Origin of the sequence: Dyella psychrodurans (assembly GCF_003363265.1) — a bacterium.
Lineage (GTDB): Bacteria > Pseudomonadota > Gammaproteobacteria > Xanthomonadales > Rhodanobacteraceae > Dyella_B > Dyella_B psychrodurans.
In genome coordinates, this window is record NZ_QRBF01000001.1 from 1 (window position 1) to 57,671 (window position 57,671).

Genomic DNA, 57,671 nt, shown 5'->3' on the forward strand with positions numbered 1-57,671 from the left:
CTTAGGGTCACGCCGCGTATTGCGCGCGGCGTGAAGGGCTGCAGGAAAAATCCTGCTCGTTTTGTCGGAATCAGCTGCTTCCGTTTTGACGACTGCCCACTGTGGCTCGACGTCGCGCCGTCAGCGCGGCGGTGAAGTAGAAGAAATGCACCGCTGCGGGGGCACGAGGGCGTGCGGGTGCCTTATGATCGAACGTAACCATGATCAACTCTCTCTTAGTTGGTGGTGGCCAGCGGATCGTCTGAGCGTCAACTCGGGCGATCCGCGCTACTTCACATCATGTCGGGCGTGTCGCTTTCATCGAAGAGGATGGGCACGCCCGACTAACGCACCATCGCATGAAGTGCGTTCTGCCATCTGTCGGGGTCGAGTGATTTGGTGCGTTGGCGAATGCCTACGCGGCATATGCGAAAGGTCTTGGGGGTGGGCTAGGGGCTGTCGTGACTTGAGCCCAATGACGGCAAAGACCCGATAAATAGCACCGAGGTCTTATCGACAAAACACGTTCGATTCATGGGACAGCCTGCTGACGATGTTCAAGGAGCCTTCCATCTGCTTTTTGGAGCCTGTTAACTACCTCCGGCCCTTTTGGGGCCTTTTTTGCTGGCTTCGGAAATGCCGGTGGTTGATGATTTGTTCGACGTAGCTCCAAATTAGATCGAAATGGCAACTAAGGAGTGTGGTGATGACAAATCTTCCGCCTGACAGTGAAGGGTTACCGCTGGTCGAGTATCTGAGGCGGCCACCACCGATGTATGCCCTCCTTTTGACTGGGCCGTGGGGTGTCGGGAAATCCTACTTCTGGAACACCTTTGTACGGGAGAAGTTACCCGGTTTGAATCGGGTCGCTATGACCATTTCCGCTGCGGGGCTGTCCACGCTCGAAGAACTCGAACGGGCGTTGTTTATGGTGTCTATTCAACGAGCACCAGGCATCTTGCGAGAGACTTCCGGAGTGATCGGCAAGATGGCATTGCGCTGGGCCAAGATTGACCCAGAGGACATCAAATTAAAGGCGGAACTTAAAACGGGGCGAACGGTTATCTGTATCGATGATCTTGAGCGATTCGCTGGCGAATTTGATGTGCTCTTTGGCTTCATCGTTTCGCTCGTCGATGACACGAAATTGCATGTCGTCCTAATCGCAAATGAGGAGAAGGCCGGACAGAACTATGCCAAGGTAAAGGAAAAGATCGTCGGTAGAACGGTCAAAGTCACCCAAGACATCGGAAAGTTCTACAGCGACACTGTCAATAACGTTGGCGAGATCGTCAGCAAGTCTAGAGACGTACTTCGGGATTATCAGGTAGATGCCATATCCCTGCTGCGTCAAAAAGGGGTAACTAATCTTCGGACCATTCGCGGAATCATCTTTGAGATGGATCTGATTCTCCGCAACTCCGAGTGGCCAAAGGACGGTCAGCCGAAGCTCAATCAGTTGTTCAACGCGATAACCTTCCACGTTATGGCGACATCCGAAAGTGCTGAGAACGACGCACTGGTCGCGCGATGTTTCAAGATCGACCACGTCGGAATGGTCCTTGGCGTCCGGGATATTTCCAGAAAGAAGTCGGGCAGCCTGGTAGCGGCCGATAAGGATGACGCATACCTGGACCCACTGATCCCGCTTATCAACTCTTTTGGATTCACCAACGATAGCCTGAAATGGCCACGTTCTGAGGCGTTTGCCGCCTTGGTGACGGGGGAGACGTTGGATGCCATAGCCATCTTGAATGACTTTCAGGTGTTCGGTGTCGAGCATGAGGATCGACGTGCGCTGATTCGCCTTCAACGGCGTGATCAGATGACAGAGGAGGAGTTCGCAGAGGCTGTCAAAGAATTGGAATGCGACATCAAGAACATGCATTTTACGACAATTATGGATATGTGGTTGTCGTGGGAGATGCTTTACGGATTATCGACCGGGAACTTAACCCGGTTTACCACTAAGGGGTGCGCTGAGTTTTTCCTGTCGGCAATCGCTAATTTTGACGGGTCGAAGATTAATGACGCCACGCTGCATATTTATCCGGAAAATCGAGATGAAGACGAGAGCTCAGTGTTAGAAGTGATCCGCGCTATCGCAAACGCGGTTGAGGCTAGGTTGGAGTCGGCCGAAGGGCAGGTAGTTTTGGACCGGGTAATTTCCGGGACGGCAGACGCGCATGATGCGTTTAGGAAGTCGGTCTTTTCAGGCATCACGCCTGATGTTCTGTTTGATCGACTGCGCGCCACCAATTGGTCATCGATTGCCAACGTGGCTCGTTTCGTCGCCAATCGTAGATCGCTTGCCAACGCACGCGAATTTTTTGCTGATGAACTGGCGTTCGCAAAGAGCATGGTCGAGCTGATTGGGGGGAACGTAAAGGAAAGCAGGCCCATGACCATGTCGGACTCAGCCATGCTCGATCTGGAAAGTCAGTTCCGAGCTTTTGCAGAAATACTTGGTTAGAATATCAACCTATTTCAACAAATTTGCGCGCGCTAAGGTCACTCCTTTTTCTTGATCGCCCGATCAATGGCAGCTTGGCGCCGTGCAACTTGACCCCGAATGGCATCGCTTTGCGTCACTCTAGATGCTCTGTAAGCGTAACTGACGAAGTTCTTGTGCCCGGAATAGAGATATGACCGGTTCAACCTCCCACGCTTAATGGGCACTTGGCCTTCGGGTACTCCGAGTTCCCTGGCAACTTTTTTTCGTGCTAAGTCTGCCATGCGCACGCCTCGCCGCAATCGGCTGTAAAAACGTGCCACGCTACCGGCGCGCAGAAGTATCCGAACGCCATCGTAGATAAGTCCGAGATACTGAAGCGGGGGACGGATTGCAAGAGAGCACGGCCCAAAAGACCGCACTTCCAGCTTTTCTTGCTGGACCTCCAGTTTCATGTCGGCGATGAGTGATTCGATGAATGCTTTCGCCTCATCGGCAAACTTAGGTGGTATCACGCAAAGCACATCGTCGCAGTAGCGACGATAGAAACCACCCCATTGCTCAACCTGAGCATTTAGTTTTTCATCGAAATCCAACATGTAGATGTTAGACAAGGTTGCGCTGATAGGTGTGCCTTGTGGAATACCCTTGGATGTTTCGTTGTGAATCAGAAGATCGCCGGCCACGACAATCTTTCTAAATTGCTGCGGCGTACAAATTCTAGTGCGCCCACACGCTCGGGGCGCATGGCGGCTTATGCCAAAGATTTCATAGAGTGCGTCGCGCTCGACCTGGGTATGCCGGGTCAGTGACCGGAAAATGGCGTAATGATCTTTGGGTAAAGACGTGACGCCGAGCACTTGCATCCACTTGGCTCGTAGCAATTGGTGATCAAGGGAGTCAAAGAATCCGCTGATATCGTAAGCGAAGGCGACGCATGGGCGGTTGGTGTCAATCCACTGGAATGCTTCCAGCGCAAAATGAATGTTGCATCGCCCATCAGCGCTTCGAAATGCGGTAACGACTGAATTGAGACCTCGCGCATTTAGAAGAGTCTCGTATTGCTTCGTGAGTTTTTCGGCGTAGTAAGCATAAAGTGCTGCGTCCTTGTGAGAGGCGTAGCAAATAGGGCGCTCCTTTGGCTTGGTCACGAACCCATGTGGCGTTTGTTTGACCTTCTTTGTAACGACTTTGGCTGCGATAAGAGGCAGAAATTGCCACTGCGCCACAGTTTCCGGATTTGAAACGGACTTTTTCAGGGCTGAGCGTCGCGGCGGCTCATCCAGATGCAGATAGTGCCGAACCCGTAGGGGATCTTTAGTCATGGAGTTAACTGAGGGAGAGGGCGGCGGCGACCCGTGCTAGCTCCCTCAGCTTCTGGAACTCCTAAGGAGCCCTCGATGGTGAGAAACACCAACGCCGCGGAATCAATCGAACTGATCTTATACTCAGTGCTGAAGGAGCTAATCGTGGACATTGTTGCCCGACTCATAGTCAATCAGACCCTCGCTACGATCTGGTTGGCCGGCTGGGAGTCCCAGACGGCTGTTGACATCGCAACTGTTTCCCGCGCCACTACGCTGGCACGGTGGCGCAACGGTATTTACTTTTGAGGTCCTGGTCAAGATTTGACCAGTTGGCTTTAAGGGCGCGCAGGGGCGGCATTGGTGGAGCAGGAAAGCTGCCGTCATTTGACGGCAGCTTTCAATGGACGAAATTGGACAACTGTGGACAACAAAAAAGGCCAGAAACCTCATTTCTGAGGAGTTTCTAGCCTTCGTTGGACTTGCCTAGACAACTATCTGGTGCCGGAAATAGGAATCGAACCTACGACCTACGCATTACGAATGCGCCGCTCTACCAACTGAGCTATTCCGGCGGAGCCGCATAGTCTACGGGGCAGCCCGGTGGCCTGCAAGCTGTCGGGCGGGGTCGGGTTTGGTGGATAGCCCGGACGGGAACTTGCTGACTTCTCAGGCGGTGTTCCGCCGTGTTCGCGGCCGGCCATGGCCGTCTGGTGCCGGGGTGGTTCGCAGGCCAGAGTGTCTGGGGGAACAACAAGGAACGTGATTCATGCAGTGCCTGCGACGTCAGCGCGGTGTCTCGCTGATTGAAGTGTTGGTGGCCGTTTTGGTCTGTAGCGCCGGTTTGGTCGGTGTTGCGGGTTTGCTTGTGACGTCGGCGCGATCCAATCACGCGGCGTACCTGCGCACGCAGGTGACCTTGCTGGCGCAGGGCATGGCCGATCGCATGCGGGCCAACCCCGTCGGCGTGTGGAGCGGAGGCTATAACGGCAGCTTCCCCAACGGCGCGACGCAAGATTGCCAGCTTGGCTGCACGCCCGGTCAATTGGCCAGGCACGATCAGGGTGTCTGGAGCAGTCAGCTGCAAACCTTGTTGCCGTCCGGAGCGCAGGCGACCATCGCATGCCGCGACGGTGGCGCGGCTTCCGTGCCGGGAGCCGATCCATCGGCCTTGCGCTCCGCATATGGCGGCAGTTGCACGATGACCATGACGTGGACCGAATCAGGTGTGGGCGCCGCGGGCTCGATTGAAAACGATCGCGCTTCGCAGACCTTTGCGTGGGAGTTTCAACCGTGAATGCCCCGCGATGGGCACGACATCAACGTGGCCTTTCGCTGATCGAGTTGATGATTGCCACGCTGCTCGGGCTGATGGTGAGCGCAGGTGTGATCGTTTTGTTCAACTCCGCCTCACATATTTTTCGCACCGAGGCGCAGTTGGCACGACTTCAGGAAGAGGGGCGTTTCGTCGTGGCCCAGATCAGAAGCGATCTGGCTATGAGTGGTGGGCTGTATTGCAATAACTCGGGTGGCAATGCAAGTAGCGGTACAGGCTTTCCTGCGGATGGTTTGCGCGTGCCTACGGTGTACGCCAGCGATCCAGGCGCCCTGACGCGAGCACTCAGCGATGTGACAACACCATTGGGGTTTGCGCCAGCTGGCCCGTATTCACTGCCATCGTTCCTCGCCATGCGCGGATACGACTGCACGACGACTGGATGTTCGCCCATCGATCCGAGTAGCGGCATCGGCATTCCCGCCATGGGCACGGCGGTCGGCAAGCGGGTCGTAGGGACATCGGTGATAACGGTGCGCTATCTCAATCCGAAGGGTGGATGGGCGATCGCGCCGGACGGCGATGCAATGGGCAGCAAGCTCGTCAAAAATGTAGACGGGACGCTCGGCATCAGGCTCGCTCCAACATCCGGCGAGCCACCGATCGATGACTTCAAGTCGCAAGTTGCACTGCTTGCCGATTGCTCAGGCGGTCAGATCTTTGCCGTATCCGGGCAGGGCTCAGCGGAGCTGACATCCACCGGCAACAACTTTGTCCAGCCTGTCGTGGACGAACACGGAGTGGCGCCCAGGTTATTCGACCTAAGTCGCGATTTTCGGACCGTGACTTATTACTTGAAGGTCGTGGATAGCGGAGATGGTTTAGGGCACAAGACAGGCGCGCTGGTGCGTCGTGTCAACGTAGGGCACGGCGGATCTTCCGAGGAAATAGCCCGCGGTATCGAACGGCTCGATTTCAAATATGGCGTGCGGCTAAGCGATGGCAGGGTGCGCTATTACACCGCTGCGCAAGTCGACAACGGTGCGAAGTCGGATTGTCTGCCGGTACCGGTGCCCATTCCAGGTAGCGACGATCGTGGGTGCCTTTGGCGATCCGTCAGCCTGATTGAAGTGAATCTGCTCATGGATGGCCAGCAACCGTTGTATTCGTTGACACCCGATGAACTTGCGTACACCTATGCAGCCGACAATACGTCGAAAGGCGCTCAATCCCCACAGTCGCCGACTGCTGCCACTCGAAAAGTAACGCCGTCGAAGCAGGGCTTTCCACTCTCCATGCTCCGGCGTGAATTCGGCACGGTCGTTGCCGTGCGCAATTTCAATCCCTAGGTTAGTCGCGCTATTTTCATCCATTTATTTGCTAGCCACTGGCAAGGACGCCACATGAAAGAAGAACCAAAAGCGTACGTACATTCCATGCGATCGGACCGCCAGCGCGGCTTTGCGTTGGTCGTGGCGTTGATCTTTCTGATGCTTGTCACCCTGTTGGCACTCAGCGCATGCGAGCGTTCGCTGCTTCAGGAACGCATGGCGGGAAGCTTGCGCAATGCGCAGCAGGCTCAGACCAGTGCCGAGACGGCGTTGCGAGGGGCGGAGTACAAGATATGGTCGATCGCCAACCAGGTCGGTGTTTCGCTTCACTGTCTGGAAGGCGCTGTGTCGAGTGACGACGGCTGCGTGATTTATCGTCCTTCCAGCGCACCTTACCGGGCCAATGGCGCAGTGACACGATTTCAGTCTTCGCAAGGCTGGCTGTCCGGTATCGGCGTGACCTATACCGGAGCAACGCGGGGCGGTTATACGGGTAACGCTGCGCATCCGACTGCCGTGCTGGCCAGAAATCCCGTTTATCTCATCGAGGATCTCGGCGTGGAGCTGCCGCCAAGTGCGGGCGGCCTTCACGAATCGGGGAGTACCGGCCCCAACAACGATGGCGCGGCCACGATCAGCGTTCACATCTATCGCATAACGGCGCGCGGCACGGGCGGAAACCCGAATGTCGTCAGTGTCGTGCAGAGTACGTTCGATGCACCGGCCGGCATCTGAGTGCACACGTATGACCATGTCACGCATCTCGCTCGAACAGCTGGCGAAATGGAGTGTCGCGTGCGCCGTGGCGGTGATGTGCATGAATGCTTCGTCCACATCCAGCGCCCGGACTTCTGCGACGCAGCTTCCGGGAACCGTGGAACTCAGTCCGTTACCGCTGGATCAATCTCAAGACGATTCGCTGCGGACGGTTCTTGGCGTCAATACGGGCGTACTCGCCACCGGTGCACTTGCTTTCGAGGGTGGCTACGACCCAGCGGATTGGTCCGGCCAAATGCGTGCAGTGGTCCTGAACGCCGATGGCGCTTTGTCACAGGTGTTATGGGACGCCGGCTTGCTGCTGACCAATCCCTCGGTAACGCCACCGATTCGCCGAGCGCTGCTCACTCTACACACCGACAGTACGACCGGCGACACCATCGGCATGTCGTTCGAGCCGTGGTCCGACTTCGATCCGGTTGAGATGAAGGGGCTGATGACACCAGCCTCCCGCGATGTGGGGGACACGCTTGAAACGCGCGTCGAGTATCTTCGCGGCGAACGTGGCGAGGAGACCACTGGTGTGATGCGCGAGCGAAAGAGTCTTCTTGGCGCCATCGTTAATGCGCAGGCGGTGTATGTGGGACGTCCCACTGGAAATTACTCCGACGCGTGGCCAACGAAAATTCAAGGCATATCGGTCGCGTCGCCTGAAATGGAGCCGGATGCGCAAAGCTACGATCAATTCGTCACGTCGAATGCAGATAGGCAGCCTGTCGTTTACGTAGGCGCCAACGACGGCATGCTCCACGCGTTCTACGCACCTGTCCCGCATTGCACGATGTACGACGAGCAGGGTGACTGCACGCGTTACGATCCGGGAGCAAACGCGGGCAAGGAGGTCTTTGCGTTTGTGCCGCGCGGCGTCTATGGCAATCTTGGGAATCTCACGAGTGCAGATGCTTTTCTTTTTGCGCCAACCGTGGACGCTACACCTGTCGTGCGCGATGTGTTCTTCGCCGAGCATGGCGATCATGCCTGGCACACGCTTCTGGTTGGCGGGTTGCGCCTGGGTGGGCGCGGCGTGTACGCGCTTGACGTCACCCATCCGGTCTCGACGAACGAAGTTGCTGCACAGCGAACTGTCTTGTGGGAGTTCGACGCCGACGCCAGGCCAGGAACGACGCCCTACGGAAACACCTACAACCCGACGGATTTGGGATACACCTACGGCCAGCCCGCCATCGCGCGCCTGGCGAATGGGCGATGGGCCGTACTGGTGCCCGGTGGCTATTTCCCCGATTGCAGCAAGCCCGACAGGCCTGTTCGCTGCGAAGCCGCGGCACGAACGGCGCCGGCTGATTTCAGTGTGCTGTTTGTGTTGGATGCGCAAACGGGCGAAGTCATTGCCGAGCTCAAAACGCCGACCGATATAGCCGGTGTGGCCAGCTACGGTTTGTCTTCGCCGGTATTGGGCGATTACGACAATGATCAGGTGGACGACGTGGCTTTTGCCGGCGATCTTGCAGGCAACCTGTGGCGTTTCGACCTGTCGTCGCCAGACCCGGCAAATTGGAAGGCGACCCTGGCATATCGGCCGGAAGTGCAGGGCGCGCAACCCATCAACGTCATGCCGCGGTTGTTTCCCGATCCCGTTACAAACCGTTTCATGGTGGTGTTTGGTACAGGCAAGTATCTGGGTGAGGGAGATGTTAGCCGCGACGTGCCGGTGCAGGCCGTCTATGGCATCAAGGATCGCGTGGACAGCCGCGGTAATCCCGTAACTGTGTCGCACGAAAGCCTGCAGGCACAAACGCTGACCGAAACAACAGTTTCCGATCCAACGAGTTCCTATGCCGGTGCCACGTTGCGCAGCCTTACTTCCAATCCGGTGGCACCCGCAGCGGGTGGCTGGTATTTCGATCTCGATGTGGCAAGTGGGGAGCGCGTCGTCGTAACTCCCACGGCATTGTTCAATACCAATTCGGTGCTGGTCAGTACGCTCATACCCAAAGGCGGCAGCAATTCATCAAGCGGTCTGAAAGGGAGCGTCATGGCCGTCGACGCGCTGACAGGTGGGCCCGGAAATTCACTTTCATCCTCGGGCAACGTTTCCTATGTGGGCGGTTTGATAGATCGACCGCGAACGGCTGGCACCTTGCCCGTCGCCACCATGATGGGTGGCGGCAAGCTGCTTCTGCCCGGTTTGATGTTGAAAAGCAGTAACAGCGGTTTGAAATGGCCGCTTTCATTCGGCAGCCCCACGTGGCGGCGACGCTCGTGGTCGATCTTGAGTCAGGACCCTTGAGAGAAAAGCGATGGACCGCACCAAAGGATTTACTTTGCTGGAAGTCGTGATCGTGACGGCGATCATCGCGATGTTGTCTGCGCTTGCGGCTTCGTCCTACCGGCACTACGTCTTTCGCGCACGCCGTACGGAAGCGCGCCACATGCTGATGAGCATTGCCCACGGCGAAGAGCGCTGGTATGCCACCTACAATCGCTATACCGACGATCTCAGTAAATTCGGGTATGCCACGGCGGCTGTGTCGCCTCACGCAAACTACGAGGTGGTATTGACGGTCGAGGGCAACGACGCGCAGGGCTATGCCGTCGCGGCGCTGCCCGCCAACAGCCAGATCGGCGACTCCTGCGGTGTGATGACGCTCGACAGCACTGGCGCCAAGACTCCGGATCGCTCAGACAGAGCCGCCAACGCAAACGGCCATTGCTGGTGATGACCCGTACAAGGACGGGTGCGCGCCGTCTCGTCAACCCGACGCCAATCGATCCGACAACCCGGAATAGCGGCGTGTCTGCTGCGCGAGCGCCTGTTCAACGCTTGCCTGCCTGGCAAACAGGCTCAACCATCGGCGCGCGCGCGTGATGCCCGTATAGAGCAATTCGCGCGTGAGTATCGCCGAGCTTTCATCGGGCAATACCAGCGCGACGTGCTCGAATTCGGAACCCTGCGATTTGTGCACGGTCATCGCGTAGACCGTTTCCACGTCCCCGAGTCGGGATGGAAGCACGCAACGAACGTGGATGTCGTTGTCCTCGACGTGAGTGACCGATGTGCCGCGTGTCATCGGAAAGGCCACATAGAGCCGGGGTTCGCCATCGGGCCCCGGCATGCGCAGCGTTACGCCGACGTCGCCGTTCATCAGGTCGAGGCCGTAGTCGTTGCGGGTCATCATCACGGGGCGGCCTTCGTACCATCCGCGATCGGATTCGATAAGCCCCGCAGTAAGCAAGGCGGTGGCGATGTCCCGGTTGAGCCGTTCGGTGCCTGCAGGGCCCTGGCGCACGGCGCATAACACCTGGAAATGGTTGAAAGCGTCGAGCACATGTTGCGCCCAGCTACGGAATGTCGTGCCATCGGCGTTCGGTGCAGGGCGACGCTGTCGCAGTTGATCGAGATAGAAGCGGAAGCCGCGTGGTACGTCGAACGAGGCATCCAAGTGGAAGCGCTCGGCGTCGCCGTCCAATGCCATGGACGGAATGGGAGACTGGGTTGCGCCGGAGGAGATCCAGGCGATATCGCTGGATCGTGCATCCAACAGATCGCGCACGGTCGCGGCATCGCCGGTGTTGACCGCAGCGGCCAGCCGTCCAATGCCGCTGGCGGCACCGAAGCGATGGCTGCTGCGCAGCATGGCAATGTGCTGATCGAGCGCGAGGGCATCCGTGCTTACGAACGCATCGACGTTTTCTCCGCTCACCGTCCGTAACCAGGCTGCCGTGGCGGCGCTGTAATGACCCTGCTCAGCGCGCCGGCCGAGATCGCCCAGCACGGCGCCGGCTTCGACCGACGAAAGCTGGTCCTTGTCGCCGAGCAGGATCAGGCGTGCATGAGGCGGCAGCGCATCCAGCACGGCAGCCATCATCTCCAGATCGATCATCGACGCTTCGTCGATCATCAGAACGTCCACGTGCAGTGGGTGGCGGTTGTCGTGTGCGTAGCGGCGACTTTCGGGGCGAGCCCCAAGCAGGCGATGGAGTGTTTCCACTTCGCGCGGAATCGCGGCGCGAACGCGCTCGTCTACATCCAGGCGAGCGATTTGCTTCGTGATGGAGGCATTGAGTCGCGCGGCTGCCTTGCCGGTCGGTGCTGCCAGGCGAATACGTAACGGCACATCCTGTTCGCGCAACTGAAGAGTTTGCAGCAACCCCAGCAGGCGCACCACGGTGGTGGTCTTGCCGGTGCCGGGGCCGCCGGTGATCAGGCTGAAGCCGCCGCGAGCGGCCAGTGCACATGCCATGAGTGGCCAGTCGAGCGACGCGCTTCCTGCATTCGGAAACAGGCGTTCAAGTTCGTCGTGCAATGTTTCAGATGACGGAGCTTCATGATTGAGCCGTAGCATGATTCCGTGCGCGACACGGCATTCGTACTCCCAGTAGCGGCGGAGATAGACGCGATGTCGATCGAGCACCAGCGGCGCCTCGGCGGGCATGCCATCGGAGCGTGCCAGCAGGGAAGATTGCAGCGATGGTGCGGCAGCCAGCATCTCAGCCCAGGACGCGGGCCAGTTTTGTTCCTGCGCCAGCCCTGAAGCGGCTTGCAAATCCAGGCAGGGATGACCGTCGCCGAGTTGCCGGCTCGCCAGTGCGGCCAACAATAACAGGCATGGTTCGGCGTTCGGATCGCATTCGCCGATAAAACGCGCAAACGCCATATCGAGCGGACGCAGCACGCGTCGTGCGTCGTCGTCGGTCAGCACCGTGGGCAGGGTTTCACGCGACATCGGCATGCGCTCCCTGTGCGAACAAGCGATCCATCGCGTCGATCAAGACATAAGGCAGCCGTTCCGCATGCACGCCGTGATCGTGGTCGTCGATGCCGCGAAGATAGAGATAGAGCACGCCGCCGACGTGGCGCTCGTAATCGTAGTCGGGGAGCCGCGCGCGAAGCTGGCGATGCAACGCGAGCGTGTAGATGGCGTACTGCAGGTCGTAACGGGACTGCAGCGTCGCTTCGCGCATCGCGGCGGAGGTATACGCGCTCGTCGCATCGCCGAGCCAGTTGGACTTGTAGTCGATCACGTAATAGCGATCGTCATGTTCGACGATAAGGTCGATAAAACCCTTGAGCACGCCATGGATGTGATTGGGCGGCAGCGAGACGCGCGGTGCGCCATCCAGCGTGTGGCGGCTGACCAGTTCATCAAGACGGCGGGTGTCGACGTGGTGCGCCTCGAACCAGAATTCCAGTTCGGCCTGATAGCGTCGGCGATCGTCGAGACTGGAAAGCGCAAGGGCATCGCCATCGGGCAACGCGAGCGGTGTTTTCAGCAGCGCGGGCAGCCATTGCATCAGCGGGCCTATCCACACCTGCCAGCCTCGCCGCTGGCAACGGCGTGCGATCTGTTGTTCAAGCGCCGAGGTGTCTTTTGCAACCGAAGCGAAACCCGTTTCCGCGACCCATTCCAGCAGATCGTGCAGGAACGTACCGGGCTCGGCGCCACGTGGAAACGCGTGCATGCCGTAGTTGCCGTCGGTCGCCGTCCACTCGGCGGTCTCGCGCGCTGCTTCCGCCAGCACGTCCTGGTTGGCGGTTTCGGGGGCCATTTGCCGCGCCGGTTCGCCGTCGCCGTGCGTGAGCGCGCTATAGCTTGCGATCCACCAAGGTTCCGGCGGACGCAGCGGATAAATGCGTGCCTGGCGTTCGTGCTCTGCGTGACGCAACGGGCGGTAGACCCGCAGGCCCGCGCCGTCTTCTGCAACGTGAACCTCGATATCGCCCGAGTCGCCGCGAAGTGCCTCGATGCGCGGCATGAGATCGCCCGGCTCGATGGGATCGCCACCGGAAAGCACATAACCCAGCGCCGAACGGTGAAGCATCGATGCGCGGCCATGGCCGACGCTGACGCAGGCCACGCCTAGCCAACAGGCATGTTCCGCGCGGGTCAGTGCGACGTAGAGCAGGCGTAGATCTTCCTGCAGGCGTTCGCGCTCCATGCGAAGCCGGGTGGCCTCGTCGGGCAACAGATCCACCCACGTCCGGCCCTGGTCGTCATGCCAGGGTTGGAGGCTGTCTTTCGGCGCATCCTGAAAGCGGCTGAGAAAGGGCAGCATGACGACCGGATACTGCAGTCCTTTCGATTTGTGGATGGTGATGACCTTGACCAGGTCGGCTTCGCTTTCCAGGCGAACGACTTGCTCTTCGGCCGTGTCCGCATCGCGTTCGTTGGCGCGCGCAATCTGCGAGGCCAGGTAGCGGATCAGCGCGTATTCGCCGTCGAGGTTGGCGGCGGCATGTTGCAGCAGCTCCGCGAGATGCTGAAGGTTGGTCAGCACGCGTTCGCCGTGAGGCTTGTTCAGCAGGCGAGCGGGCAGGTCGAAGGTGTGAAGCAGGTTCTGCAACATGGCGAGTACGCCGTGACGCTGCCATGTGATCTGCAACTTGCGGAACTGGTCGCCGCACCATTCCCAGTAGGCTTCATCGTGATTGAGTCGATCGAGTTCGGCCAGGCTGCGGTCCATGGTCGTGCTGGCCAATGCGGCGCGCATGGCGCGATCCGAGCTAGGCATGGCACAGGCCTGCAGCCACATAAGCACGTCGGGTGCTTCTTCGGATTCGTAGACCGAATCGCTTTCAGACAGATAGACGCTGGCTACGCCACGCTGCCTGAGCGCGTTGCGCATGCATGCGGCTTCCTGCCTTCTTCGCACCAGTATGGCGATATCGCGCGGTCGCAGCGGTGTTTGCGTACCGTGCGCATCGACAAAAAAGCAACGCCCGTTTTGCGCGGCATCAAGCAGATCGACGATGCGCGCCGCGGCGTGAATGCTGGCCGCTTCCATGTACGCGCCCGTGCCCATCGGCTTGTCGCCAGGGAAAACCTCCATGTGAACAGCCGCCAGCGGCTGTCCGTCGTAGATCAGCGTGCGCTTTGAACCCGCGGCGACGATGGGCGTGAAGGAGAGTCCGTGTGCGCCATGGCCGAACGCGAATGCGCCGAGCGGCCAACGGTCGGCGTGCCGGAAGATTCGATTGACGGCATCGACCAGCGGCGATGTCGAGCGATAGTTGGTCGTCAGCGTCCAGGACGGCGACAAGGCCTGGTCGCGCGCCGCGAGATAGGTGTGGATGTCCGCGCCGCGGAAGCCGTAGATGGCTTGTTTCGGATCGCCGATCAGCAACAGGCTGGTATTTGCGCGGTCGGCGTAGATGCGCTGGAAGATGCGCCATTGCAGTGGATCGGTATCCTGGAATTCGTCGATCAGGGCGACGGGATACTGCGCTGCGATGGTGTCCGCGAGTTGTGCGCCGTGTTCGCTGTGCAATGCGCTGTCGAGCTGGCGCAGCAGATCGTCGAACCCGGGCTTGGCCTGGCGTTCGCGGATGTGCTCGACGCGTTCCGCGATCCATGGTAATGCGTGCGCCAGCAACGTGGGGACGAGCGGCGGTTCGGCGTCCCATGCGTCGATCAGAATTTGGATATCTTCGAAAGCAGCATGCGCAGGGGGATTGTTGCCTTTGCTGACCGCGCTATCGAGCTTCGTTTGCGTGTAGCGCTTGAGCACATCCTTGTCCGCATCCGCACCCTCTGCCCACGCTTGCAACTGGGGGAGTTCGTTTGCCACGGTTTCCGGCTTGAAGATGTTGTTCTTCAAGACCTTGGCTTGCACCGCGTGACGAAGCAGGGTTTCGATGGCATCCACATCCGTCGACCATGATGCGCGCGCGGCTTTTTCTGCCAGCCGGCGCGGTGCCTGATGGCTGCGCAAGGCATCGGCCAAGTCTTCGACCACGGGCAGGGGGTGGCCCTGCATGCGTATGTGGGATACGGATTGCCGCAACAGCGGGCGGACGGCGTTCTGCAGCGCCTCGGGACTCCGCCATTGTGTGGCGACGCAAGCCGCGTCGGCTTCATCGAGCGGTGCGTAGAAGCTGCGCCAGTAGTCGCGCACGGCTTCGGCCAGGCGCGCGTTCTCGTCGGCGATCTCATCGACCGAGTCGCTGCCTTCGAATGCATGCTGCGCCAGCATGCGCTGGCTCCAGCCGTGAATGGTGTAGATGGCCGCTTCGTCCATCCATTGCGCGGCGAGATCCAGTTGTCGCGCAGCGATTGCGCGTTCGTCCGCGTTGGGGTATTGGTCGATAAGCTGTTTCAGATAGTCGTCCGCATCTTGCTGACCTCGAAACGCCGCGGCCGCGCCGGCAAGCCGTTCGCGTATGCGTTCGCGCAATTCAGCGGTGGCGGCGCGGGTGAACGTGACGACAAGAATCTGCGCAGGCAGCTGCGGTGGCTGGCCGCCGTGACCGAGTACCAGTCGCAGATAGAGCGCGGCCAGCGTCCAGGTCTTGCCGGTGCCGGCGCTGGCCTCGATCAGGCGAATGCCATGCAGTGGCAGGTGCAAGGGATCGAGTGGTGTCATGTCGCTCATGCACCACCTTCCAGCACGGCCGCGTCGAGCAACGGGCGGTAAAGCGGCAGCCAGTGTTCGAAGCCATCGGCATGCAGCGCGGCAAAACTTCGCCAGGTGCGGGCGAGGCAGGGATCGCGGCTCATTTCGCCATTCGGTGCACCGGTTGCGTCGCTGCCTTCGTAGCATTTCTCCGCGGCATCGAAGGGAGTTTTCTCGTCGCGTGCCGCGATCAGCCATGCATAGGCCGTACGGCGGGCGATGGGCAAGGGCGCCTGCATGCCTTGCTGCCAGGCGTCGAGCAAGGCATTCAGCAGCGTGGCGGCTTCGTCGCGTTCGAGGGGGTGCAATGCTACGGTGGCATCCGGCGCGAGAAAATAAGTGGATACGCGCTTATCGTTGGCGTTTGCCAAAAGCTGCAGCACCCAGGGGTAAAGCAGCTTGTCGTAACGAATGTTTTTACTATCGCGGGCATTGCCTGCCATCGGCAGCAAGCGCGCGAGAGTTCCGTCGTCCCCGGTGCGCAGATCGTCCAGCCAGCCTTCCACCGTCACATCGCGATGCGCATGGCGGAGTTCCAGCGCGGGTTGCTGCTTTGGCCAATGCGCATGGAAAGCCTGCCATCGTTGCAGGATGCGATTGACGTCGTTGCTGAGACCGTTCATGGCCAGCGCGCCGAATCCACCGGAAGGCAGCGAACCTTGTTGTCGCAGGCGCTGCGCGGCGGCAAGCACGGATCCGGTGCCGCGATCCTCCGTCATCAGCGCGCTTTGCAGCAGTGCGTCGGTGGCTACGTAGTTTTCCAGCTTGTCCAGTGCAAAGGGTTCGTCGTCATCCGGGGCGAGACCGGTTTCGCCAAAACGCACTTTCAAACGCTCGCTGTAGAAGCAGGCGGCGGGTCTGGCGAGAAAGCGTTGCAGCGTGCCGATATCCAGTGTGGACGGTGCTTGCCACGAGGCTAATTGCAGGGCTTCGGCGGCAGGCGCGGTTCGGCGTGCACGTGCCCATTCCGATGCATACGTAAACAACTGCGACGACGGATCGTCGGTGAAATAGCGCGCGCTGAACGGCTGAAGGGGGTGGACGGTCGTGACGGAAGCCAGCAGGCGTTTGCGTGCATCCGCATCGTCGGCGCGGTCGTCGGGCAAGCGCCAACCGTTCGCGAGGTAATCGCGCAGCTGGCCCACGAGCACCGACGGCGGCAATTCGCTGTTGTCGCGGACGCTATGGCCCACCCAGCTGATGTGCAGGGCATCGCGCGCCGATAGCAGTGCTTCCAGGAACATGTAGCGATCGTCTTCGCGCCGCGAACGGTCGCCGGGGCGATGCTGGCCGGCGCGCGCCATCAGATCGAAATCGGAGGGAGACATGCGGCGCGGATAGTCGCCGTCGTTCATGCCGAGCAGACATACCACGCGGAAGGGAATCGCGCGCATCGGCAGCAGGGTGCCGAAATTCACGGCACCGCCCATGAAGCGTTGCGAGAGATGGTTCTGATCGATGGATTGCAGCCAGTCTTCGCTTACGACGGACATCGGAATGGCGTGGGTGAAGCTGGCTTCGTGGCAGGCGTCGAGCCAGGTATCGAGGGCGTCTTCCAGGCGATCGATGCGCAGGGTGTCGGCATCGTCGCCGCGTGTGTCGAAGCAATCGCGCAAAAGGCGGCGCAACCGTTCGCTCCATTGGATCGGTGTCGCGGATGTCGCAAACAGTCGCCAGTAATGATTCAACGTATCCAGCAACTGACTGAGCGGGCCAAGCAACGCCGCATCCAGGCCGCCGACTTCCGCATAGGGGGCAATGCCGTTGAGCGACGGGCCGTCGCCTGTCGCATAGCCCAGCAGCATGCGTCGCTGGCCGAACAGCCAGCTGTTCTGTTCGTCGGGCGGCAATCCCAGTGCTTGCTTTTGCTCGCCATCCAAGCCCCAGCGGATGCCGGATTCGGTAATCCAGCGCCTGAGGACTGGCAGATCGTCTTCGGCGATGCCGAAGCGGCGACGCAGCGACGGGACGTCGAGCAGATCGAGGACGTCGCTTGCGGTGAATCGCGACTCTGCCAGCGTCAGCAGATGCTCCAATGCGACGAGCAGCGGCGATGTGCCGCGACCTGGCTGATCGGCCACGCTGTAGGGAAGGTAGCGCGGATCATCGGGCGCGATGCGACCGAATACGGCCTGTATGTGCGGCGCGTAAGTGCGGATATCCGGCACCATGACCATCACATCGCGCGGCGCCAATGGACGGCCTTCGCGTGTGGCACGCTCGAAGAGATCGAGCAGCCGATCATGCAGAATTTCCACTTCGCGCTGGGGACTGTGCGCGATGTGGAAGCGCAACGAACGATCGTCGGCTGGCAAGGCTTTGCGCTGCGCTGCTTCGACTGGAACCGCTTCCAGATCGAGCACGGCCTGCTGCACCTGATGCAGGAGGGAATCGTTGCCGATGTTCTGGAACACATCGATGCTGCGCTTGATCGATGCGAACTGGTGCCGATAACGGGCAGGCTGGTCGAAGGCGTCGAGCTGGCGGATGAAGTCGCGCCCCTGCTTGCCCCAGGCTGCCAGCAGCGGATTGGCGTGCAGGTGCAGGTCTTCGTAACGAGGCTCCTGCGCAGTGCCGGGCTTGCTTGCGTGGCGGCGCTGTTCGGCCATCAGCAGTTCGCGGTCTTCGATGATGTCGGCCCAGTAGTGCCTGCAGGGATTGGTGACCAGCAGCAGTACCTGGCTGAAGCGTGCCAGCGCAGTGAGCGCTTCCAGCACCTGTTGCGGCAGCGACGTGATGCCGAATACGACAATGCGCCGTGGCAACGCGTTCGCCGGCATGTCTGAAGCCTGCATGCGCTGCATGAAGTGCTGGTGCACAGCGGCGCGATGGCTGTCGCGTTGCGCCTGCGGGACGTCGTCAAGCAAGAGTCGCCACAACCGTGGCTGCCAGCGCTGCGCAGGTGGCAGTTCCACCACGCGGTTGCGCAGGTTGTCGCGCAGCACGTCGTTGCGATGCTCCCAGTCCTGCAGCCAATCGGCACGAAAGACCTGGTATTGATCGAACAGATCGGCAACCTGCATGGCAAGTCGGTAGGCACCGCGCCAATCGTTGGCCTGACCTAGCAAGGCGCGCAGTGGTGCGAACCCCGGTTCGTCGATGTGCTGCGGCAGCAGGCGCAACAGGCGCCAAACCAGACGCGACTTGTCGAAGGGCGAGGTTGCCGGCACCGCCGCTTCGCCCAACGCTGCACGATAGGCCTGCCACAGAAAACGACCCGGCAGTTGCATGTCCACCGCGGCACTGATGCCCAATCCGCCGGCTTCGATGGGTCGCGCAAGCGCCAGCTTCAGCCATTGCGCGATGCCGTTGCTCTGCACCAGCATCACTTCGTTTTCCAGCGGCTGCAGCGGCGCACGTTGCAGCCAGGCCGCCAGCAGGTCGCGCAGGTCTTCCTGGCGATTGCCGTGAATCACCATCAGGCCGGGTTCGATGGGGATGAGACTGGGCGCGATGTCCGGTGTGCTCACGAGTGATGACGCTGGCTGGGGCTCATGGACCATCCACTACGGTAATGTGAACAAGTTTGCCCGATTCGCATCGCAGGATGTGCGACTGCCAAAGGCCGGGCCGGCGTATACGAAAAAGCCCCGGGCGATGCCCAGGGCTTTCGGATCGAATGGGATTGGTGGAGCGGAGGAGGATCGAACTCCCGACCTTCGCATTGCGAACGCGACGCTCTCCCAGCTGAGCTACCGCCCCACGCGAGCTGCTCATGGTAGCAGCAGCCCCCGGGGCAGCCAACCCCTCAGTGCGGCAGCAGGCTTGTCAGGCGATCGTGCAGCACGTCCCGGCGCCATCCTTCGAGCGCCTCCGGCCAGCGGGCCGTGACGACGTATTCCTCCAGTACCTTGCGCGAGCAAAGCAGCCCAGGAGGAAGGTCCAGCTCGGCGGCCGTGCTGTCTACACACTCTTTCATGGCGGCCAATGCCTGTTTGGCTTTGCCTTGCGGGTAGGGTGGGATCGATTCGGTGGCGTCCATTTCGTCATCCAAGACGGAGGCGGCCAGCAGTTCGAAGAGCTCTTCGCGCTGCGAGTGGCGCAGGGCGCGCTGGCCGCTGCTGCGCTGTTCGAGATCCTCCAGATCCGTCGGACGCTGCTGGGCGAAGCTGAGTGCGAGTGTGTCCTCGACCAGCCACGGGCGTGGCCGGTCGAGTCGACGTGCGGTGGTGTCGCGCCATAGCAGGATCCGGCGCAGCAGGGCCTGCTGTTCGCGTGGCCATTCGGCCGCGGCGCGCAAGGCGAGTTGCGGTTGCGGATCGCCTTCGCGGGGACAGCTCTTGCGCTTGAGCCGCTCGCAATCTTCCGCGTGCCACGCTGTGCGATCGCGTTGCGCGAGGCGTTCTCCGAGTTGTCGATGGATGGTGTCGAGGTACACCACGTCGAGCGTCGCGTATGCGCGTTGCGATGCGGTGAGCGGGCGTTGCATCCAGTCCGAACGTGTTTCGCCCTTGTCGAGTTCGGCGCCGACCAGCTCTGCGACCAGGGCGCGGTAGCTGATGCCCAGTCCCATGCCACCGAACGCTGCGGCGATTTGCGTGTCGAACAGCACACCGGGACCTTTGGGCAGCCATGGCGCAAGTGTTTCAAGATCTTCACTCGCGCTATGCATTACGGTGACGACGTTGGAGCCATTCAGCGGCTGCAACGCTTCGGCGATATCGAAGGCAAGCGGATCGACCAGGGCGTAACGATCGTTCCATCCCAACTGCAATAACGCCAGCTGGGGGTAGAAAGTGTTGCGGCGCATGAACTCCGTATCCAAGCCGAGCACGGCGCCGGATGGAAGCTCGGACAGCCAGTGTTCAAGTTCGCTGCGTTGTGCGATCCAGTCTGCCTGGGGCGGCATTGCGGGCAGGGTCATGCGCGTTCCTTGGACCGACCGGGCAAGCGATCTGCGATTGCCCCGTCATCGGCGGTGCCATATGGTAAGCAGCGAACCATAGCAGGCCAGCCACGGAACGCCCACCATGCCGAGCAAGGAAACCGTACAACGTCAACGCGCGCTCGGTGGGGCGCTCGGCGTGATTGTGCTGGCGTGCGGGCTTACGTATCACTTTTTTCCACGCATCTTCCACGTCACTCCCGAAGAAGTGGCCAATCCGCCAAGCGTGCCGGGGGCGCGCCGCTTCGCGCCGACCGTGCCCGCCCGTGCGGGCAGCGTGATGCCCTCGGCGCAGGACGAGCTCAACGCCGGCCCGCCTTTGACCTTGGCGCCGACGGCGGTGATTGCCTCGCGCCTCAATCGCACGAGCGCACCGTTGCCCGAGCAGCTGTCGGCCGACACGCCCGAAGTCAAGGCGTTGCTGGAGCGCGCGAACAAGGCGTTCCTGGCGGGGCAGATAGCGGGCCCGAAGAACAGCGCGGCGGATTTGTACCAGCAGGCGCTCAAACTGAAGCCGGACAGTCGCGCTGCCGCGCAGGGTCTCGATCAGGTGCGCACGCATCTGATTGCGGAGATCACGCAGGACATCGCCATTGGCGACTCCGGATCGGCAGGTGCGTTGCTCGACAGCCTCAAGACCATGCCCAACTCGACCAGCGACGTGGCGCCGCTCGAGGCCAGCATGAAGACGCTCAATCAAGTGCGCCCGATGCTGGCCAAGGCCGCGGATCTGTTGCAGCAGGGCAGTGCCGACCAACCCGCCGGCAACAACGCGCTCGATTTGTACCGGCAGGTGCAGAAGCTCGATGCGCAAAATGCCGTCGCCGCACAGGGCATTCTGCAAGTTCAGCGTGTTGTGCTGGATCGCGCCCTGGCCGCCGTGGCGCAAAACGATTTCGCCGGTGCGGAAAAAGCCATCGACGAAGCGCAGTCCATCCAGGCCGATTCGCCGCAACTGCAGAATGTGCGAAGCCAGGTCGACGGCATTCGCCAGCAGCGCGCGGCCGGCGTGTTGGCGCAGGCGCGCACGGCGTTGGAAGCGGGAAATGTGGCGCTGGCCAAGCAGCTCGCAGGACAGGCGCAGGCGATCAGTCCGCAGGTGGCCGGTATCGATGAATTCGAAGAGCGCCTGACCAATGCGCGCCTGTATTCCAGTTACAAGCCCGGTCAAGTTTTCACCGACCACTTCGTCGACATGAATGGACACTCGCCGACCATGCTGGTCGTTCCCACGGGCAGCTACATGATGGGCGCGCCCGATGGCGAGGTGGGTAGTACCGATGCGCAGATGCCCCAGCATCAAGTGACCATCGAACAAGGCTTCGCGTTGTCGCAAACCGATATCACGGTGGGCCAGTTTCGCGATTTCGTTCGTGCCAGCGGTTACAAGCCCGATTCGGTCACCAATGGCGGCGCCAGTGTTTATGACGAGAGCAGCGGCGTCATGCGCGACGACAGCAGCGCCACCTGGGCGTCGGACTACGCGGGACGTTCCGCCGCAGACAATCTGCCCGTCGTGAACATTTCGTGGAACGACGCGAATGCCTACGTCCAATGGTTGAGCCAGCGCACGGGCAAGAAATATCGTCTCCCGAGTGAATCGGAATTCGAATATGCACTGCGCGGTGGGACCACCACGCGCTACTGGTGGGGCAAAGGCCTGCCAAGCAGCAAAGTGGAAAACCTCACCGGTTCGCTCGATCGTTCGCCGAGCGGGCGACGCTGGAGTCATGCTTTCCAGGGCTACGGCGATGGCTATTGGGGGCCGGCCCCGGTGATGACATTCGCGCCCAACCCATTCGGCCTGTACGACATCGACGGCAACGTGTCAGAGTGGATGGCCGATTGCTGGCACGACAACTACATTCGCGCGCCTTCCGACGGCAGTGCATGGGTCAATCCGGGATGCGGCTTGCGCGTGGTGCGTGGCGGGTCGTGGGGCAGTTCGCCCGATCAGGTGAATTCGGCGTATCGCCAGGGCGCCGATGCAAGCATCCGCAGCGGTCGCGTGGGTTTTCGCATTCTGCGCGAGCTGTGAGGGGGAAACCCCGAAACGAAAAAGCCGCCTTGCGGCGGCTTTCAATGATCTGGTGCCCAGGAGAGGACTCGAACCTCCACGGTTTTACCCGCTAGTACCTGAAACTAGTGCGTCTACCAATTCCGCCACCTGGGCAGGTGTCGCGTGAGCCTTTAGGGCTGTGCGAGCCGCGTAGAGTAGGCATCGGCGGGCGTCTTGTCAACTGTTTCTTCACGGTGTCCGTGTAGGCGAACAGCGACTTCAGACGGACCATTTATCGAATCGTTCATCAAGGCGATACTTACGCTGTGACCCCGAAAAAAAATCGAAGCAAGGAAAAAGCGCCGCGCAAAGTGACCAAGGTCCCCAAGGGACGGTCTGGTGCGGAGAAGGCTGCGCGTCGCGGCTATGCAGCGTCGTCCGAGGAGAAGGCAGCGGCCAAGCGGCCGCAAGATCCTTTTGCCAAGCGCGAGGCAGAGCGCTATGAACGCCCCATACCCAGCCGCGAGGCCATCCTGGCCCTGCTTGAGGAGCGCGGCGAACTGCTGACCGAGGCGCGTGTCGCCGAAGCACTGCAGCTGCATGACGAGTACAGCATCCTCGCCTTGTCCAAACGGCTCACGGCGATGGTGCGCGACGGTCAGCTGCTGCTCGGCCGCCGTGGCGGCTATGCGCCGGCACGCAAGCTGGACCTGATTCCCGGCGTTGTCCTGGCAAACGCCGAGGGCTACGGTTTCCTGCGCCCGGATGAGGGTGGCGATGATCTCTATCTTTCGCCTTATCAGATGCGCAGCGTGATGCATGGAGACCGCGTGCTCGCGAGCGTGGTGGGCGTGGATCGTCGCGGGCGTCGGCAGGGTGCCATCGTCGAAGTGTTGCAGCGACGCTCGCCACGGCTGGTGGGCCGTGTGGTGATCGATAACGGCGTCACGCTGGTGGTGCCGGATGATCGCCGCTTGCATCAGGACGTGATGATCGTTCCCGGCAAGGAGCAGGGCGCACGTTCCGGGCAGATCGTGGTGGCTGAAATCACCGATCCGCCGACCGCCTATCGTGGCCCACTCGGTGCGATTCGCGCGGTGCTTGGTGAACGCCTGCAGCCATCGTTGCTGGTGGAAATGGCGATTGCCAGCCACGACCTGCCGCACGAATGGCCGCCGGAAGTACTGCGCGAAGCGGCGCAGATCGAGCCAGAAGTGACCGTGGCCGAGCGGGAAGGCCGCGTGGATCTGCGCAAGCTGCCGCTCGTGACGATCGATGGCGCGGACGCGCGGGATTTCGACGACGCGGTCTATGCCGAACCCAGACGTGGCGGCGGCTGGCGCTTGATCGTGGCGATTGCCGATGTATCGCACTACGTGCGCGTCGGAAGCGCGTTGGATAAGGAAGCCTACGAACGCAGCACGTCTACATACTTTCCGGGGTTCGTGGTGCCGATGCTGCCGGAAACACTGTCCAACGGCATCTGCTCGCTCAATCCGAAGGTGGAACGCCTGTGCATGGTGTGCGACATGCAGGTCGATGTGTCGGGCGAAGTGGTCAAGTCGAAGTTCTACGACGCAGTGATGCTTTCGCACGCGCGTCTGACGTACGACAAGGTCTGGCAGGCGATCGGCCTGGAAGGCGCCGACGCATTGCATGAAGTGGCCGATGTACTGCCGCATCTGCGCAACCTGCATGCGTTGTACAAGGCGATGTCCGAGCAGCGCCGTCGCCGCGGCGCCATCGACTTCGAAACGCCGGAAGTGAAGTTCCGTCTCGATCAGACGGGCGAAGTGGAAGCGGTGGGCGCGGTGGAGCGTAACGACGCGCACAAGCTCATCGAGGAATGCATGATCGCCGCCAATGTGCAGGCGGCCCTGTTCCTCGAGAAGCGCAAGATTCCCGCCCTGTATCGTGCGCACGAGCCGCCGCCGGCCGAAAAATACGAAGACCTGCAGCAGTTCCTGCGTGAATTCAAACTGCGCATGCCGCCGCTGGAAGATGTGACACCCGGCGATTTCGCGGAAGTGTTGCGCATGGTGCATGACCGGCCCGAACGGGAACTCATTCAATCGGTGCTGTTGCGTGCGCAGAGCATGGCGGCTTATCAGCCCGGCAATCGCGGCCATTTTGGCCTGGCGTTGAGCGCCTATGCGCACTTCACCTCGCCGATTCGCCGTTATCCGGATCTACTGGTCCATCGCGCGATCCGTTACGCGCTCAAGAGCGGCAAGCCCGACGCGTACGATTACACCGATGCCGCGATGGCGGCGATGGCCTTGCACTGCTCGCAGCGTGAACGTCGCGCCGAGGAAGCCGAGCGCGATGTGGACGAGCGGTTCCGCTGCGCCTGGATGGCCAAGCATGTCGGCGAAGAGTTCGAGGGTACGGTCACTGGCGTGACGTCGTTCGGTCTGTTCGTGGAACTGGACGAATCGAAAGTGTCCGGTCTGGTGCACATCAGCCAGCTCTCCAACGACTATTACCACTTCGACCCGGTGAGGCATCTGCTGAAAGGCGAGCGCAGTGGCGTGCAGTTCCGGCTGGGCGATCATGTGCGCGTGCAAGTTTTGCGAGCAAGCCTTGAGGACCGCAAGATCGATTTTCGATTGGTGCAGCCGACGAAGAAGGGCGCTCCAATTCCGGCACCGACTACGCAGCGCGCCTACGATTATGCGGCGGCCGGCGAGCGGTATTCGCTGCCGTCGGGTCGTAAACCGTTGCCGACGCTGCCTGCTGTGCCCGCGCGCGATGGCGCGAAGGAAAAACACGGCGCAGCCAAGCCCGGCAAGAAAGCCTGGGTGGAGAAATCCACCGTTGCGCCCGACAAGCGCAAGAGCAAACAGAAGGCCCCCGGTAGCAAGGCTGCAGGCACGGACAAGGTGCACGCTAAAAAAGCGGGCGCGAAGAAGGCAAAAGGTAAACGATGAGCGAGAGTTGGATCGTCGGGATCAACCCGGTGGATGGTGCGTTGAGCAACGACGCCGAGCGCGTTAGCGAGATACTGGTGGAGAACGGCCAGCGCAATCCGCGCGTGCATGAATTGGCCGAGCGTGCCAAGGCTTTGAAGATTCCCGTTCATCATCGTCCGCGCGAACAGCTTGATCGTCTGGCTGGCGAGGCACGTCATCAAGGTATTGCGGCGCTTTATCAGCCTCCGCCGTTGGCGGGCGAAAGCGACTTGCCCGAATTGATCGAAAAGGCAGGCCATGACGCGTTGGTGCTGGTGCTCGACGGTGTCACCGATCCGCATAATCTGGGCGCATGTCTGCGCAGCGCTGCGGCGGCCAATGTGACGGCCGTGGTGGTGCCCAAGGATCGCGCGGTGGGTCTGACACCGGTGGTTCGCCGTGCTTCGGCAGGCGGCGCGGATCGCGTGCCGCTGATTGCCGCGACCAATCTTGCGCGCGCCTTGAGGACGCTCAAAGATGCAGGCGTATGGATTACCGGCCTGGCTGGCGATACGGACAAGTCGATCTACGACATGGATTTGAAGGGGCCGGTAGCGTTGGTGCTGGGTAGCGAAGGCGAAGGCATTCGCCGACTGACGCGCGAGACCTGCGACTTCGTGGCGAAGATTCCCATGCCCGGTACGATGGAAAGCCTCAATGTATCGGTGGCGACCGGTATCGTCCTGTTCGAGGCCCTGCGTCAAAGAGGTGTGCGATGACGTTCTACTGGCACGATTGGGCCGGCTACATCGGCGTAGTGCTCGTGCTGCTGGCCTTTTTGCTGCTGCAGGCTCACAAGCTGCACGGCAATGGCCTGGTCTACCAGCTGATGAACGTGCTGGGTGCCGTCGGCGTGATGCTGTCGCTGTTGTTCGGCAGCTTCAATGCGGCTGCCTTCTTCATGCAGCTTGCGTGGTTGCTGATTGGTATTTATGGCATTGGGCGCAGTGCGCGCTTGCGAAAGGAAGCGCGAGACGCAGGGCACGGCGTGGAGCCGCGATAAGGGCTGGGCAGGTTCGCGGCCGACTTACGCTTGTCTCACGAACGCTTGTCTCACGAAAACGCTAACGTTCCGGAACAGCTGTTAGTGCCTCACCGTCATTCGGAATGACGGTGAGGCACCGACATACGTCGGAAAATGTTTTCTCAGTCCGGACGATTGCCCAGCTTCACCGGCTCAGGATTGGACGTCAGGTCGCGCTTGTCGCGCGGAGCAGTCAACGGCTCGCCCTTCACCTGGTACCACACGTTCTCGGCGATGTTGGTGGCATGGTCGCCGATGCGTTCGATGTTCTTGGCCATGAACAACAGATGGGTGCACGGCGTGATCACGCGCGGGTCTTCCATCATGTAAGTGAGCAATTCGCGGAAGTAGGCGGTGTAGGCTTCGTCCAGCTCCACGTCGTCGTGCCACACCTTGAGGGCGCGTTCGGCGTCGCGGTCGCGGTGGGCGCGCAGTACCTCGCGTACTTCTTCAGCGGCCAATTCGGCAAGGTGGGCCAGGCCACCCGTGGGCGTGAGCGGCGCAGCCATCGACAGCGGAATGGAGCGCTTGGCGACGTTCGCGGCATAGTCGCCGATGCGTTCGATGTCCGCCGCGATGCGCAGGGCCGCGAAAACATTGCGAAGGTCGCCGGCGATAGGCGCGCGCAGCGCCAGCAGGCGGACCACGTCGTGGCTGATTTCCTGTTCGAGCTGGTCGATCGCGTCGTCGTTGTGCACCACGTGCTGTGCGGCGCGCTCATCGCGGCGTTCGACGACGTCGATGGCCGCCTCCAGCTGGCTTACGGCCAGCTCACCCATGCGAACCAGTTCGCCGGTCAGGCGAATCAGCTCGTCGTCGTAGCTCTTGATGATGTGTTCCTTGCCGCTGCCGCTCATGGGGTGTTGCCTCGTAGATGAAATTGGAAGAGGGGCCTGTTGAGTGTCTCGCGAGGGTGGCCCCTCACCCTGACCCTCTCCCCGGAGGGAGAGGGAAACAAGTGGACACTTCGCGCCGATTATCCGAAGCGTCCGGTGATGTAGTCTTCGGTCTGCTTCTTGCCGGGCTTGGTGAAGATTTTTTCGGTGTTGTCGAACTCGATCAGCTCGCCCAGGTACATGAAGGCGGTGCGGTCGGAGCAACGCGCGGCCTGCTGCATGTTATGGGTGACGATCACGATGGTGTATTCGTGCTTGAGCTCTTCCACGAGCTGTTCGATGCGACCGGTGGCGATCGGATCGAGCGCGGAGGTCGGTTCGTCCAGCAGAAGCACTTCGGGACGCAGCGCGATTCCGCGCGCGATGCACAGGCGCTGCTGCTGACCGCCGGACAGACCCAGCGCGCTCTGCTTGAGCTTGTCTTTCACTTCGTCCCACAGCGCCGCGCTGCGCAGGGCCTGCTCGACGCGGATTTCCATGTCGGCGCGTGAGAGCTTTTCATGGTGACGAATGCCGTAGGCCACGTTCTCGAAAATGGTCATCGGGAAGGGTACGGGTTTCTGGAACACCATGCCGACCTTGGTGCGCAGACGATTCATCGAATAGTTCGGGTCGAGGATGTTCTCGCCGTCGAGTTCGATGTTGCCCTGGGCCTCCAGCTTCGGATAGATCGCGTAGATGCGGTTGAAGATGCGAAGCAGGGTGGACTTGCCGCAACCGGACGGCCCGATGATCGCAGTCACCTGCTTCTCGGGAATGTCCATGTTGATGCCTTTCAGCGCATGGTATCCGTTGTAGTAAAAGTGCACGTCGCGCACTTTGATCTTGGCGGGCGCCGCGGCACCGGTCATGGGCGCCGCAGTGGCGGCGGCGAGGTCATTCATAACTCACCTTCTTGCGCGAAAACATGATGCGGGTCAGCAGGCTCAGCGCCAGCACGAATAGAGTGATCAGCAGCGCGCCAGCCCACGCGATCGCGTGCAGTGCCGGGTCCGGATCGTTGGTGTACTGATAAATCGTCTGCGGCATGCTGGCCATCTTGTCCAGCGGATGGAACGTCATGTACGTATTGCCGAAAGCGGTGAACAGCAGCGGTGCCGTTTCGCCCGCCAGGCGCGCCAGCGCCAGCAGCACGCCGGTGAGGATGCCCGAGAACGCGGCGCGCATCAGCACCTGCATGGTGAGCTTCCACTGCGGAATGCCGAGCGACAAGGCCGCTTCACGCAGCGTGCCCGGCACCAGCTGCAGCATCTCGTCGGTGGTGCGCACGATCACCGGCAGACCGATCAACGCAAGCGCCACACTGCCGGCGAAGCCAGAGAACGTAATACTCCCGCCGGTAAGCGCCGTGGCTGGAACCACGACGATCACGTACACGAACAGACCCAGCACGATCGAAGGTGCGGACAGCAGGATGTCGTTGAGGAAGCGGATCGATGCGCCTAGCCGCGTAGAGCTCGCGTATTCGGCGAGGTAAGTACCGGCGAGCACGCCGATGGGCGCGCAGATCAGCAACGCCATCAGGTCCATCATCAAGCTGCCCACGATGGCGTTGGACAAGCCACCATCAGCCCCGTAAGCGGTGATCTTGGTGAAAAGGGTCAGTTTCAGCGCACCGAAACCGTTTTCTGCGGTGATCCAGAGTATCCACACCAGGAAGATCAGGCCGAGCAGTGTGGCGAATCCGCTAAGGACCAGCGCGATGATGTTGGTGATGCTGCGGCGAGCGTAAATGGCGGACATCAGCGACCCTCCCGGCGAGCCAGCTGTCGCAACATCAGGCGTGCGATCAGCAGCACGATGAAGGTCACCACGAAGAGCAGGAAGCCCAGCGCGATCAGCGCGGAACGATGCAGGCCCACCGCTTCGTTGAATTCGTTGGCGATGCTCGAGGAGATCGACGTGCCCGGCATCAGCAGCGACGAAGTCAGGTTGTACGAATTGCCCAGCACGAAGGTTACCGCCATGGTTTCACCGAGCGCGCGGCCCAGTCCCAGGAAGATACCGCCGATGACCGCCGAGCGGGTATACGGCAGCACGATGTCCCACACCACTTCCCAGGTAGTGGAGCCGAGTGCGTATGACGACTCCTTGAGACGCGCGGGAACGGTCTGGAATACCTCGCGCATCACCGAGGAGATGAACGGCAGGATCATCACCGCCAGCACGATCCCCGCGGTGAGCAGGCCCAGGCCCAGCGGCGGCCCCTGGAACAGTGCGCCGATCACCGGAATGTTGCCGAGCGTATCGTTGAGCGTCGGCTCGATGTTCGCCATGAACGGCACGAAGACAAACAGGCCCCACATGCCGTAGATGATCGAAGGAATGCCAGCCAGCAATTCGATGGCTGCGCTGACCGGACCGCGCAGCCAATTTGGCGCGATCTCGGTGAGGAAGAGGGCAATGCCGAAGCTGATCGGCACCGCGATGACCAGTGCGATCAATGACGTGATCAAGGTACCGGCGATGGGAGCCAAGGCACCGTATTGATCTTCGACCGGATTCCAGTCGGAGCTGGTGAGAAAATGGAAGCCGTCCTTGAGCAACACATCGCGGCCGCCCCACAGCGTGGATAGCGCCGCGCCCAGCAGCGTGGCGAGCACGAACAGCGCGCAGCAGCGAAGCAGGAGACGGAAGATGAGATCGTGACGGGCATCGGCGCGCGAACGATGTTCGGTATCACGAGCGAGCGGTTCGGCGCTTGTAGCTTGCATGCTGAGGCGTTTCCGCGGTGGATTTAATCAGAACGACGCGCGCAACAGACCGTTGCGCGCGTCGCAAGTCCAAATGCTGTGGCTGTCGTTGCGACAGCGCGCAGCTTACATCTTGTATTCGCTGGACCAGTAGCTCTCGATCTGCTGCACCAGCGAGTCGGGCAGCGGCACATAGGCGAGCGAGCGGGCCGCGTCCTGGCCGTTCGAGTACGCAAACTTGAAGAAGTCGAAGGCAACCTTGGTATTGGAGGCATTCTTCGGCGTCTTGTACATGATCACCCACGACGTAGCCGTGATCGGCCATGCCTGCGCGCCCGGCGCATTGGTCATCAGCAGGTTGAAGTCCTTGGCGTTCTTCCAGTCGGCCGTGACGGCGGCAGCCTGGAAGCTGGCGGTGTTGGGTTCGACCACGTTGCCGGCCGCGTTCTTCATCTTCGCGTAGCCGATGTTGTTCTTCAGCGCGTAGGCGTATTCGACGTAGCCGATCGAGTTCGGGATCTGCTTGATATAAGCGGACACGCCCTCGTTGCCCTTGCCGCCGATACCGGCCGGCCACTGCACGGCGGTGCCTTCACCCACCTTGGTCTTCCAATCCGCGCTCACTTTGGAGAGATAGTCGGTGAAGTTGAAGCTGGTGCCCGAGCCATCCGAACGATGCACCACCGTGATGCGGCTGCTCGGCAGGTGGACGCTGGGGTTGAGCTTGACGATGGCCGGATCGTTCCAGGTGGTGATCTTGCCGAGGTAGATGTCGGCCAGGGTGGCGCCGTCGAGCACAAGTGCGCCCGGAGCCACGCCAGCAACGTTGAACGCCGGCACGATGCCGCCGATCACATCCGGGAACTGGCCCAGACCGAACTTGGCGAGGTCTTCCGGCTTGAGCGGCATGTCGGAGGCGCCGAAATCAACGGTGCCTGCCTTGATCTGGGCGATACCGCCGCCCGAACCGATCGACTGATAGTTGATGTGGTTGCCGGTTTTCTCGGCGTAAGCGGCGGACCACTTGGAGATGACCGGATACACGAAGCTGGAGCCTGCACCGGTGATGTCGGTGGCTTGCGCCGTCATGCCGAACATGGACGCGGCGACCGCAATGGCGAGCGTACCGAGGCGAGACGGAAGTTTGAATGAGGTCAACACAGAGGCTCCTTAGGAGGGAAGTGGCGAGTGGATGCCGTAAGTCCCGTGTATTGCAGGGGCTAGGTGTTGCAATGAGATGAGATGAATATTTCAGCTTGATGACAGCCGTAAGTTCTTGTCAGGGAAGGACAGAACCCACACGCTCGAGTTCCAGCACTTCCAGGGCGCGCAAGCGATTGACGATGCGGCAAAAAAGCAAGGCGGTGCGTTCCGCGTCATAGACAGCGGAATGTGCTTCGCGCGAATCAAATGTATAGCCGGCCGCGAGCACGGCCTTGCTCAATACGGTTTGCCCAAAGGCGAGGCCGCTCAAGGTGGCGGTGTCGAAGCAACTGAAAGGATGAAACGGATTGCGCTTGTGCCCGACACGGCGCACGGCCGCATTGAGAAAGCCCAGATCGAACGCGGCATTGTGGCCAACCAGAATCGCGCGCTGGCATTCGTTCTGCCGGATCGCCAGTCGCACGGGCTGAAATATATGGTCCAGTGCCGACCGCTCGTCGAGCGCACCGCGCAACGGGTTTTCCGGATCGATGCCAGTGATTTCCAGCGCGCGCGGATCGATGTTCGCGCCAGGGAAGGGTTCGACATGCGTGGAAACGGCAGGATGCGGATACAGATGGCCTTCCTGATCCATGCCGATGACCACGACGGCAATTTCCAGCAAGGCATCGCGTTCTGCGTCGAACCCGCCGGTTTCCACGTCTACGACCACCGGCAGAAAGCCGCGAAAGCGATCGGCCAGTCGGGCCGCCAGGCTGTTGTTGAGTTGCTCCATCGGTAAAGCATATCAGTCGAACTAAGGTTTAGATCTTGCCCTCATCGTCCTCGTGGCGCGCTCCGCGTGGACGATGAGGGCAGGCGCTTGTGCCCCAGTACCTTACCGACCGTATGGTTTTGTCTTCGTTCTGTCACATAACATCCATCTAACGGTAAAGCTGCCGCTAGATCATGCCGCCAACCCGCAGGCCACTCCAGGGGAAGTGACTTGGGAAGCCATTGCGGTTTCATTGATAGCGGAGATAACAACATGCGTTCCAAGATGCTCACGGTGGCCATCGCTGCCGGTTTGGGCTTGACCAGCGTTACGGCTGTGTCGGCACAGACGACCTCTAACAAGAAAGTGACCGTTAGTGCCTCCGAACTGGCACAGATGAAGGCCGAGATCGCAGCACTGGAGCAGAAGGTTCAGGACCTCGAGTCGCAGTCGGCGGCCCAGACCGAAGCGCAGACGCAGACCGCGCAGGCTGTGCAGGCCACTCAGGCTCAGGTGGCGGCCACCCAGACGCAGGTGCAGGCAGCTGCGACGCAGATCAAGACCGGCGACACCCTGGGTGGCACCGGCGGCGTGAAGTGGACCTTCGGCGGCTTCCTGGCGGCTGAATCGGCGTACCGCTCGCGCGACACGGCCGATGACGTGGCCACCAAGTTCACCGCCATCCCGTTCCTGGGCGGTACGAGCACCGCGCCGATCAACACCAGCAGCGGCGCTACCACCAGCTACCCGGTCACCAACGCCAAGAACGATCAGTTCCTCTACAGCGCGCGCCAGAGCCGTCTGTCGATCAAGGCTGAGGGCGACATCAACGACTCTACCCATGTGACGGGCTACTACGAGACGGACTTCCTCGGTGGCGCCCAGACGGCGAACATGAACGAGAGCAACTCGTTCAACCTGCGTGTCCGTCAGTTGTGGAGCAGTGTGGATTGGAACGACTACGGCCTGCATGTGTTGGCCGGTCAGGCCTGGTCGCTGCTGACCCTCGACAGCGTGGGTATCACCCCGCTGAAGGAAGTGCTGCCTCCCACCATCGACGCGCAATATAACGTGGGCTTCACGTGGGCTCGCCAGACCCAGCTGCGCATCGTCAAGGACTGGAACAAGGTGTGGTGGTTGGGCCTGTCGGTGGAAAATCCGCAGACGGCCGGCATCGGTTCCCTGGCTGGTACGGGCACCAAGAACTATGCGACGACGACGGCTACGGTCCAGGCCGGTTCTCTGTATGACACCTTGAATACGGTGTCGATCAACCAGATTCCGGACATCATCGTGAAGGGTGCGGCTGATCCGGGTTGGGGTCACTACGAACTGTTCGGCATTTCGCGCCAGTTCACGACCCGCGTGACCCCGCTGACTGCCAACGGCGGCCCTGCCGCTACCACCAATCAGACCGCGCATGGCGAAGGCTTTGGTTTCGGCATGGTGTTGCCGCTGGTTCCGAAGGTCCTGGACTTCCAGCTTTCGGGCATGAGCGGCAAGGGCATCGGCCGTTACGGCACCGCTGGCCTGAACGACATTACGTACAACACGAACGGCGCTCCGCATCCGCTGAAGGAAAACATGGCGCTCGGCACGCTGACCTGGCATGCCACGGACTCCCTCGATGTGTACGCCACCGCTGGCCGCGAACAACAGGACAGCTACCTGACCTCCGGCGTGAACGGCAAGCCGCTCGGTTATGGCGCCGCTGCCCTCGGTTACAACAACAGCGAATGCTTGGTCTACGGTGCGGCCACCGATTGCACGGGCCAGACCCGCAGCGTCAAGGAGCAGACGATCGGCTTCTGGTGGAAGTTCTACCAGGGCAAGTTCGGCCGAGTGCAGTTCGGTACGCAGTTCTCGCACGCCTCGCGCCAGCTGTTCACGGACGTCAACAGCAACGCTCCGAGCGCTCAGGACAACATGTTCTTCACCAGCTTCCGTTACTACCCGTTCTGATCGGTGGGACACGAATAGCTGCAACAGTTATCGGAATGGAGTTCGACCTAAGGATGGAAAAACGGCGGGCCTATGCCCGCCGTTTGTTTTTCTGCGCCAGAAAAAATTATGCTGAAGGTGTCTTGTCGCGATAACGGCAGAGATCGCGAATCACGCAGTTCGGACAATCCGGCTTGCGGGCCTTGCATACGTAACGGCCGTGCAGGATCAGCCAGTGGTGCGCGTCCTGCTTGAACTCGGCGGGCACGACTTTCTCAAGCTTGTCCTCGACGGCGCGAACATCTTTGCCGGGCGCCAGTCCGGTGCGGTTGGCAACGCGAAAAATGTGTGTGTCGACGGCGATCGTGGCGTGGCCAAACGCGGTGTTGAGCACGACGTTGGCGGTCTTGCGGCCCACGCCTGGCAATGCTTCCAGCGCTTCCCGGTTGTCCGGAACTCCGCCGCCGTACTGCTCGATCAGGATGCGGCAGAGTGCAATGACGTTTTTCGCCTTCGCGTTGAACAGGCCGATGGTGTTGATGTAGCGCTTGAGCTTCTCTTCGCCGAGATCGAGCATGGCTTGCGGCGTATTCGCCACCGGATAGAGCTTGCGCGTTGCCTTGTTGACGCCCACATCGGTGGCCTGCGCCGACAGCACCACGGCGACGAGCAATTCGAAAGGCGTTTCATAGAGCAATTCGGTCGTCGGACGCGGGTTGAGTTCACGCAGGCGGGTGAACAGTTCGACGATGTCGGCTCGCTTCACGCCTTGGGCTCCTGTTTTTTGGCTTTTGCGCGTGCCAGTGCATCCAGCACGCTTTGGCTTGCGCTGTGAACCTGCGCCTTGCGCGTGAGCAGCTCGGCTTCGCGCTGTGCTTGTTGCGTAGCAAGCCGGGCTTCGCGGCGCTGAAAGTGCATGCGCGCCGCGTCGGCGCAGGCGGGATCGTCGGCCTGTGCCATGGGCATGGCTTCAAGCACGATGCAATCCACGGGGCAGGCCGGTACGCAACGTTCGCATCCGGTGCAATCTTGCGCGATGACAGTATGCATCAGCTTGTTGGCGCCGACGATCGCATCGACGGGGCATACCTGGATGCACTTGGTGCAACCGATGCAATCGGCCTCGACAATACGCGCAAGCGTGCGCGGCTTCTCGACACCGTTTTCCGGATTCAGCGGTATCGGTGGACGTCCAAGGAGCGCAGCGAGCTTCGCCACGCCTGCGCTCCCTCCAGGCGGACACTGGTTGATATCCGCTTCACCGTTTGCGATCGCTTCGGCGTAAGGCCGACAACCGTGATAGCCGCATTGCTCGCATTGCGTTTGCGGGAGCAGGGCATCGATGCGGTCGGCGAGCGAGCTCATACGCAAAGATCGCGTGACCGGTCAGCGCACCGTCGCGCCCGGCCTGGCACCCTGGTCCGCATCCAGAAGGAACAGATCGCCGCCACCGTCGCCGGCGGAAAGGATCATGCCTTCGGAAAGGCCAAAGCGCATCTTGCGAGGCGCAAGGTTGGCGATGAAGACCACGTTGCGGCCGATCAGTTTTTCCGGCTCGCCGTAGGCCGCGCGAATACCAGAGAAAATCTGACGCTTGCCAAGCGGGCCGGCATCCAGTTCGAAGCGAAGCAACTTGTCCGAGCCATCCACGAATTCGCAGGCGAGCACTTTGCCGACGCGCAGGTCGAGCTTGGCGAAGTCGTCGATGCCAATGGTGGCGGTGTCTGGTGTGGCGGCGGGAGTGGCGTTGTCGGTCATGCGCTTGCTTTCGTTCTTGGCGGTTTTTTTGGAGACGCTGGCAGGCTCAGGTGTGGCCGTCAGCGATTCTTTCGAGTTTTCGACCATCGCTTCGATGCGCTTGGGGTCGATGCGCGAGAGCAACGGCTCGAAACTTCGAATCGTGTGGTTGTGGAGGGTGGCGCAGGCCGAATCGAAGTCGGCGATGGGCGCGGCGAGGAACTGTTCTGCTGCTTCCACGGTGGCAGGAAGCACCGGCTTCAGCAAGCCGCCGAGCAGACGGAACGCGGCCAGCGAGAACGAGCACACCTGGTGCAGTTCTTCGCGCTGGGTTTCGTCTTTCGCCATCACCCAGGGTGCCTTGGCGGCGATGTGTCCGTTGACCAGGTCGGCGATCAACACGAAACGGCGCATGGCTTCGGCAAATTCGCCGGCTTCGTAGAGCGCTGGTACGCCTTCGTAGTGCGAAATCAGCACGCGCCAGAGTTCGTTCTGTTCTTCCGAAAACTGCGACGACAGTCGACCGTCGAAGAATTTTTGCACGAAGCCCGCCGTGCGGCTGGCGATGTTCACCCACTTGCCGATCAGGTGCGAGTTGACGCGCTCCTCGAACGCCTTGAGGTCGAGGTCGACGTCCACCGGCGTATCGCTGAGCATGGTGGCGAAGTAGTAGCGCAGGAATTCCGGATGCAATCCGGCATCCAGGTAGGTGCGCGCCTGGATGAACGTGCCGCGCGACTTGGACATCTTCGCGCCGTTGACGGTGAGATAACCGTTGACGTGAAGCGCGGTCGGCGTGCGGAACTTCGCACCATGCAGCATCGCCGGCCAGAACAGGCCGTGGAAGTTGATGATGTCCTTGCCGATGAAGTGGTGCAACTCCGTGCTGCTGTCGGGCGCGAGGAAATCCTCGAACTTGAGATCCGTCTTGTTGCACAGGTTCTTGAAGCTGGCGAGGTAGCCGACCGGCGCGTCCAGCCACACATAGAAGAACTTGCCGGGCGCGTCGGGGATCGGAAAACCGAAATACGGCGCGTCGCGGGAGATGTCCCAATCCTTCAGGCCGCCGTCCAGCCATTCCTTGAGTTTGGCGACGACGCCGGCGTTGGCCACCGGCGCGCCATCGGTCAGCTTGCCGGCGAACCAACCGTGCAGCAGCGCCTCGAACTTGCTCAGCTCGAAAAAGTAATGTTCCGAGTCGCGCAGTATCGGCGTGGCGCCGGACATCACCGAGTAAGGATTGATCAAGTCGGTGGGCGCATACGTGGCGCCGCAGTTTTCGCAGTTGTCGCCGTACTGATCGGGCGTGCCGCAATTGGGACACACGCCCTTGATGTAGCGGTCGGGCAGGAACATCTGCTTTTCCGGATCGAAAAGCTGCTGGATGCTGCGGCGGGCGATGTAGCCGCTATCGCGCAAGCGCGTGTAGATGAGCGACGCCAGCTCGCGGTTCTCGTCCGAATGCGTGGTGTAGTAGTTGTCGTAGCTGAAGTGGAAATCGGCGAAGTCGGCCTCATGGCTGGCACGGATGCCGTCGATGAAAGCCTCCGGCGAAACACCCGCTTTCTCCGCGGCCAGCATGATCGGCGTGCCGTGCGCGTCGTCCGCCGCCACGAAATACACCTCGTTGCCCATCATCCGTTGTGCGCGGACCCAGATATCGGTCTGGATGTAGCCCAACATGTGGCCCAGGTGCAGCGGGCCGTTGGCGTAGGGCAGGGCGTGGGTGACGAGTAGGCGTCGGGACATGGTTTCGGCGCTGGCTGGAGAGCTGCGCATTATGACACGACGGACGCGGCCTCCTCGCCGTTACGCAGCTGGTCTCATTTCCGCCATCGGTGCCAGAGCGTTAGGGCCAGACCGCGTACATAAGCAGGGCTGGCATGCCGCGATTCCTATCCCTGGAATCGCAGCACACCGTCGTTTGTGGCTTCATCCATGTCACGTCGAGATGCCAGTGAAGTGTTGCTCAGGTCATCACGGGCTGGTCACATTCAGCGTGACGGGGCCTGCAAGCACCGTGTAGCCGTTGTCATAGCAATACCAGACGCTATACGTGCCCGGCGAAAGCCCGGACGTATCGAAAGTAGCCGTTCCACTCGCTGCGGATACGTACTGCCAACTGGCGGACGAACCGTTCCCCGGACTGCTGCCCGCGGCATAGATGCCGATCCAGTTTTCGCTGTTGAGCTTGCTGGCGGGCGTTGCGTAATCGACATGCACATACGTGCCCTGGCTTACGCTGGGCATGGTGCTGGACAGGGTTGCTGTAGTGATCGGTGCTGTTGCAACGAAAGCGTCGTTGATCGGCTGAGCGTATTGATCATTGCTCGTGAGCGGCGCGATGCCCAATGCGTTCTCGATCGTGCGGCCCGAGCTGTAGTGGTTGTAACTCGTATTGCTGATGGCGCCCGCCTGCACGGTTCCCGGGGAGCCGACAAGAATGGTGGCGATGTGGTTGCCCGTGCTGGAAGCCGATTCGTCCCAGGTGAGGATGAGCAGCGAACGCTGCTGCGTCCATGCCGGCGAGTTGAAGATGGGCTGCAAGGTCTGCTGCAGCCAGCCGTTCTGTACTTTCAGGCTCGTGGATGAACCGTCGCCGGAGGATTCGCCGTCATAGTAGTCGTCCGCGGCGATCCAGGCGAAGTTCGGCGTGGTGGAAGCCGATTGCAGGTCGGTGGTCAGCTGCGTGGTGTCGAACAAGTGAGCGGCGCAGCGGGCGGGATTGGACGCGATGTCGGTGAAGTTGATGAAGGGCGCATCGTCCGGTTCGTAGTAACTGTCGTGGTTGTTGCTGGTGTTGCAGGGCGTGCCCATGCCTTGTTCGTAGGCCTTCCAGGTTTTGCCCGCGGCTTCGATTTCGTCCGCGATATTGGGCGCCGTCACCTTGATGTTCGGATAGTAGATGGCGCCTTGCACGAAGGTGTTGCCACCGGCGATGGCCAGATAGTTTTCATCGCTGGGGTGATAGACGCCGCTGGCGTTGGCGAGCAGGGTGCCCTGGTTGGCCAGGCTGTTGATGAAGGGCGCATCGGTGGTATCGCCGATGACTTCGCTGTAATCGGTGTTTTCCATCATCACCACGAAGACGTGATCGAAGGCGGGCACGTTCGATACCGGCGGTTTCAGCGTCGGCGCAGTTACCGGCGTCGACAGCGTCAGCGCAAGATTGTCGGCATAGCCGATGTTGTAGGAAGCCGACGTATCGGTGAATTGCAGCAGTACCGAAATCGTGCGGGTGCCGGCAGGGATGCTGCCCGTCGTGGACTTGGCGATGAAACCGCTTTCCAGCCCGCGTGCGCTTGCGTTTACACCGGCCAGTTGCGCGGGCGTGCCCAGCGGTTTGCCGCTCGCATCGAGGAATGTCGCGGTGACGACGGCTTGTCCGTTGTAGACGGTGTAGCCGCCCAGCCAGCCGGAAAGGTTGTAAGTGATGTTGCCGCCATCGATCGCGGTGGCAGCGCTTGAAACATCGACGTTCTGGCGCAGCGCCGAATCGCCGTAGGGACCATCCGCGATGAACGCATTGCCGCCGGAACCGGAACCCGGTGTGTTGAAGCGGCCGATGGAATAACACACGATCGACGGACTACCTTGCGTCACTGTCCAGCCCGGCACCGTGTTCACAGCGGACCAATCAGTAGTGCAAGTGCCCGACTCGCCGTCGCCATCGACCAGCAGATTGCCGCTATCCGAAGCGAATGCGGAACTGGCAAACAATCCGCTCAGGCAAGCGGCTGCCAGCGTTCCAAGCCATATCGATTTACGCTTCACCAACATACGCACACTCCTTCTGCCTTTGGCAGTACGCAATGGGAGCGTGGAACGATGAAGTGGGCTTATTGCCATCGCACGACGACCGGGTGACAGCGTACGTGTGTTGTCTAGATTGCGATGCCGTGCAAAGCGGAAATGTCCAATCTCGCGTGATGGGTGCGTGAAGCGTTCGATGTGCTAGCGCTAACGCATGCGCAAAAAGAAAGACGTCCGCAGTGGCGATTCGCGGACGTCTCTGGACGACTGCTGATTACTGACTGATTACTGGATGCGTTCCCAGATCTGGCTGCGGCCGATGAGCGCGAAACCTACGTAGCCGTGCACATCCAGTTTCTGGCCGCTGTCGGTCAGGGTGAGCTTCACCTTGTAGATGGTGCCGCTCTTGGGATCGAGAATTTTGCCGCCGTCCCACACCGTGCCGTCTTTGCTCACGCCCCACATGATGGTCATGCCTTCGATCGGCTGATCCTTGCGGTCGCCGTCGCATTTCTTGCAAATCGGGTGCGGGCCATCTTCCGAGATCAGCACCTGCAGGACCTTGGCCTGCAACTGGCCGTTGTTGTCCGTGATCTGGATGATGGACTTGGGCTTGCCGGTGACGTCGTCGATCTGCCGCCACGTGCCCACTGGCGTGTCGGTGGCGGCCCAGGCGACGACCGAACCCAGCAACAGGCAAGCGGCGATGGCGAATTGCGACAGGCGTTTCATGCTGAAGCTCTCCCTACGTTGGCGTATGGCGAGCCTGCCCAGCGGTTCGTGACGGGTCAAGCTGCAATGCGCAAACACCCTCATTTCACTGCCCGCTTACGCTTTGAACACGCATTCTGGCGGGGCACGGGGTTGCGTGCTGGCATAATGATCAGCTCCTACAGCCATCTCTCTCCCCATGACGCAGGTCAATGAAGCCCTCGTGCGCCGTCTCCTCGGCGACCTCATCGATCCCCATACCGGCGCGCCCATGGCGGACGCCATACGCGCCATCGGCGTGGATGGCGCCAAGGTGTCGGTGGATCTCCAGCTCGGCTATCCGGCTGCCGGCGCGAGCGAGGCGCTCAGTGGCATGGTCAGGCAGGCGCTGGAAGCCGATCCCGCGATCGATTCGGCCGCGATATCGATCGGTAGCCGCATTCATGCGCACAAGGTGCAGGGCACGCTCGCACCGCTGGGCAATGTGAAAAACATCATTGCCGTGGCGTCGGGCAAGGGTGGGGTAGGGAAATCCACGGTGTCGGCGAATCTCGCGCTGGCGCTGGCCGCCGAGGGCGCCAAGGTGGGCATTCTCGATGCGGATATTTACGGCCCCAGCCAGCCGCGCATGCTCGGCATCCACGGCAAGCCGGAATCGCCGGACGGCAAGAGCATCACGCCGATGACCGCTCACGGCCTGCAGGCCATGTCGATCGGCTTCCTGGTCGACGAAGAGACGCCCATGATCTGGCGCGGCCCGATGGTCACCCAGGCCATGATGCAGCTGCTCGGCGACACGCGCTGGGACATGCTCGATTACCTGATCATCGATCTGCCGCCGGGTACCGGCGATATCCAGCTCACGCTGTCGCAGAAGGTGCCGGTCGCCGGCGCGGTGATCGTGACCACGCCGCAGGACATCGCGCTGCTCGATGCGCGCAAGGCGCTGAAGATGTTCGAGAAGGTCGAGGTGCCGGTGCTGGGCATCGTCGAGAACATGGCCACGCACATCTGCACGAACTGCGGCCACGAGGAACACATTTTCGGTACCGGCGGCGGCGAGCGCATGGCCGAGCAGTACGGCGTGCCTTACCTCGGCTCGCTGCCGCTGGATATCCGCATCCGCGAGCAGGCGGACGGCGGCATGCCGACCGTGGCCGCCATACCCGACTCGGACCTGGCCGCGCGCTATCGCGACATCGCCCGCAACACGGCGGGACGGCTTGCGCGCCAGCCGCGCAACAAGTCGCTTGGGCTGGGCAAGATCATCGTGCAAGGCACGCCCACCGCATGAACCTCGCGGGGTAGGTGCCGTGCCCGACGGGAAGCCCGCGGCGCAGGTCCTTGCGATGTCCGGGCAGCGCATGAAACGCCACGCCCCGCCGGCGCGTCTCGCGGCCGGGCTGGACGCGGTGTGACCCGACTGGCACAAGAGCCGCCAGACCATGTATTTTTGACGCTTTGCGCCCGGCCCCGCCCGGCGCGTCAGGGTGAAGCACCGGAGTCCGCGTGAGCATCAAATCCGACAAGTGGATCCGCCGCATGGCGGAACAGCACGGCATGATCGAGCCGTTCGAGCCAGGGCAGGTGAAACTGCGCAACGGCGAAAAGCTGGTGTCCTACGGCACGTCCAGCTATGGCTACGACGTGCGCTGCGCACGCGAGTTCAAGATCTTCACGAACATCAATTCGACGATCGTCGATCCCAAGGCGTTCGACCCGACCAGCTTCGTGGACGTGGAAGCGGATGTCTGCATCATCCCGCCCAATTCGTTCGCTTTGGCGCGCACGGTGGAGTACTTCCGCATTCCGCGCCAGGTGCTGACGGTGTGCCTGGGCAAGAGCACTTACGCACGCTGCGGCATTATCGTGAACGTCACGCCGCTAGAGCCGGAATGGGAAGGCCACGTCACGCTGGAGTTTTCCAACACGACGCCGCTCCCGGCCAAAATTTATGCCAACGAAGGCGTCGCGCAGATGCTGTTTTTCGAGTCCGACGAGGAATGCGAAACCAGCTACCGGGACCGCGGCGGCAAATATCAGGGCCAGCAAGGCGTGACCTTGCCGCGGACCTGAACGGCGGTATTTCGCATCCCATCCACTCTTTCGGGGCGGCGTTACACTTCGCCTGGCCTCACCGAATATTTGCAGGAGATCCTCGCATGATCCGTTTTCCCACGTTGCCGACCCGCGGTGCCGCCGTGCTCATGCTCGGCAGCCTGCTGGTCCTTGGTGGCTGCCATCGCGGTGCTTCGAAGAATGACGCGGTGAACTCCGCGCAGCAGCAAAGTCAGTTCGACATGACGATGAAGGCATACAAGAGCGGCCAGTTCCTGATCGATGGCGCGGTGGTCTCCGCGCTCGATGCCGGCAGCCACTTTGCCTACCTGAAGGATGCCGGCCGCATGCCCAAGACGGTGCTGTTGCTGCCCAGCGACGATTCCAAGATCCGTAAGCAGCATCTGGAGTACATGGCGCGCCTTCAGCTCGACTACGGCTTCGTTGCCTACTACGACGATGGCGGCAAGCTTGCGCGCATCAACCCGGTCGAAACCAAGGCGCGTGCCTTGGAGGATTACCACGCACCGATTACGACCAGCAGCGATACCAATAAGGATGCCGCCGGTACTCCTTACGGTGCCGGTGCCGACAATTCGCAAGGTAACGGCGGTCACTGACCGCTATCGCCAACGAGATGCATGGCAAAGCGCCCGCAAATATGCGGGCGCTTTCATTTTGGCCTTGCAAAAAATAAAGGTGCCGGTGGATCACTCAGTCGTGCTGCTGAATTGCTGGCGCAAAAGCAGGAGCAGCGACTGCAGAGCGTCGCCCGAATAAGGTTCGGCACGGCCGTTACCCCAGACAGGCCCGGGCCACGCGGCATCGCCCTCGCGACGCGCGACGACGTGAACATGAAGCTGCCGCACGATATTGCCCAGTGCGCCGATGTTGATTTTGTCGCACGGTGCAATCTCGCGCAGTGCCTTCGCCGCACGATTCACTTCGCGCCACAGGCGTTGCTGCGCCTGATCGCCGAGATCCGAAATTTCGACCAGACCGGTTTCGCGCGGCACCAGGATCAACCAGGGATAGCGCGCGTCGTTCATCAGCAATACGTTGCACATCTCGAGCGATGCCACCGGCACGGTATCGGCCTGCAATCGCGCATCGAGCATGAATTCCGGCCGTCTCATGCCTGGGCCACGTACTTGTCGAAGAATGCCATCGTGCGCTGCAGTGCCAGCTTTGCGCTTGCTTCGTGGTAGTGCGTCGGATCGATGTCGCGATTGAATGCATGGCCCGCGCCGGCATAACTGAAGACTTCCATCTGCGGCAGCATCTGGCGATGCCTGGCGACCATCTCCGGCGGGATGGACGAGTCGTCTTCGCCGAAATGGAACATGACGGGCGCTTGCAGTTTCTCGCCGAGGAACGGCACGTTGCGTGCACCGTAGTAACTCACGGAGGGCAGTCCCAGGCGGATCGCGGATAACAATGCGACGGTGCCGCCCCAGCAATAACCCACGGTACCGATCTTGCCCGCCGAAGCGATGGCCTCGGCCGCGCTGGCGACATCCTCGATGGCGCGATCGAGTCCCAATTCGACGACCAGATCCCTTCCGCGGCGCATGCCCTCGTCCGTGTAACCGAGCTCCACACCGGTTTCCAGGTGATCGAAAAAGGCCGGCGCAATGGCCGTGTAGCCGGCAGCGGCAAAGCGATCCGCGACGCTGCGCACGTGCGCGTTGACGCCGAAAATCTCCTGAATCACCACGATGCCGCCCTTGGGCTTTCCCGCTGCCTCGGCGACGTAGGCGCCAATGCATTGCGTGCCGCTGGTGGGGATGTTGATGTGCTTGCCCATGGAGGTGTTCCTCAAGCTGAACCTCCAGTCAGTCTACCCGTCCGGGCGAAAGGGCTGACCTGGCGTATAATTGACCGTTTCCCGCAGGTTTACGGTAGTCAGGGCTATGTCAAAGGCAACCCAGAAGATCGGCTTTGTGAGTCTTGGTTGCCCCAAGGCGCTGGTCGATTCCGAACGCATCCTCACTCAGCTCAAGGTCGAGGGTTACGAGATCGTGCCCAGCTACGACGCAGCCGATGCCGTCGTCGTCAATACCTGCGGCTTTATCGATGCGGCCGTGCAGGAGTCGCTGGACGCGATCGGCGAGGCATTGCATGAAAACGGCAAGGTGATTGTCACCGGCTGTCTCGGCAAGCGCTCGGAGCTGATTCGCGAAGCTTATCCCGATGTCTTGGCGATCACCGGTCCGCAGGACTACGCCAGCGTGATGAGCGCGGTGCATTCGGCATTGCCGCCCAAGCGCAATCCGCTGCTCGATATCATTCCCGATACGGGCATCAAGCTGACGCCCAAGCACTACGCTTACCTGAAGATTTCCGAGGGCTGCAATCACCGCTGCAGTTTCTGCATCATTCCGTCGATGCGTGGCGATCTGGTATCGCGTCCGGTGGACGAGGTGCTGGCAGAAGCCGAACGCCTGGTCAAAGGCGGCGTGAAAGAGCTGCTGGTGATCTCGCAGGATACCAGCGCATACGGCGTGGACATCAAATATGCCGAGCGCATGTGGCGCGAAAAGAGCTATCGCACGCGCATGACGGATTTGTGCGAAGGTCTCTCCGAACTCGGCGCGTGGACGCGCCTGCACTACGTCTATCCGTATCCGCATGTCGACGAGATCATGCCGCTGATGGCGGAAGGCAAGATCCTTCCGTATCTGGATATTCCGTTCCAGCACGCGAGCCCGCGCATTCTCAAACTGATGAAGCGTCCGGGCAATATCGACAAGACGCTGGAGCGCATCCAGAACTGGCGCAAGCTGGTGCCGGATCTCACATTGAGAAGCACCTTCATCGTCGGGTTCCCCGGCGAAACCGATGCGGAATTCGAGGAGCTGCTCGATTTTCTGCGCGAAGCCGAACTCGATCGCGTGGGCGCGTTTGCCTACTCGCCGGTCGACGGCGCCAAGGCGAACGAGCTGCCGAACCCGGTGCCCGAGGAATTGAAGGAAGATCGCCTCGAGCAGTTCATGACCGTGCAGGCGGAAATCTCCGCGGCCAAACTGCAGCGCAAGATCGGCCGCACCATCAAAGTGCTGGTGGACGAGGCGAACGCAAACGGCGCCGTGGCCCGTTCTGCTGCCGATGCGCCGGAAATCGATGGTGTGGTGCACATCGCAAACGGCCAGTCGCTGAAACCGGGCCAATTTGTCGACGTGATGGTCGAAGCCGCCGACGAGCACGATCTGCACGCACGCCTGGCAGGTTGAAACCATGCGCCGCACGCGCTACATCGCGCCGGCGCGGGATGACGTGGATCGGAGTGTGTTTACGCGCGCGCCTTTGACGCACTGGCGCGACTACCGCGACTGGATGGAAGGCGCGCGCTGGCCTTCCATCGATGATCTCAACGCGCGCTGGCCGAATGAAGTGAGCGAACGGTTCGCTCCACAGACCCGCGCCTTGCTCGATGACGGGCTGCACTACGAAGAACGCATTGCGCAACACGGTTTGATTGCCACGCGCGAGGCCAATTGGCACGACTTGTTCAATGCGATGATCTGGTTGCGTTATCCGGATCTCAAGCGCGCTCTCAATCGACAGCAGGTCGCCGAGGTGGCACGCGTCGGTCCGCGCGAGCGATCACGGCCACAATGCGCGCAGACGCATTTCGACGAAGCGGGATCCGTGGTTGTATTGCGCGATCCGGCGCTGCTTGCGCTATGGGATGCGCACGACTGGCACGGTTTGTTCTGGCGTCATCGCGATGCATGGCTGAATGGCGCGGTCACCGTGGCGCTGTTTGGTCATGCGTTGCTTGAGCATGCATTGACGCCCGGCAAGCTGCTCGTGGGCAAAGCCATCGTGGTTCTGTCGCGCGATAGTGTTGATGACGACAGCGCAATTCGGTGTTGTGCACAAGCCATCGCGGAAGAGCGTCTTTTGCGCGATCCGTTGGAGCTTCGGCCGCTGCCGTTGTCGGGCATCCCTGGCTGGCATGTCGACAACGGTGAGGAATCGTTTCACCTCAGCGCGCCGTGTTATCAACCCTTGCGCAGCGGCAGGTCTTACCCGGCACCGCTACATCTGTCTTAGAGCCTATTCGTATTCCACGGCAATGATCACGAAGCGCGTGCGTCCGCTGGGTAGTTCCGCCTCGAATTCGTCGTCCAGCTTTTTTTTCATCACAGCCTGCGCCAGCGGCGAATCGATGCTGATCCAGCCTCGCTTGGCATCGGTCTCATCGGGCCCGACGATGCGGTAACGCAGCGTGTCGCCGTTCACTGCGTTTTCCAGTTCGATGACGGCTCCGAAAAACACTGTCTCGCGGTCCGCGGGCACACCTTCGGCGACTTTCAGCGACGGAATGCGCTTGCTGAGGTAGCGCACGCGGCGATCGATCTCGCCAAGCTGCTTTTTGCGATACGTGTATTCAGCATTTTCCGAGCGATCGCCCTCGGCCGCGGCCGCTGCGAGCGCCTTCACCACTTCCGGCCGCAATGTGTGCCAGAGGTGATCGAGCTCGCTCTTGAGTTTTTCAAAACCCTCCCGCGTGATGATGGCGGTGGAACGCGGGGCAGGGGGGCGCCAACGGGTCATGACGATACGGTGCTCAATGTTTGCGGCCGATGCCGGGCGACGAGCCGAAGGTTCTGCACGCTGACCGTCGGCGCAGGCGCGTTCAGATGAACGGCCTTCGAGACACCGTTGCGTCTCGTCGGAATGTCTGGCATGAAAGGCCCTTCAGGCGGATGGCCGAATTGTAGCGATTCGGCGGCGTCGCATCGAAACAAGTTGTTTGAGTCTCTCGGCGCAGCCCGCTATGGTTGCGCCTTTGGTGCTGGTGTAACCCGACATGTCTTACCGTATTACCGCTCGTTCCCTCCGTCTGGTTTCGCTGGTCGCTGCGCTGGTTGAGGTAGCCGGCTGTGCTTCGGGAGGCGCGGCGGCAAAGCCGCAGCCGCCTTCGGCGTCGCTCAATGCGTTGTATGCGCAGATCGACCAGGCCAGCCAAAGCTACGAGACGGCCCTTCAGCAGACGCGCGCGGGCGACCAGGAGGCTGCGGAGAAGACCCTGGAAGGATCGATCAATCAGCTGAAGGACGCGGCAGCGCATTGCGGCGTCACGCCCGGATGCGATCCGCAGCGCTTTTTCTCGGTTTACGATCATCTGCTGCGGCTGAAGGACGGCAGCTTCATCGGTGACCAGACGCCTGGCGAGGACACCAGCGACGCCACCGCGGGTGCGCTGCCTGGTCAAGCCGGCGCCGCCAGCCTGCCTGAGGCGCAACGCAGCGTGACGCTGTTGCGCGGACATCAGCTTTCCGAACTGATCGCGATGAACGGCCCGGTGAAGGCCGCGCTGGAAATGTGGCTGACCCAGTGGCGCTCGAACCTGATGGACGCCTACGTCAACTACCAATACCTGCGCCACGAGATGTGGCCCCAATATCAGCAGGAAGGGCTGCCGGAAGCGTTGCTGTTCGGCATTCTCGCCAAGGAATCGGGTGGCAAGGTGCACGCCGTTTCGCGCTCCGGCGCGGCGGGCCCGCTGCAGTTCATGTACGCCACGGGGCTTCGCTTCGGGCTCAGCGACCAGGATGGATTCGATACGCGCTTTGATCCGACTGAATCGGCGCGTGCGAACGCCCAATACGTGGACGAGCAATTGAAGGTCTTCAACGACAATCTCGAACTCACGCTTGCCGCCTACAACGGCGGCGAGGGGCGCATGCGCAGATTGGTGGGCGACGATACGTCGGTGAGCTTCTACGACCCGCGCATTTACGCCCAGGTGTCGCAGGAAACCCGCGACTACGTGCCGGAAGTGCTGGCGGCGGCATGGCTGTTCCTGCACCCGGACAGTTACAACCTGCGTTTTCCGCAGCTCGATGGCGAGCCCGGAAGCATCACGCTCAAGCGTACGGCCTCCATTTCGGAACTGACGGTGTGCCTGGGTTCGGTCGACGACATGCCTGCCGGCTGGTTCCGCACTTTGCGCAACCTCAATCCCAGGCTCGATCCGCAGCAGGAACAGCCGATAGGGGCAGTGCTGCAGGTGCCCAAGCCGCTGGAAAAGGCGTACGCGGTGCGTTGCGTGGACGGGCCGTGGCCGATCCTTGCCAGCGACCTGCATAACGCCGTGGTTCCCGTATTTCCCGATCCGCAGCCTGCTGTGGCGGCGGACCCGGTCGTTCACTACACCGTACGTCGTGGCGACACGCTCTCAAGCATCGTGCGCAGGCACGGCGGTTGTTCCAGTGAGAGCGAAGTGGCCCGGATGAACAACCTGAAGTTCAATCACGTGAAGATTGGACAGGTGCTCAAGTTGCCTAGCTGTCGGTAAACGCTCAAGGGGCGAGGGAAGAGTAGCGAGGGTTGCCTCGATGGCAGGCCACCGCCTGGAGCGGCCTGCCGGAATGCCTTCGTTGTCGCCATTCCTTTCCCATATCGGAGAGTAGGAGCTCCTGGAAGCCCTCGCTACTCATCCCTCGTCCCTTCGTCTGCGGTGACGCGAGGCAATCGTCTTCGATGTGTGGAACGAGGTGGGCTTAGGCGGCGGCGCCCGAGCGCATCCACTGTGCGGCGGCATTGGCCTGTTCGCCTCCCGTGTCGCGCAGCTCACGCAATACGCGCAGAAGCTGGCGGTGTTGCGGTTGCAGCGAGACGTACTGCGAATCCTTGGTTTCGTGATAGGCCACGGCCAACCACAGGGCGATGCCGCGCAGGGCGACCTCGGGATTCTCGGATTTCGATCGGTTGTAGCCGATGTCAGTGCCTTGACCCCAGGGCATGTAGCGCTGTTCCGGCGCCGTGCCATAGAGATGCGGGAATTCGCACTTGGACGCCTGGCCGATTTCCCGCAGCGCCATAAGGCCGAGGCGGGAGCGAGTGCGCACGGGCAGCGAGGAGATGCTGCGCTCGATCTGCTGGAACTGACGCTGCAGCTGACGGGCACGAGTCATCGCGATAAGGCGGGTGACAATCTGCATGGGACCCCTCATTGGACAGATGCCGCACGGTCGCGCGCGGATTGGCAACGGAGGATAGCGATACCTTTTTGGGTGATGCGCCGAAAACGTCACAAAATGACGACATGCGTCAACGTTCGGCGAATTGGGCATATCGCCGAACGTGCTTGAATCGATTAAGTGTGACGCAGTTCTCCTATTCGCTCGCCGACTTTGATCGCCTGCTGCGGCGTGAGCGCATCCAGTTCGGCGCTCCCCTCTGGCAGCAGCACGATCACGGTGGAGCCCATGTTGAAGCGCGCCATCTCGCTGAAGCGATCGAGGGAAATGTTCTGCCCTGCGAACGATTTGCGCCGGATCGACGGCGCATAAGGCGGAATCACCAACCCATCCCAGACGGTGGCGACCGACGACACGAGGATGGCGCCGACCATCACCACGGCGAATGGCCCGTGCTCGCCTTCGAAGTGACAGACCAGTCGCTCATTGCGTGCGAACAGTCGAGGAATCGCATCGACGGCAAAAGGGGCCACGCTGAAGATTCGGCCCGGGATATGCACGGTCTCCCTCAGCTCGCCGCGCAGTGGCATGTGCACGCGATGGTAGTCGCGCGGCGAGAGGTAGATGGTGACGAAACGTCCGCGCCGATAGGGGGCCGCTGCGGCTTCGTCACCAAGCAGCTCGGCGGCCGTGTATTCCTGTCCCTTGGCCTGGAAGATGCGGCCGTCGAGGATAGGGCCCGCCTGGCTGATGCGACCGTCTGCCGGCGAGAGCAGGGCGGCCGGGGTTGCATCAGCACGGCGGGCATCGGGGCGCAATTTGCGCGTGAAGAACGCATTGAAGTGAGGGTAGGCGAGAGGGTCCGGTTGTGCGGCTTCGGCCATGTTGACCTGATAGCGGCGCACGATCTGGCTCACCAGGAAGTTCTTCCAGGGCGCGAATGTCCAGCGCGTGGCCCAGTAAACCACGCGCGACAAAGCGCGGTGAGGAAGGATGTATTGCAGGAATACCTTGAAAGTCATCCGGCAAGTATAAGGAAAACGGAACGATTCCAGGCGGGGGCTGCGATGGTTCCGTGGGGAGGTTCTAATGCAACAACGTATGACACCAGCCGTGGCATTGGCCGTACTCGACCAAGCCAGAAAGTCTTCGCTTGGCATGTTCAAGCACGGTTCGCTGGAGGTGGAAATCTTCCAGCCGGCCGGCATCGACACGCAGACACCGCACCGCCGCGACGAACTGTGCGTGGTGATTTCCGGGAAGGGCTACTTCGTCTGCGGAGACACGCGACAACCCTTCGGGCCTGGCGAAGTCTTGTTCGTGCCCGCCGGCACGCCCCATCACTTTGAGGATTTCAGCAGGGATTTCAGCGCCTGGGTGATGTTCTACGGACCCCAGGGAGGCGAGGCGGCGTGAGCCTTAGTCATGAACCTGCATGGGGCCGACGTTGAGCAGTCGCTATACTTCACAGCCCCCAAGCCGGACCGTGCCTACGTGACTGCCGAACTCGCCTCGATCATCGACTTTATCCGTTACGGCGCCAGCCGCTTTTCCGCGGCCGGGCTGACTTTCGGGCACAGCCACGACAACCCGATCGATGAAGCCACCCATCTGGTGCTGGCCAGCCTGCATCTGCCGCCGGATATTCCGCCGGCCTACGGCGCCAGCAAGCTGACGGCCGAGGAGCGCGTGCGTGTGCTCAATCTGATCGAGCGACGCGTCAATGAGCGCCTGCCGGTGGCCTATCTCGTCGGCGAAACCTGGTTCGCCGGCTTGAAATTCAAGAGCGACCGCCGTGCCCTGGTGCCGCGCTCGCCCATCGCCGAATTGATCGAGTCAGGCTTCACGCCGTGGCTCGACGGCCGTCATGTCGAGCGTGCGCTGGACCTGTGCACCGGTTCGGGCTGCATCGGCATCGCGATGGCCGAGTACAACCCGCATTGGCATGTCGACATTGTCGACATCAGCGACGATGCGCTGTCGCTGGCACGCGAGAACGTGGCGTTCCAGCACGTCGTCGATCGCGTGGACGTGGTCCGCTCCGATCTTTTTGCGGGGCTCAAGGGGCGCAAATACGACCTGATCGTTTCCAATCCGCCTTACGTCACCGAAGACGAATACGCCGCATTGCCCGGCGAATACAGTCACGAACCGAAACTCGGCCTGACCTCCGGCGAAGACGGTCTGGATATCTGCCTGCGCATGCTTGATGAAGCGGCCGAGCACCTTACCGCCGACGGCTTGCTGATCGTGGAGGTCGGCGAGAGCGAGCATGCGCTCAACGCCTTGTTGCCCGAAGTGCCTTTCGTCTGGATCGAGTTCAAGGTGGGGCCGATGGGCGTGTTCGCGCTTGAGCGGCGTGAACTGATCGAGCACGCTGATGCGATCCGCGCGGCCGCCACTGCTCGTCGCGCGCGCTGAGCGGATGATCGCTGCGCGTGGAACTGGCCACCGCAAGGCTGCGCCTGGACGCATTGCGTGAAGACGATGCGGATGCGTTGTTTCGGTATCGCTCCGACCCGTCTGTCGCTCTCTATCAGGGCTGGTGTCCCGAGACGCGCGAGGACGTGCTGGATTTCATTCGCGCGCAGTGTCATGCGTCGCTGGACCATCCCGACGGCTGGTTTCAACGTGCCATCCGGCTGTCCGGCGATGGCACATTGATAGGCGATATGGGCGTGTACGTTCCGCGTGATCGTGAGGGATCGTACGAATTCGGTATCACCCTGGCGCCATTGCACCAGCGCAAGGGATTTGCTCGCGAAGCGGCTTCTGCGGTGCTGGGCTTCCTGTTCGAAATACGGGGCGCACGACGTGTGCAGGCGTCGATCGATCCCCGCAATCTGGCCAGCGCGGCGCTGCTGCGGTCGCTGGGCATGCGCGAGGAGGCCCACTTTCGGAAGAGTCTGAAGGTGCGTGGCGAGTGGGTCGATGACGTCATCTTCGCCCTGCTGGCGTCGGAGTGGCCGCCGGACGGCGCGCGCGTTTAAGAAGCCGCAGCGCCGGATCGCTAGGCGTGGCAAGATGCGGGGATTGTCCGGCGATTCGCGCGTGCCGCGCTCCCGGATTAGGCGTCTTTGCCACCATCCACTGCTACTGGTTTCCCCGTGTCCAGCAACTCCACCGGCAAGCTATTCACTGTTACGACCTTCGGCGAAAGCCATGGACCCGCCATCGGCTGCGTGATCGACGGCTGCCCTCCGGGATTGTCGATTGACGTCGAAGCATTCCGCACGGATCTCGATCGTCGCGCCACCGGGCGCAGCCGGCACACATCGCAGCGCCGCGAAGCCGACGAGGTGGAAATACTTTCCGGCGTGTATCAGGGACGCACCACCGGCACGCCGATCGCGCTGCTGATCCGCAACACCGACCAGCGCAGCAAGGACTACGGCGATATCGTCGACACCTTCCGGCCGGGGCACGCCGATTACACCTATTGGCAGAAGTACGGCATCCGCGATCCGCGCGGCGGCGGACGCTCCTCGGCGCGCGAGACCACCATGCGTGTCGCGGCGGCGGTGATTGCCAAGAAGTGGCTGGCCGAGCGCTACGGTGTGCTCATTCGCGGTTACCTGGCCCAGCTTGGCGAGGTCACGCCTGAAGGTTTCGATTGGGATGCGGTGGAGCAGAATTCGTTTTTCTGGCCGCATGAACCCCAGGTTCCCGCACTCGAAAAATACATGGACGCCTTGCGCAAGTCCGGCGATTCGGTCGGCGCGCGCGTGAACGTCGATGCCGAAGGCGTGCCTCCGGGCTGGGGCGAGCCGATCTACGGCAAGCTGGATGGCGACCTGGCCGCCGCCCTCATGTCCATCAATGCGGTGAAAGGCGTCGAAATCGGCGACGGTTTCGATGCCGTCGCACAGCGCGGAAGCCAGCATAGGGACGAAATGCATATGGACGGCTTTACGTCCAATCATGCGGGTGGCATCCTTGGCGGGATCAGTACGGGGCAGGTTGTGCGTGCCTCGATCGCGCTCAAGCCCACTTCCAGCATTCTGATTCCCGGCCACAGCGTGAACCTGGTCGGCGAGCCGGTCGACGTGGTGACCAAAGGGCGCCATGATCCCTGCGTCGGGATCCGCGCCACCCCCATTGCCGAGGCGATGATGGCACTGGTGCTGATGGACCACGCATTGCGCCACCGTGCGCAATGCGGCGACGTGGGCGAGATAAAACCACGTATTCCCTGATGGAGCAGGGAGCCGGTACCGCAAGCGGTTCGGTCCGGCAGGCAGCAGGTGTCCGAGGTAGTTGTCGTCACGATGAGCAAATCACACAGCGTCTGGGTTTCGCGCCCATTGTTTCCCGAGGTACTGGCGACACTCGCCCAGTACGTGGACGTGAGCGTGGAACCCAAGGAAAGCAAGCGCACGCCGGAGCAATTGCGCGCCAAGTTGGCCCATGTCGACGGTGCGATAGTCGGGCTGGGCGATCGCATCGATGCCGGCGTGCTGGCGGGCAACCGGCGATTGCGCGCGATCGCGAATCTCGGCGTGGGCTACAACAACCTGGACGTTCCCGCACTGACGGCGGCGGGCATTGTCGCCACCAACACGCCGGACGTCCTCACGCAGACGACGGCCGATTATGCGTGGGCCTTGCTTCTGGCTGCGGCGCGCCGCGTCTGCAGTGCCGAGCGCTGGTTGAGGGCAGGGCGCTGGCGCGGCGGGATGCGTTTCGACGATTGGCTGGGCGTGGACGTCCACGGCAAGACGCTGGGCATTCTCGGCATGGGACGCATTGGACAGGCCGTGGCGCGACGCGGTGCCGGCTTCGACATGAAAGTCATCTACCACAACCGTTCCAGGCTGCCCGACGCCGTCGAGCGCGAATGTCGTGCGGAATGGGTGGAGAAGAGCGAGCTGCTCAAGCGTGCGGATCACCTCGTGCTGGTGCTTCCGTACAACGCGCAAAGCCACCATGCGATCGGCGCGACGGAACTCGAACACATGAAACCCACGGCGGTCCTGGTGAATATCGCGCGTGGCGGTATCGTGGACGATGCCGCCCTGGCGGTCGCGCTGCGCGAGGGGCGGCTGGCGGCCGCAGGCCTGGATGTCTTCGAGGGCGAGCCTTCCGTGAATCCGGCTTTGCGCGAACTCGACAATGCCGTGCTAAGCCCGCATATCGCCAGCGCCAGCGCCGATACGCGCCGCGCGATGGCCCAATTGGCCGCCGACAATTTGCTGGCCGCGCTGGGCCACGGCCCCAACGCGGGGCACCCGCCTTCATTACTGAATCCTGAAGCACGGGGTAGACGCACCGGTGAAACGTGATATGCCTCACGCTGACGAAGCCCTGCCGTGTCGTTCATGCGCCGCGCAGGCTAGATTCCAATTCCCTGACAAGTGACCCGAGATGAGCAAGAAGAGCAGTTACAAGGTAGCCATGGTAGGCGCGACCGGCGCCGTGGGTGAGACATTGCTGAGCATCCTGGCCCAGCGCGAATTTCCGGTAAGCGAGCTGGTGCCGCTGGCCAGCGAGCGCTCCGCCGGCGGCAAGGTGGAGTTCGGCGGCAAACAGATCACCGTACGGAACCTGGCTGATTACGACTTCTCGGGCGTGGACATCGCTTTCTTCTCCGCGGGTGGCTCCGTAAGCCGCGTGCATGCGCCGCGCGCGGCGCAGGCCGGCGCCGTGGTGATCGACAACACCTCGGAGTTTCGCTACCAGGACGATATTCCGCTGGTGGTGAGCGAGGTCAATCCGCATGCCATCGCGCAGTACACGCAGCGCGGGATCATCGCCAATCCCAATTGCTCCACCATGCAGATGCTGGTGGCGCTGGCGCCGATTCATCGCGCGGTGGGGATCGAGCGCATCAACGTGGCCACCTACCAGTCGGTGTCCGGCGCGGGCCGCTCGGGCATGGAAGAACTGGGCAAGCAAACGGCCGCGTTGCTCAATTTCCAGGAAGTGGAACGGACCAAGTTCCCCAAGCAGATCGCTTTCAACGTGATCCCGCACATCGACGACTTCCAGCCCAACGGCTACACCAAGGAAGAAATGAAGATGGTGTGGGAAACGCGCAAGATCCTGGAAGACGAGTCCATCCAGGTGAACCCGACGGCAGTGCGCGTGCCGGTGTTCTACGGCCACGCCGAGGCCGTGCATATCGAGACGCGCGACAAGATCACCGCCGAGCAGGCGCGCGCGCTGCTTGAGAATGCCGAAGGCGTGGTCGTGCAGGACGAGCGCAAGCCCGGCGGCTATCCGACCCCTGTCGGCGACGCCGCTGGCCAGGACCCGGTGTTCGTGGGGCGTCTGCGCGAGGACATTTCCCACGAGCGCGGGCTGGACATGTGGATCGTGGCCGACAACATCCGCAAGGGCGCGGCGCTCAACGCCGTGCAGATCGCGGAGCTGCTGATCGAGGACTATCTGTAATGCGATTTGCCGTGGCAGTGGTAGTGGGGTGTTTGCTGGTTTCGATGCATGCCTGGGCCGGGCCCCAGGTTTCCGGTACGGCGGCGAGTGCCAAATCCGTGACTGCAACGAACGCAAAAGTGGTCAAAAACCAGGCCGAAGTCGATCGGCTGCAAAAGGATGTCGGGCAGCAAGAGTCCGTCAATCAGGACGCGGCCGAGCGCCTGCAACAGCAAGACCGTACCATTGCCCAATTGCGCGACCAGCTGAGGGCCACGCAAGAGGCTTCGAAAAGGCCGGCGGACGGGCATTGACGCCCGTCACGTCTGGCAAAAAAATCGCCCCGGGACGGGCAATTACCAGCACTGGCTATTGTTGATTGTCGTTTATCTAACTAAAGTGACGCCTTCCAAGAGAAAGTCACTGCAAGCTGCGGTGATTTTTAGGTAAAGCGTCCGGTCGTTCGGGGGAGCACGCGATGAATCGTTCGTTGAAGCTGTCGATACTGATGGCGCTTGCGCTGGGCAGTACTCAGGCGGCAGCCGTGGAGCTGGGACAGGCCCACGTGAAATCGGCGCTGGGGCAGCCGTTGCTGGTCGAAATTCCGGTCACACAGGCAACCCCGGCGGAACTGCAGAGCCTGAGTGCCGAACTGGCCTCCAATGACGCTTTTGCCAAGGCCGGCGGTGAGCGCCCGACCATTCCCCTGACTTTCACCGTTGCGGATGTCAGCGGGCATAAGGTCATCCGTATCACCAGCAGTACGTCGGTGGACGACCCTTACCTGGACCTCCTGGTGCAGGTCACCAGCGCCACCGGCAGCAGTGTGCGTGAATTCGCCATCCTGCTCGATCCTCCGAGCAAGGTGGAGCAAGCTGCCGCGAGCAGTGCGCCCACGCGCCATCGTGCACCGGCCAGCAGCGCTTCCGCGCCATCGGGCACTGCCGCCGCCGCTCGTCGCCAGACCACGCCGGCGCCTTCGCAGCATGCGGCAGCGGCGATCAGGAATGGCCAGTACACGGTTGAAAAGGGCCAGACGCTTTCGCACGTAGCCGTGGAGACGGCACAGGCGGGCGTCGACAAGAACCAGATGATGCTCGCCCTCAAGGCGGCCAATCCGGACGCCTTCTATCGCGACAACATCAATGCGCTGAAGGCCGGCGCCGTGCTGCGCATACCTTCGCACGACGACGCGACCGCCGTCGCAGCCGCCGAAGCAGCCGCGACCGTTCGCCAGCAGGACAGCGATTGGCGTAACGGCAGCGTCGCTGCAGCGCCCGTTGCCGTTGCCACGGGCGGCACCCGCTCGAACGCCTCGGTGGCGCCGACGGCCAGCAGCAATGCTGACCGGCTTGCGCTGGTTCCGCCAGGCAGCGAAGGTCAGTCCGCAGGTGGTTCGAACGGCAAGGCGAACGGCAACGCCGCCATTCGCCAGGAATTGCAGCGTAGCCAGGAAACGCTCTCCTCGCTGGAACAGCAGAGCAACGACCTGAAGTCGCGGTTGAAGGATCTGGAAGACCTCAACTCGAAGAATCAGCGCCTGTTGTCGCTCAAGGACAACGAAATCGCGGATCTGCAGAAGAAGCTTGCCGATGCGCGCAAGTCGGCGGGTCTGCCGCCGGCTCCCGTGGCAACCCCCGCACCGGCGAAGCCGGCACAGCCCGTTGCCTCGGCCCCCACGCATGCTGTAACCGCTCCGAATCCGGCGCTGGCTGGACTGGCGAATGCCAACAAGCCTGCAAGCACGCCCGCCACTGCCGCCACCGCTCCGCATCCGGCAGTGGTCACCACGCCGCTCACTACGCCTGCTTCCAAGCCTGCAAGCCGGCCCGTGCATCGGGTTGTCACGCCTGCCGCCGAGGAGCAGCCTTGGTACATGCAGCCGTGGGCGCTGGGTGCCGGTGGCCTGGTGGTTGTTCTTGCCCTGGTCGGTCTGCTGCGTCGTGGCAAGTCGGGTGCAAAACCCGCGAAGGCGCCGCCGCTTGGGTCGTCCAAGGGGTCGCTGGCCGACCGCTTCGGTACGGCGGACGAGGATCATCCGGCTGGCTCCGATCCGGATCAGGACGAACTGCTCGATCAGCTGGCCGAGCACCCTGATGACATCGCCTCGCATCTGGAACTGGTAAGCCTTTACTACACCCGTCGTGACGTCGAGCATTTCGAGGCCGCGGCGGAGGCCATGCATGCGCACATCACCGACCCCGATCAGCCGGAATGGCAGGATGTGGTGCACATGGGCGAAGACCTGGCGCCTGGCCACCCGTTGTTCGCCCAGACCGTCATCCCGCCGTCGACGCACGACGAGCAGTCGCCGCTGCACCACTTCG

Annotated in this window: 46 protein-coding genes and 3 tRNA genes (1 of these 49 running past the window's edge); 25 read left to right on the forward strand and 24 right to left on the reverse strand. The window is 61.6% G+C overall.

Going from position 1 to position 57,671, the window contains the following annotated elements; translation table 11 throughout:
* Window positions 1-685 precede the first annotated feature (685 nt).
* Window positions 686-2,452, forward strand: a complete 1,767-nt coding sequence (locus DWU99_RS00005) for a P-loop NTPase fold protein (protein WP_115475955.1) — start codon at window positions 686-688, stop codon at window positions 2,450-2,452.
* Between the two features lie 38 nt (window positions 2,453-2,490).
* On the opposite strand, the gene drt2 is transcribed toward DWU99_RS00005, so the two are convergent.
* Together drt2 and DWU99_RS00020 are read right to left on the reverse strand one after the other, a co-directional pair.
* Window positions 2,491-3,756 (reverse strand): antiviral reverse transcriptase Drt2, encoded by a 1,266-nt coding sequence (gene drt2, locus DWU99_RS00010; protein WP_115475956.1) that lies wholly within the window; start codon window positions 3,754-3,756, stop codon window positions 2,491-2,493.
* A 478-nt stretch (window positions 3,757-4,234) separates the two neighbouring features.
* Window positions 4,235-4,310: transfer RNA gene (locus tag DWU99_RS00020), tRNA-Thr, on the reverse strand.
* 194 nt (window positions 4,311-4,504) lie between these two features.
* Here DWU99_RS00020 and pilV point away from each other — a divergent pair.
* The 5 genes from pilV to DWU99_RS00045 are packed head-to-tail and all read left to right on the forward strand — an operon-like array spanning window position 4,505 to window position 9,797.
* Complete coding sequence (gene pilV / locus DWU99_RS00025; RefSeq protein ID WP_115475958.1) at window positions 4,505-5,032, forward strand: type IV pilus modification protein PilV; 528 nt, start codon at window positions 4,505-4,507, stop codon at window positions 5,030-5,032.
* Complete coding sequence (locus DWU99_RS00030) at window positions 5,029-6,360, forward strand: PilW family protein (protein WP_158543185.1); 1,332 nt, start codon at window positions 5,029-5,031, stop codon at window positions 6,358-6,360. The genes pilV and DWU99_RS00030 overlap by 4 nt, the downstream gene beginning before the upstream one ends.
* A 54-nt stretch (window positions 6,361-6,414) precedes the next feature.
* Window positions 6,415-7,077, forward strand: a complete 663-nt coding sequence (locus tag DWU99_RS00035; protein ID WP_115475960.1) for a pilus assembly PilX family protein — start codon at window positions 6,415-6,417, stop codon at window positions 7,075-7,077.
* A 10-nt stretch (window positions 7,078-7,087) separates the two neighbouring features.
* The gene (locus DWU99_RS00040; RefSeq protein WP_233510790.1) at window positions 7,088-9,367 is read left to right on the forward strand and encodes a pilus assembly protein; all 2,280 of its coding nucleotides are present in this window, start codon (window positions 7,088-7,090) and stop codon (window positions 9,365-9,367) included.
* Window positions 9,368-9,377: 10 nt separating this feature from the next.
* Window positions 9,378-9,797 carry a type IV pilin protein gene (locus DWU99_RS00045; protein WP_115477117.1) on the forward strand — a complete coding sequence of 140 codons (420 nt, stop codon included), beginning with the start codon at window positions 9,378-9,380 and terminating at the stop codon, window positions 9,795-9,797.
* Window positions 9,798-9,830: 33 nt separating this feature from the next.
* On the opposite strand, the gene recD is transcribed toward DWU99_RS00045, so the two are convergent.
* From recD to DWU99_RS00070, 5 genes are all read right to left on the reverse strand, one after another.
* Window positions 9,831-11,804 carry an exodeoxyribonuclease V subunit alpha gene (recD, locus tag DWU99_RS00050; protein WP_115475962.1) on the reverse strand — a complete coding sequence of 658 codons (1,974 nt, stop codon included), beginning with the start codon at window positions 11,802-11,804 and terminating at the stop codon, window positions 9,831-9,833.
* A complete protein-coding gene (gene recB, locus DWU99_RS00055) occupies window positions 11,794-15,450 on the reverse strand; it encodes an exodeoxyribonuclease V subunit beta (protein WP_115475963.1) in 3,657 nt (1,218 codons plus the stop codon). The genes recD and recB overlap by 11 nt, the downstream gene beginning before the upstream one ends.
* Window positions 15,447-18,941, reverse strand: coding sequence for an exodeoxyribonuclease V subunit gamma (recC, locus tag DWU99_RS00060; RefSeq protein ID WP_233510792.1), 3,495 nt, complete (start codon window positions 18,939-18,941; stop codon window positions 15,447-15,449). Before recC ends, recB begins: the two co-directional genes overlap by 4 nt.
* Window positions 18,942-19,097: 156 nt before the next feature.
* Window positions 19,098-19,173, reverse strand: a tRNA-Ala gene (locus tag DWU99_RS00065).
* Between the two features lie 46 nt (window positions 19,174-19,219).
* Window positions 19,220-20,335 carry a ribonuclease D gene (locus tag DWU99_RS00070; RefSeq protein WP_115475965.1) on the reverse strand — a complete coding sequence of 372 codons (1,116 nt, stop codon included), beginning with the start codon at window positions 20,333-20,335 and terminating at the stop codon, window positions 19,220-19,222.
* Window positions 20,336-20,441: 106 nt separating this feature from the next.
* Between DWU99_RS00070 and DWU99_RS00075 the strand changes: the two genes are divergently transcribed.
* The gene (locus DWU99_RS00075; RefSeq protein WP_115475966.1) at window positions 20,442-22,394 is read left to right on the forward strand and encodes an SUMF1/EgtB/PvdO family nonheme iron enzyme; all 1,953 of its coding nucleotides are present in this window, start codon (window positions 20,442-20,444) and stop codon (window positions 22,392-22,394) included.
* A 50-nt stretch (window positions 22,395-22,444) separates the two neighbouring features.
* On the opposite strand, the gene DWU99_RS00080 is transcribed toward DWU99_RS00075, so the two are convergent.
* Window positions 22,445-22,529: transfer RNA gene (locus tag DWU99_RS00080), tRNA-Leu, on the reverse strand.
* A gap of 152 nt (window positions 22,530-22,681) precedes the next feature.
* Here DWU99_RS00080 and rnr point away from each other — a divergent pair.
* From rnr to DWU99_RS00095, 3 genes are read left to right on the forward strand one after another with little or no spacing between them, the layout of a single operon-like run.
* Window positions 22,682-25,285 (forward strand): ribonuclease R, encoded by a 2,604-nt coding sequence (gene rnr, locus DWU99_RS00085; protein WP_115475967.1) that lies wholly within the window; start codon window positions 22,682-22,684, stop codon window positions 25,283-25,285.
* Entirely contained in the window at window positions 25,282-26,025 is a 744-nt protein-coding gene (gene rlmB / locus DWU99_RS00090) for a 23S rRNA (guanosine(2251)-2'-O)-methyltransferase RlmB (RefSeq protein ID WP_115475968.1), read from the forward strand. Before rnr ends, rlmB begins: the two co-directional genes overlap by 4 nt.
* Window positions 26,022-26,309 (forward strand): CBU_0592 family membrane protein, encoded by a 288-nt coding sequence (locus tag DWU99_RS00095; protein ID WP_115475969.1) that lies wholly within the window; start codon window positions 26,022-26,024, stop codon window positions 26,307-26,309. Before rlmB ends, DWU99_RS00095 begins: the two co-directional genes overlap by 4 nt.
* A gap of 143 nt (window positions 26,310-26,452) precedes the next feature.
* Here DWU99_RS00095 and phoU read toward each other — a convergent pair whose 3' ends face one another.
* The 6 genes from phoU to rnt all read right to left on the reverse strand — a co-directional run bounded on the left by phoU (window position 26,453) and on the right by rnt (window position 31,858).
* Complete coding sequence (phoU, locus tag DWU99_RS00100) at window positions 26,453-27,187, reverse strand: phosphate signaling complex protein PhoU (RefSeq protein WP_115475970.1); 735 nt, start codon at window positions 27,185-27,187, stop codon at window positions 26,453-26,455.
* Window positions 27,188-27,306: 119 nt separating this feature from the next.
* Window positions 27,307-28,110, reverse strand: coding sequence for a phosphate ABC transporter ATP-binding protein PstB (gene pstB, locus DWU99_RS00105; protein WP_115475971.1), 804 nt, complete (start codon window positions 28,108-28,110; stop codon window positions 27,307-27,309).
* On the reverse strand, window positions 28,103-28,969 hold the full coding sequence (gene pstA / locus DWU99_RS00110; protein ID WP_115475972.1) for a phosphate ABC transporter permease PstA: 867 nt from the start codon (window positions 28,967-28,969) through the stop codon (window positions 28,103-28,105). The genes pstB and pstA overlap by 8 nt, the downstream gene beginning before the upstream one ends.
* Complete coding sequence (pstC, locus tag DWU99_RS00115; RefSeq protein ID WP_115475973.1) at window positions 28,969-29,940, reverse strand: phosphate ABC transporter permease subunit PstC; 972 nt, start codon at window positions 29,938-29,940, stop codon at window positions 28,969-28,971. Before pstC ends, pstA begins: the two co-directional genes overlap by 1 nt.
* A 105-nt stretch (window positions 29,941-30,045) precedes the next feature.
* Window positions 30,046-31,077, reverse strand: coding sequence for a phosphate ABC transporter substrate-binding protein PstS (gene pstS, locus DWU99_RS00120; RefSeq protein ID WP_425476795.1), 1,032 nt, complete (start codon window positions 31,075-31,077; stop codon window positions 30,046-30,048).
* Between the two features lie 121 nt (window positions 31,078-31,198).
* Window positions 31,199-31,858 carry a ribonuclease T gene (rnt, locus tag DWU99_RS00125; protein WP_115475975.1) on the reverse strand — a complete coding sequence of 220 codons (660 nt, stop codon included), beginning with the start codon at window positions 31,856-31,858 and terminating at the stop codon, window positions 31,199-31,201.
* Between the two features lie 252 nt (window positions 31,859-32,110).
* Here rnt and DWU99_RS00130 point away from each other — a divergent pair, with 252 nt between their 5' ends.
* Entirely contained in the window at window positions 32,111-33,799 is a 1,689-nt protein-coding gene (locus DWU99_RS00130) for a carbohydrate porin (RefSeq protein WP_115475976.1), read from the forward strand.
* A gap of 106 nt (window positions 33,800-33,905) precedes the next feature.
* Here DWU99_RS00130 and nth read toward each other — a convergent pair whose 3' ends face one another.
* From nth to DWU99_RS00155, 5 genes are all read right to left on the reverse strand, one after another.
* The gene (nth, locus tag DWU99_RS00135; RefSeq protein ID WP_115475977.1) at window positions 33,906-34,544 is read right to left on the reverse strand and encodes an endonuclease III; all 639 of its coding nucleotides are present in this window, start codon (window positions 34,542-34,544) and stop codon (window positions 33,906-33,908) included.
* On the reverse strand, window positions 34,541-35,143 hold the full coding sequence (locus DWU99_RS00140; RefSeq protein ID WP_115475978.1) for an RnfABCDGE type electron transport complex subunit B: 603 nt from the start codon (window positions 35,141-35,143) through the stop codon (window positions 34,541-34,543). Before DWU99_RS00140 ends, nth begins: the two co-directional genes overlap by 4 nt.
* A gap of 21 nt (window positions 35,144-35,164) precedes the next feature.
* The gene (gene metG, locus DWU99_RS00145) at window positions 35,165-37,264 is read right to left on the reverse strand and encodes a methionine--tRNA ligase (protein WP_115477118.1); all 2,100 of its coding nucleotides are present in this window, start codon (window positions 37,262-37,264) and stop codon (window positions 35,165-35,167) included.
* 228 nt (window positions 37,265-37,492) lie between these two features.
* Entirely contained in the window at window positions 37,493-39,295 is a 1,803-nt protein-coding gene (locus DWU99_RS00150; RefSeq protein ID WP_158543187.1) for an alkaline phosphatase family protein, read from the reverse strand.
* A gap of 258 nt (window positions 39,296-39,553) precedes the next feature.
* Window positions 39,554-40,000: a DUF2147 domain-containing protein gene (locus tag DWU99_RS00155; protein WP_115475980.1), complete on the reverse strand. Its 447-nt coding sequence runs from the start codon at window positions 39,998-40,000 to the stop codon at window positions 39,554-39,556.
* Window positions 40,001-40,178: 178 nt separating this feature from the next.
* Between DWU99_RS00155 and apbC the strand changes: the two genes are divergently transcribed.
* From apbC to DWU99_RS00170, 3 genes are all read left to right on the forward strand, one after another.
* The gene (apbC, locus tag DWU99_RS00160; RefSeq protein ID WP_115475981.1) at window positions 40,179-41,273 is read left to right on the forward strand and encodes an iron-sulfur cluster carrier protein ApbC; all 1,095 of its coding nucleotides are present in this window, start codon (window positions 40,179-40,181) and stop codon (window positions 41,271-41,273) included.
* Between the two features lie 215 nt (window positions 41,274-41,488).
* Complete coding sequence (gene dcd / locus DWU99_RS00165; protein ID WP_115475982.1) at window positions 41,489-42,055, forward strand: dCTP deaminase; 567 nt, start codon at window positions 41,489-41,491, stop codon at window positions 42,053-42,055.
* 86 nt (window positions 42,056-42,141) lie between these two features.
* Entirely contained in the window at window positions 42,142-42,657 is a 516-nt protein-coding gene (locus tag DWU99_RS00170; RefSeq protein ID WP_233510795.1) for a hypothetical protein, read from the forward strand.
* Between the two features lie 90 nt (window positions 42,658-42,747).
* On the opposite strand, the gene DWU99_RS00175 is transcribed toward DWU99_RS00170, so the two are convergent.
* Window positions 42,748-43,173: an HIT domain-containing protein gene (locus DWU99_RS00175; RefSeq protein ID WP_115475983.1), complete on the reverse strand. Its 426-nt coding sequence runs from the start codon at window positions 43,171-43,173 to the stop codon at window positions 42,748-42,750.
* Window positions 43,170-43,844 (reverse strand): dienelactone hydrolase family protein, encoded by a 675-nt coding sequence (locus tag DWU99_RS00180; protein WP_115475984.1) that lies wholly within the window; start codon window positions 43,842-43,844, stop codon window positions 43,170-43,172. The genes DWU99_RS00175 and DWU99_RS00180 overlap by 4 nt, the downstream gene beginning before the upstream one ends.
* A gap of 106 nt (window positions 43,845-43,950) precedes the next feature.
* Between DWU99_RS00180 and rimO the strand changes: the two genes are divergently transcribed.
* Window positions 43,951-45,270, forward strand: coding sequence for a 30S ribosomal protein S12 methylthiotransferase RimO (rimO, locus tag DWU99_RS00185; protein ID WP_115475985.1), 1,320 nt, complete (start codon window positions 43,951-43,953; stop codon window positions 45,268-45,270).
* Between the two features lie 4 nt (window positions 45,271-45,274).
* A complete protein-coding gene (locus tag DWU99_RS00190; RefSeq protein WP_115475986.1) occupies window positions 45,275-46,096 on the forward strand; it encodes a DUF3025 domain-containing protein in 822 nt (273 codons plus the stop codon).
* Window positions 46,097-46,099: 3 nt separating this feature from the next.
* Here the strand turns inward: DWU99_RS00190 and greB are convergent, their stop codons facing one another.
* Entirely contained in the window at window positions 46,100-46,600 is a 501-nt protein-coding gene (greB, locus tag DWU99_RS00195; protein WP_115475987.1) for a transcription elongation factor GreB, read from the reverse strand.
* A 256-nt stretch (window positions 46,601-46,856) separates the two neighbouring features.
* Here greB and DWU99_RS00200 point away from each other — a divergent pair, with 256 nt between their 5' ends.
* A complete protein-coding gene (locus tag DWU99_RS00200) occupies window positions 46,857-48,347 on the forward strand; it encodes a transglycosylase SLT domain-containing protein (RefSeq protein WP_115475988.1) in 1,491 nt (496 codons plus the stop codon).
* A 205-nt stretch (window positions 48,348-48,552) separates the two neighbouring features.
* On the opposite strand, the gene DWU99_RS00205 is transcribed toward DWU99_RS00200, so the two are convergent.
* Window positions 48,553-48,993 carry a hypothetical protein gene (locus DWU99_RS00205; protein ID WP_199535655.1) on the reverse strand — a complete coding sequence of 147 codons (441 nt, stop codon included), beginning with the start codon at window positions 48,991-48,993 and terminating at the stop codon, window positions 48,553-48,555.
* Between the two features lie 155 nt (window positions 48,994-49,148).
* Entirely contained in the window at window positions 49,149-49,994 is an 846-nt protein-coding gene (asd, locus tag DWU99_RS00210; protein WP_115475989.1) for an archaetidylserine decarboxylase, read from the reverse strand.
* Between the two features lie 67 nt (window positions 49,995-50,061).
* Here asd and DWU99_RS00215 point away from each other — a divergent pair, with 67 nt between their 5' ends.
* The 8 genes from DWU99_RS00215 to DWU99_RS00250 form a co-directional block, all read left to right on the forward strand.
* Window positions 50,062-50,388, forward strand: coding sequence for a cupin domain-containing protein (locus DWU99_RS00215; protein WP_199535656.1), 327 nt, complete (start codon window positions 50,062-50,064; stop codon window positions 50,386-50,388).
* Window positions 50,389-50,466: 78 nt separating this feature from the next.
* The gene (prmB, locus tag DWU99_RS00220; RefSeq protein WP_115477121.1) at window positions 50,467-51,393 is read left to right on the forward strand and encodes a 50S ribosomal protein L3 N(5)-glutamine methyltransferase; all 927 of its coding nucleotides are present in this window, start codon (window positions 50,467-50,469) and stop codon (window positions 51,391-51,393) included.
* 17 nt (window positions 51,394-51,410) lie between these two features.
* Window positions 51,411-51,962 carry a GNAT family N-acetyltransferase gene (locus DWU99_RS00225; RefSeq protein WP_115475990.1) on the forward strand — a complete coding sequence of 184 codons (552 nt, stop codon included), beginning with the start codon at window positions 51,411-51,413 and terminating at the stop codon, window positions 51,960-51,962.
* A gap of 117 nt (window positions 51,963-52,079) precedes the next feature.
* Window positions 52,080-53,168 carry a chorismate synthase gene (gene aroC, locus DWU99_RS00230; RefSeq protein ID WP_115475991.1) on the forward strand — a complete coding sequence of 363 codons (1,089 nt, stop codon included), beginning with the start codon at window positions 52,080-52,082 and terminating at the stop codon, window positions 53,166-53,168.
* 72 nt (window positions 53,169-53,240) lie between these two features.
* Complete coding sequence (locus DWU99_RS00235; RefSeq protein ID WP_115475992.1) at window positions 53,241-54,254, forward strand: 2-hydroxyacid dehydrogenase; 1,014 nt, start codon at window positions 53,241-53,243, stop codon at window positions 54,252-54,254.
* 82 nt (window positions 54,255-54,336) lie between these two features.
* Window positions 54,337-55,365, forward strand: a complete 1,029-nt coding sequence (locus tag DWU99_RS00240; RefSeq protein ID WP_115475993.1) for an aspartate-semialdehyde dehydrogenase — start codon at window positions 54,337-54,339, stop codon at window positions 55,363-55,365.
* On the forward strand, window positions 55,365-55,658 hold the full coding sequence (locus DWU99_RS00245; protein ID WP_115475994.1) for a hypothetical protein: 294 nt from the start codon (window positions 55,365-55,367) through the stop codon (window positions 55,656-55,658). The genes DWU99_RS00240 and DWU99_RS00245 overlap by 1 nt, the downstream gene beginning before the upstream one ends.
* Window positions 55,659-55,822: 164 nt before the next feature.
* Window positions 55,823-57,671 carry the 5' portion of a motility hub landmark protein FimV gene (locus tag DWU99_RS00250; protein WP_115475995.1) on the forward strand. 425 nt of this gene lie beyond the right edge of the window, so the window shows 1,849 of its 2,274 coding nt (coding positions 1-1,849); its start codon is at window positions 55,823-55,825; its stop codon lies beyond the right edge, outside the window.

What these genes read in the sequence shown, in the direction of transcription:
- DWU99_RS00005 (WP_115475955.1), top strand. Translation starts at nt 686, where the DNA reads ATGACAAATCTTCCGCCTGACAGTGAAGGGTTACCGCTGGTCGAGTAT.
- drt2 (WP_115475956.1), bottom strand. Translation starts at nt 3,756, where the DNA reads ATGACTAAAGATCCCCTACGGGTTCGGCACTATCTGCATCTGGATGAG.
- pilV (WP_115475958.1), top strand. Translation starts at nt 4,505, where the DNA reads ATGCAGTGCCTGCGACGTCAGCGCGGTGTCTCGCTGATTGAAGTGTTG.
- DWU99_RS00035 (WP_115475960.1), top strand. Translation starts at nt 6,415, where the DNA reads ATGAAAGAAGAACCAAAAGCGTACGTACATTCCATGCGATCGGACCGC.
- DWU99_RS00040 (WP_233510790.1), top strand. Translation starts at nt 7,088, where the DNA reads ATGACCATGTCACGCATCTCGCTCGAACAGCTGGCGAAATGGAGTGTC.
- DWU99_RS00045 (WP_115477117.1), top strand. Translation starts at nt 9,378, where the DNA reads ATGGACCGCACCAAAGGATTTACTTTGCTGGAAGTCGTGATCGTGACG.
- recD (WP_115475962.1), bottom strand. Translation starts at nt 11,804, where the DNA reads ATGTCGCGTGAAACCCTGCCCACGGTGCTGACCGACGACGACGCACGA.
- recB (WP_115475963.1), bottom strand. Translation starts at nt 15,450, where the DNA reads ATGAGCGACATGACACCACTCGATCCCTTGCACCTGCCACTGCATGGC.
- DWU99_RS00070 (WP_115475965.1), bottom strand. Translation starts at nt 20,335, where the DNA reads ATGACCCTGCCCGCAATGCCGCCCCAGGCAGACTGGATCGCACAACGC.
- DWU99_RS00075 (WP_115475966.1), top strand. Translation starts at nt 20,442, where the DNA reads ATGCCGAGCAAGGAAACCGTACAACGTCAACGCGCGCTCGGTGGGGCG.
- rlmB (WP_115475968.1), top strand. Translation starts at nt 25,282, where the DNA reads ATGAGCGAGAGTTGGATCGTCGGGATCAACCCGGTGGATGGTGCGTTG.
- DWU99_RS00095 (WP_115475969.1), top strand. Translation starts at nt 26,022, where the DNA reads ATGACGTTCTACTGGCACGATTGGGCCGGCTACATCGGCGTAGTGCTC.
- phoU (WP_115475970.1), bottom strand. Translation starts at nt 27,187, where the DNA reads ATGAGCGGCAGCGGCAAGGAACACATCATCAAGAGCTACGACGACGAG.
- pstB (WP_115475971.1), bottom strand. Translation starts at nt 28,110, where the DNA reads ATGAATGACCTCGCCGCCGCCACTGCGGCGCCCATGACCGGTGCCGCG.
- pstA (WP_115475972.1), bottom strand. Translation starts at nt 28,969, where the DNA reads ATGTCCGCCATTTACGCTCGCCGCAGCATCACCAACATCATCGCGCTG.
- pstC (WP_115475973.1), bottom strand. Translation starts at nt 29,940, where the DNA reads ATGCAAGCTACAAGCGCCGAACCGCTCGCTCGTGATACCGAACATCGT.
- rnt (WP_115475975.1), bottom strand. Translation starts at nt 31,858, where the DNA reads ATGGAGCAACTCAACAACAGCCTGGCGGCCCGACTGGCCGATCGCTTT.
- DWU99_RS00130 (WP_115475976.1), top strand. Translation starts at nt 32,111, where the DNA reads ATGCGTTCCAAGATGCTCACGGTGGCCATCGCTGCCGGTTTGGGCTTG.
- DWU99_RS00140 (WP_115475978.1), bottom strand. Translation starts at nt 35,143, where the DNA reads ATGAGCTCGCTCGCCGACCGCATCGATGCCCTGCTCCCGCAAACGCAA.
- metG (WP_115477118.1), bottom strand. Translation starts at nt 37,264, where the DNA reads ATGTCCCGACGCCTACTCGTCACCCACGCCCTGCCCTACGCCAACGGC.
- DWU99_RS00150 (WP_158543187.1), bottom strand. Translation starts at nt 39,295, where the DNA reads ATGTTGGTGAAGCGTAAATCGATATGGCTTGGAACGCTGGCAGCCGCT.
- DWU99_RS00155 (WP_115475980.1), bottom strand. Translation starts at nt 40,000, where the DNA reads ATGAAACGCCTGTCGCAATTCGCCATCGCCGCTTGCCTGTTGCTGGGT.
- apbC (WP_115475981.1), top strand. Translation starts at nt 40,179, where the DNA reads ATGACGCAGGTCAATGAAGCCCTCGTGCGCCGTCTCCTCGGCGACCTC.
- DWU99_RS00170 (WP_233510795.1), top strand. Translation starts at nt 42,142, where the DNA reads ATGATCCGTTTTCCCACGTTGCCGACCCGCGGTGCCGCCGTGCTCATG.
- DWU99_RS00175 (WP_115475983.1), bottom strand. Translation starts at nt 43,173, where the DNA reads ATGAGACGGCCGGAATTCATGCTCGATGCGCGATTGCAGGCCGATACC.
- DWU99_RS00180 (WP_115475984.1), bottom strand. Translation starts at nt 43,844, where the DNA reads ATGGGCAAGCACATCAACATCCCCACCAGCGGCACGCAATGCATTGGC.
- rimO (WP_115475985.1), top strand. Translation starts at nt 43,951, where the DNA reads ATGTCAAAGGCAACCCAGAAGATCGGCTTTGTGAGTCTTGGTTGCCCC.
- DWU99_RS00190 (WP_115475986.1), top strand. Translation starts at nt 45,275, where the DNA reads ATGCGCCGCACGCGCTACATCGCGCCGGCGCGGGATGACGTGGATCGG.
- greB (WP_115475987.1), bottom strand. Translation starts at nt 46,600, where the DNA reads ATGACCCGTTGGCGCCCCCCTGCCCCGCGTTCCACCGCCATCATCACG.
- DWU99_RS00200 (WP_115475988.1), top strand. Translation starts at nt 46,857, where the DNA reads ATGTCTTACCGTATTACCGCTCGTTCCCTCCGTCTGGTTTCGCTGGTC.
- DWU99_RS00205 (WP_199535655.1), bottom strand. Translation starts at nt 48,993, where the DNA reads ATGCAGATTGTCACCCGCCTTATCGCGATGACTCGTGCCCGTCAGCTG.
- asd (WP_115475989.1), bottom strand. Translation starts at nt 49,994, where the DNA reads ATGACTTTCAAGGTATTCCTGCAATACATCCTTCCTCACCGCGCTTTG.
- DWU99_RS00215 (WP_199535656.1), top strand. Translation starts at nt 50,062, where the DNA reads ATGCAACAACGTATGACACCAGCCGTGGCATTGGCCGTACTCGACCAA.
- DWU99_RS00235 (WP_115475992.1), top strand. Translation starts at nt 53,241, where the DNA reads ATGAGCAAATCACACAGCGTCTGGGTTTCGCGCCCATTGTTTCCCGAG.
- DWU99_RS00240 (WP_115475993.1), top strand. Translation starts at nt 54,337, where the DNA reads ATGAGCAAGAAGAGCAGTTACAAGGTAGCCATGGTAGGCGCGACCGGC.
- DWU99_RS00245 (WP_115475994.1), top strand. Translation starts at nt 55,365, where the DNA reads ATGCGATTTGCCGTGGCAGTGGTAGTGGGGTGTTTGCTGGTTTCGATG.